Origin of the sequence: Pseudomonas sp. BF-B-30 (assembly GCF_019956305.1) — a bacterium.
GTDB classification, from domain to species: Bacteria; Pseudomonadota; Gammaproteobacteria; order Pseudomonadales; family Pseudomonadaceae; genus Aquipseudomonas; species Aquipseudomonas jessenii.
In genome coordinates, this window is sequence record NZ_JAHBDG010000003.1 from 57,672 (window position 1) to 113,755 (window position 56,084).

The 56,084-nt window shown below is 55.7% G+C and carries 51 protein-coding genes and 6 pseudogenes (1 of these 57 only partly in view); 30 read left to right on the top strand and 27 right to left on the bottom strand.

From position 1 onward, the window contains the following. From KGB29_RS01815 to KGB29_RS01825, 3 genes are all read right to left on the bottom strand, one after another. Positions 1–650, bottom strand: partial view of an MFS transporter gene (locus KGB29_RS01815; protein ID WP_167362855.1) — the 5' portion only. 553 nt of this gene lie to the left of the window's left edge; the window shows 650 of its 1,203 coding nt (coding positions 1–650); the start codon lies at positions 648–650; its stop codon lies beyond the left edge, outside the window. Positions 651–737: 87 nt separating this feature from the next. Further along, entirely contained in the window at positions 738–1,760 is a 1,023-nt protein-coding gene (locus KGB29_RS01820; RefSeq protein WP_218543179.1) for an alpha/beta hydrolase, read from the bottom strand. A gap of 53 nt (positions 1,761–1,813) precedes the next feature. Next, positions 1,814–2,863: an NAD(P)-dependent alcohol dehydrogenase gene (locus KGB29_RS01825; RefSeq protein WP_223543995.1), complete on the bottom strand. Its 1,050-nt coding sequence runs from the start codon at positions 2,861–2,863 to the stop codon at positions 1,814–1,816. Positions 2,864–3,028: 165 nt separating this feature from the next. Between KGB29_RS01825 and KGB29_RS01830 the strand changes: the two genes are divergently transcribed. Continuing rightward, positions 3,029–3,946 (top strand): AraC family transcriptional regulator, encoded by a 918-nt coding sequence (locus KGB29_RS01830; protein ID WP_159389636.1) that lies wholly within the window; start codon positions 3,029–3,031, stop codon positions 3,944–3,946. A gap of 231 nt (positions 3,947–4,177) precedes the next feature. On the opposite strand, the gene KGB29_RS01835 is transcribed toward KGB29_RS01830, so the two are convergent. Continuing rightward, on the bottom strand, positions 4,178–4,927 hold the full coding sequence (locus KGB29_RS01835) for an NADPH-dependent F420 reductase (RefSeq protein ID WP_090454517.1): 750 nt from the start codon (positions 4,925–4,927) through the stop codon (positions 4,178–4,180). Positions 4,928–5,028: 101 nt separating this feature from the next. Between KGB29_RS01835 and KGB29_RS01840 the strand changes: the two genes are divergently transcribed. From KGB29_RS01840 to KGB29_RS01850, 3 genes and pseudogenes are all read left to right on the top strand, one after another. Further along, the gene (locus tag KGB29_RS01840) at positions 5,029–5,436 is read left to right on the top strand and encodes a winged helix-turn-helix transcriptional regulator (protein ID WP_090454518.1); all 408 of its coding nucleotides are present in this window, start codon (positions 5,029–5,031) and stop codon (positions 5,434–5,436) included. 136 nt (positions 5,437–5,572) lie between these two features. Then, positions 5,573–6,199, top strand: coding sequence for a TetR/AcrR family transcriptional regulator (locus KGB29_RS01845; RefSeq protein ID WP_159389638.1), 627 nt, complete (start codon positions 5,573–5,575; stop codon positions 6,197–6,199). A 195-nt stretch (positions 6,200–6,394) separates the two neighbouring features. Beyond that, positions 6,395–7,667 (top strand): annotated as a pseudogene (locus KGB29_RS01850) (OmpP1/FadL family transporter). 90 nt (positions 7,668–7,757) lie between these two features. On the opposite strand, the gene KGB29_RS01855 reads toward KGB29_RS01850, so the two are convergent. Further along, positions 7,758–9,215 carry an efflux transporter outer membrane subunit gene (locus tag KGB29_RS01855; RefSeq protein ID WP_159389639.1) on the bottom strand — a complete coding sequence of 486 codons (1,458 nt, stop codon included), beginning with the start codon at positions 9,213–9,215 and terminating at the stop codon, positions 7,758–7,760. Positions 9,216–9,431: 216 nt separating this feature from the next. Here KGB29_RS01855 and KGB29_RS01860 point away from each other — a divergent pair, with 216 nt between their 5' ends. Next, positions 9,432–10,541 carry an efflux RND transporter periplasmic adaptor subunit gene (locus KGB29_RS01860; RefSeq protein ID WP_090454524.1) on the top strand — a complete coding sequence of 370 codons (1,110 nt, stop codon included), beginning with the start codon at positions 9,432–9,434 and terminating at the stop codon, positions 10,539–10,541. Beyond that, positions 10,538–13,669, top strand: a complete 3,132-nt coding sequence (locus KGB29_RS01865; protein WP_223616215.1) for an efflux RND transporter permease subunit — start codon at positions 10,538–10,540, stop codon at positions 13,667–13,669. Before KGB29_RS01860 ends, KGB29_RS01865 begins: the two co-directional genes overlap by 4 nt. 155 nt (positions 13,670–13,824) lie before the next feature. On the opposite strand, the gene KGB29_RS01870 is transcribed toward KGB29_RS01865, so the two are convergent. The 4 genes from KGB29_RS01870 to KGB29_RS01885 form a co-directional block, all read right to left on the bottom strand. Continuing rightward, positions 13,825–15,018 (bottom strand): MFS transporter, encoded by a 1,194-nt coding sequence (locus tag KGB29_RS01870; protein WP_223616216.1) that lies wholly within the window; start codon positions 15,016–15,018, stop codon positions 13,825–13,827. A 193-nt stretch (positions 15,019–15,211) separates the two neighbouring features. After that, positions 15,212–15,754: a histidine phosphatase family protein gene (locus tag KGB29_RS01875; RefSeq protein WP_159390385.1), complete on the bottom strand. Its 543-nt coding sequence runs from the start codon at positions 15,752–15,754 to the stop codon at positions 15,212–15,214. 170 nt (positions 15,755–15,924) lie between these two features. Further along, positions 15,925–16,992, bottom strand: a complete 1,068-nt coding sequence (locus KGB29_RS01880; protein WP_159389642.1) for an SDR family oxidoreductase — start codon at positions 16,990–16,992, stop codon at positions 15,925–15,927. Between the two features lie 3 nt (positions 16,993–16,995). After that, on the bottom strand, positions 16,996–17,415 hold the full coding sequence (locus KGB29_RS01885; protein ID WP_223616217.1) for a nuclear transport factor 2 family protein: 420 nt from the start codon (positions 17,413–17,415) through the stop codon (positions 16,996–16,998). A gap of 116 nt (positions 17,416–17,531) precedes the next feature. Here KGB29_RS01885 and KGB29_RS01890 point away from each other — a divergent pair, with 116 nt between their 5' ends. Both KGB29_RS01890 and KGB29_RS01895 read left to right on the top strand, forming a co-directional pair. Further along, a complete protein-coding gene (locus tag KGB29_RS01890; protein WP_090454532.1) occupies positions 17,532–18,434 on the top strand; it encodes a LysR family transcriptional regulator in 903 nt (300 codons plus the stop codon). 114 nt (positions 18,435–18,548) lie between these two features. After that, positions 18,549–19,091, top strand: coding sequence for a DinB family protein (locus KGB29_RS01895; RefSeq protein WP_223616218.1), 543 nt, complete (start codon positions 18,549–18,551; stop codon positions 19,089–19,091). 339 nt (positions 19,092–19,430) lie between these two features. Here KGB29_RS01895 and KGB29_RS01900 read toward each other — a convergent pair. Beyond that, positions 19,431–19,571 (bottom strand): annotated as a pseudogene (locus KGB29_RS01900) (LysE family translocator); the annotation flags it as partial. 351 nt (positions 19,572–19,922) lie between these two features. On the opposite strand from KGB29_RS01900, the gene KGB29_RS01910 reads away from it, so the two are divergent. Further along, entirely contained in the window at positions 19,923–20,216 is a 294-nt protein-coding gene (locus KGB29_RS01910) for a hypothetical protein (RefSeq protein WP_223616222.1), read from the top strand. Positions 20,217–20,496: 280 nt separating this feature from the next. Here the strand turns inward: KGB29_RS01910 and KGB29_RS01915 are convergent, their stop codons facing one another. Next, positions 20,497–20,622 (bottom strand): helix-turn-helix domain-containing protein, encoded by a 126-nt coding sequence (locus KGB29_RS01915; protein ID WP_169721036.1) that lies wholly within the window; start codon positions 20,620–20,622, stop codon positions 20,497–20,499. Positions 20,623–21,103: 481 nt separating this feature from the next. Between KGB29_RS01915 and KGB29_RS01920 the strand changes: the two are divergent. Continuing rightward, positions 21,104–21,505 (top strand): annotated as a pseudogene (locus KGB29_RS01920) (transposase); the annotation flags it as partial. A 108-nt stretch (positions 21,506–21,613) separates the two neighbouring features. Then, positions 21,614–23,122, top strand: a complete 1,509-nt coding sequence (locus tag KGB29_RS01925; RefSeq protein WP_223616224.1) for a diguanylate cyclase — start codon at positions 21,614–21,616, stop codon at positions 23,120–23,122. A gap of 177 nt (positions 23,123–23,299) precedes the next feature. Here the strand turns inward: KGB29_RS01925 and KGB29_RS01930 are convergent. Together KGB29_RS01930 and KGB29_RS01935 are read right to left on the bottom strand one after the other, a co-directional pair. After that, positions 23,300–23,919, bottom strand: a pseudogene (locus KGB29_RS01930) (tyrosine-type recombinase/integrase). Positions 23,920–24,102: 183 nt separating this feature from the next. Continuing rightward, positions 24,103–24,645, bottom strand: a complete 543-nt coding sequence (locus tag KGB29_RS01935; RefSeq protein ID WP_223616226.1) for a DMT family transporter — start codon at positions 24,643–24,645, stop codon at positions 24,103–24,105. Positions 24,646–24,745: 100 nt separating this feature from the next. Between KGB29_RS01935 and KGB29_RS01940 the strand changes: the two genes are divergently transcribed. Continuing rightward, a complete protein-coding gene (locus KGB29_RS01940; protein WP_223616228.1) occupies positions 24,746–25,651 on the top strand; it encodes a LysR family transcriptional regulator in 906 nt (301 codons plus the stop codon). 78 nt (positions 25,652–25,729) lie between these two features. Here the strand turns inward: KGB29_RS01940 and KGB29_RS01945 are convergent, their stop codons facing one another. The 3 genes from KGB29_RS01945 to KGB29_RS01955 all read right to left on the bottom strand — a co-directional run bounded on the left by KGB29_RS01945 (position 25,730) and on the right by KGB29_RS01955 (position 27,544). Continuing rightward, a complete protein-coding gene (locus KGB29_RS01945) occupies positions 25,730–26,146 on the bottom strand; it encodes a VOC family protein (protein ID WP_223616232.1) in 417 nt (138 codons plus the stop codon). Positions 26,147–26,243: 97 nt separating this feature from the next. Beyond that, positions 26,244–26,966 carry a hypothetical protein gene (locus KGB29_RS01950; protein WP_223616234.1) on the bottom strand — a complete coding sequence of 241 codons (723 nt, stop codon included), beginning with the start codon at positions 26,964–26,966 and terminating at the stop codon, positions 26,244–26,246. A 71-nt stretch (positions 26,967–27,037) separates the two neighbouring features. Then, on the bottom strand, positions 27,038–27,544 hold the full coding sequence (locus tag KGB29_RS01955) for a DMT family transporter (protein WP_223616235.1): 507 nt from the start codon (positions 27,542–27,544) through the stop codon (positions 27,038–27,040). A gap of 333 nt (positions 27,545–27,877) precedes the next feature. On the opposite strand from KGB29_RS01955, the gene KGB29_RS01960 reads away from it, so the two are divergent. Further along, positions 27,878–28,786 (top strand): MBL fold metallo-hydrolase, encoded by a 909-nt coding sequence (locus KGB29_RS01960; protein WP_223616236.1) that lies wholly within the window; start codon positions 27,878–27,880, stop codon positions 28,784–28,786. On the opposite strand, the gene KGB29_RS01965 is transcribed toward KGB29_RS01960, so the two are convergent. Both KGB29_RS01965 and KGB29_RS01970 read right to left on the bottom strand, forming a co-directional pair. Next, positions 28,780–28,968 carry a LysR substrate-binding domain-containing protein gene (locus KGB29_RS01965; RefSeq protein WP_223616237.1) on the bottom strand — a complete coding sequence of 63 codons (189 nt, stop codon included), beginning with the start codon at positions 28,966–28,968 and terminating at the stop codon, positions 28,780–28,782. The two genes, KGB29_RS01960 and KGB29_RS01965, sit on opposite strands and share 7 nt — an antisense overlap. A gap of 49 nt (positions 28,969–29,017) precedes the next feature. Next, positions 29,018–29,923 carry a LysR substrate-binding domain-containing protein gene (locus KGB29_RS01970; RefSeq protein ID WP_223616238.1) on the bottom strand — a complete coding sequence of 302 codons (906 nt, stop codon included), beginning with the start codon at positions 29,921–29,923 and terminating at the stop codon, positions 29,018–29,020. A gap of 137 nt (positions 29,924–30,060) precedes the next feature. Between KGB29_RS01970 and KGB29_RS01975 the strand changes: the two genes are divergently transcribed. Genes KGB29_RS01975 through KGB29_RS01990 form a run of 4 tightly spaced genes read left to right on the top strand, consistent with a single transcriptional unit; the run spans position 30,061 to position 33,121 of the window. After that, complete coding sequence (locus KGB29_RS01975) at positions 30,061–30,882, top strand: ABC transporter substrate-binding protein (protein ID WP_223616239.1); 822 nt, start codon at positions 30,061–30,063, stop codon at positions 30,880–30,882. Positions 30,883–30,893: 11 nt separating this feature from the next. Next, positions 30,894–31,574 carry an amino acid ABC transporter permease gene (locus KGB29_RS01980; protein WP_223616240.1) on the top strand — a complete coding sequence of 227 codons (681 nt, stop codon included), beginning with the start codon at positions 30,894–30,896 and terminating at the stop codon, positions 31,572–31,574. A gap of 30 nt (positions 31,575–31,604) precedes the next feature. Then, on the top strand, positions 31,605–32,381 hold the full coding sequence (locus tag KGB29_RS01985; protein ID WP_223616241.1) for an amino acid ABC transporter ATP-binding protein: 777 nt from the start codon (positions 31,605–31,607) through the stop codon (positions 32,379–32,381). An 8-nt stretch (positions 32,382–32,389) separates the two neighbouring features. Next, positions 32,390–33,121: an MBL fold metallo-hydrolase gene (locus KGB29_RS01990; RefSeq protein ID WP_223616242.1), complete on the top strand. Its 732-nt coding sequence runs from the start codon at positions 32,390–32,392 to the stop codon at positions 33,119–33,121. Positions 33,122–33,322: 201 nt separating this feature from the next. On the opposite strand, the gene KGB29_RS01995 is transcribed toward KGB29_RS01990, so the two are convergent. Then, positions 33,323–34,777: a tyrosine-type recombinase/integrase gene (locus KGB29_RS01995; protein ID WP_223616243.1), complete on the bottom strand. Its 1,455-nt coding sequence runs from the start codon at positions 34,775–34,777 to the stop codon at positions 33,323–33,325. 597 nt (positions 34,778–35,374) lie between these two features. Between KGB29_RS01995 and KGB29_RS02000 the strand changes: the two genes are divergently transcribed. Continuing rightward, positions 35,375–35,605 (top strand): hypothetical protein, encoded by a 231-nt coding sequence (locus KGB29_RS02000; protein WP_150812531.1) that lies wholly within the window; start codon positions 35,375–35,377, stop codon positions 35,603–35,605. 75 nt (positions 35,606–35,680) lie between these two features. Further along, positions 35,681–35,986 (top strand): hypothetical protein, encoded by a 306-nt coding sequence (locus tag KGB29_RS02005; RefSeq protein ID WP_150812532.1) that lies wholly within the window; start codon positions 35,681–35,683, stop codon positions 35,984–35,986. Between the two features lie 53 nt (positions 35,987–36,039). Here the strand turns inward: KGB29_RS02005 and KGB29_RS02010 are convergent, their stop codons facing one another. Beyond that, positions 36,040–36,402 carry a hypothetical protein gene (locus KGB29_RS02010; RefSeq protein ID WP_150812533.1) on the bottom strand — a complete coding sequence of 121 codons (363 nt, stop codon included), beginning with the start codon at positions 36,400–36,402 and terminating at the stop codon, positions 36,040–36,042. A gap of 114 nt (positions 36,403–36,516) precedes the next feature. Between KGB29_RS02010 and KGB29_RS02015 the strand changes: the two genes are divergently transcribed. The 6 genes and pseudogenes from KGB29_RS02015 to KGB29_RS02040 all read left to right on the top strand — a co-directional run bounded on the left by KGB29_RS02015 (position 36,517) and on the right by KGB29_RS02040 (position 41,504). Beyond that, positions 36,517–36,864: a hypothetical protein gene (locus KGB29_RS02015; RefSeq protein ID WP_150812534.1), complete on the top strand. Its 348-nt coding sequence runs from the start codon at positions 36,517–36,519 to the stop codon at positions 36,862–36,864. A 417-nt stretch (positions 36,865–37,281) separates the two neighbouring features. Then, positions 37,282–37,425 (top strand): annotated as a pseudogene (locus KGB29_RS02020) (phage head morphogenesis protein); the annotation flags it as partial. A gap of 144 nt (positions 37,426–37,569) precedes the next feature. Then, positions 37,570–37,728, top strand: a complete 159-nt coding sequence (locus KGB29_RS02025; RefSeq protein ID WP_174245509.1) for a hypothetical protein — start codon at positions 37,570–37,572, stop codon at positions 37,726–37,728. 607 nt (positions 37,729–38,335) lie between these two features. After that, the gene (locus KGB29_RS02030; protein WP_150812535.1) at positions 38,336–38,749 is read left to right on the top strand and encodes a hypothetical protein; all 414 of its coding nucleotides are present in this window, start codon (positions 38,336–38,338) and stop codon (positions 38,747–38,749) included. A gap of 817 nt (positions 38,750–39,566) precedes the next feature. Next, complete coding sequence (locus tag KGB29_RS02035; RefSeq protein ID WP_150812536.1) at positions 39,567–40,700, top strand: aminotransferase class V-fold PLP-dependent enzyme; 1,134 nt, start codon at positions 39,567–39,569, stop codon at positions 40,698–40,700. Positions 40,701–41,036: 336 nt separating this feature from the next. Further along, positions 41,037–41,504 carry an NUDIX hydrolase gene (locus KGB29_RS02040; RefSeq protein ID WP_150812537.1) on the top strand — a complete coding sequence of 156 codons (468 nt, stop codon included), beginning with the start codon at positions 41,037–41,039 and terminating at the stop codon, positions 41,502–41,504. Between the two features lie 311 nt (positions 41,505–41,815). Here the strand turns inward: KGB29_RS02040 and KGB29_RS02045 are convergent, their stop codons facing one another. Beyond that, complete coding sequence (locus tag KGB29_RS02045; RefSeq protein WP_150812538.1) at positions 41,816–42,922, bottom strand: tRNA-dihydrouridine synthase; 1,107 nt, start codon at positions 42,920–42,922, stop codon at positions 41,816–41,818. Positions 42,923–43,043: 121 nt separating this feature from the next. On the opposite strand from KGB29_RS02045, the gene KGB29_RS02050 reads away from it, so the two are divergent. Continuing rightward, positions 43,044–43,919, top strand: a complete 876-nt coding sequence (locus KGB29_RS02050; protein WP_150812551.1) for a LysR family transcriptional regulator — start codon at positions 43,044–43,046, stop codon at positions 43,917–43,919. 200 nt (positions 43,920–44,119) lie between these two features. Here the strand turns inward: KGB29_RS02050 and KGB29_RS02055 are convergent, their stop codons facing one another. After that, positions 44,120–45,769, bottom strand: coding sequence for an arylsulfatase (locus tag KGB29_RS02055; RefSeq protein WP_150812539.1), 1,650 nt, complete (start codon positions 45,767–45,769; stop codon positions 44,120–44,122). A gap of 758 nt (positions 45,770–46,527) precedes the next feature. Between KGB29_RS02055 and KGB29_RS02060 the strand changes: the two genes are divergently transcribed. Next, positions 46,528–46,878, top strand: coding sequence for a BON domain-containing protein (locus KGB29_RS02060; protein WP_150812540.1), 351 nt, complete (start codon positions 46,528–46,530; stop codon positions 46,876–46,878). A 130-nt stretch (positions 46,879–47,008) separates the two neighbouring features. On the opposite strand, the pseudogene KGB29_RS02065 reads toward KGB29_RS02060, so the two are convergent. Further along, positions 47,009–47,213 (bottom strand): annotated as a pseudogene (locus tag KGB29_RS02065) (hypothetical protein). A gap of 199 nt (positions 47,214–47,412) precedes the next feature. On the opposite strand from KGB29_RS02065, the gene KGB29_RS02070 reads away from it, so the two are divergent. Further along, entirely contained in the window at positions 47,413–48,234 is an 822-nt protein-coding gene (locus KGB29_RS02070; RefSeq protein WP_150812735.1) for a MinD/ParA family protein, read from the top strand. An 885-nt stretch (positions 48,235–49,119) separates the two neighbouring features. Beyond that, a complete protein-coding gene (locus KGB29_RS02075; protein WP_150812736.1) occupies positions 49,120–50,421 on the top strand; it encodes an Nramp family divalent metal transporter in 1,302 nt (433 codons plus the stop codon). A 45-nt stretch (positions 50,422–50,466) separates the two neighbouring features. Here KGB29_RS02075 and KGB29_RS02080 read toward each other — a convergent pair whose 3' ends face one another. From KGB29_RS02080 to KGB29_RS02095, 4 genes are all read right to left on the bottom strand, one after another. Further along, positions 50,467–51,423 (bottom strand): 2-hydroxyacid dehydrogenase, encoded by a 957-nt coding sequence (locus tag KGB29_RS02080; RefSeq protein ID WP_150812737.1) that lies wholly within the window; start codon positions 51,421–51,423, stop codon positions 50,467–50,469. A 35-nt stretch (positions 51,424–51,458) separates the two neighbouring features. After that, complete coding sequence (locus KGB29_RS02085) at positions 51,459–52,223, bottom strand: SDR family oxidoreductase (RefSeq protein WP_150812738.1); 765 nt, start codon at positions 52,221–52,223, stop codon at positions 51,459–51,461. Between the two features lie 42 nt (positions 52,224–52,265). Further along, the gene (locus KGB29_RS02090) at positions 52,266–52,958 is read right to left on the bottom strand and encodes a fumarylacetoacetate hydrolase family protein (RefSeq protein WP_150812739.1); all 693 of its coding nucleotides are present in this window, start codon (positions 52,956–52,958) and stop codon (positions 52,266–52,268) included. A 99-nt stretch (positions 52,959–53,057) separates the two neighbouring features. After that, positions 53,058–54,407, bottom strand: coding sequence for an MFS transporter (locus KGB29_RS02095; protein WP_150812740.1), 1,350 nt, complete (start codon positions 54,405–54,407; stop codon positions 53,058–53,060). 585 nt (positions 54,408–54,992) lie between these two features. Between KGB29_RS02095 and KGB29_RS02100 the strand changes: the two genes are divergently transcribed. After that, a complete protein-coding gene (locus KGB29_RS02100; RefSeq protein ID WP_150812741.1) occupies positions 54,993–55,925 on the top strand; it encodes a helix-turn-helix transcriptional regulator in 933 nt (310 codons plus the stop codon). Positions 55,926–56,084: the final 159 nt, after the last annotated feature.

A 56,084-nucleotide genomic window follows, 5' to 3' on the forward strand; every position in this document is an offset into this window, starting at 1 on the left:
ATGCCTAGCGCGACCGGTACGCTTTTCATCAACCTGAAGACGTTTCCAGTGCCTGAGCCGCTTTGCGATTTCATCGGTGGAAGGCTTACAGACAGCCATACACAAGCGACTATCGCGACTGGGATGACGCACAAGAATGCACCGCGCCAGCCAATCAAGGCACCGAGAAAACTGCCCAATGGTGCTGCAATCACAGTCGCCAAAGCGTTGCCGCCGTTGACGATTGCCATGGCGCGTGTGACCTGGTCATCAGGCACAAGGCGCATGGCGGTTGCCGCCGACAGTGACCAGAAGCCACCAATCGCAACACCGATCAGCGCGCGCCCGATCATGAATACCCCGTAGTTCGGTGCGAACGCGACCACTGTTCCGGAAAGGATCATCAACAGCGTCAGTGAAAGAAGTAGCGGTTTACGGTCAACCCGCGCCGCCACCAGCGGGATAAGAAGGCTGGTGAATAAGGCAAACAGCCCCGAAACGGAAATGCCCTGACCGGCTTGTCCTTCGGTGATATGCAGATCGGCGGCAATTGGTGTCAGCAGGCTGACGGGCATGAACTCCGATGCCACCAGCACGAAGGCGGCGAGCGACATGGCCAGGACAGCGCCCCATGAATGTTGAGCTTCATGGGAGGAGGGAAGATGGGGCATTGAAAAATCCTGTATTGCGTGAAGCGTCGCGGCTCCAGAAGCGAAGCCGCGAGAGAGGAACGGTTCCCGTGTGGGTCGCCGATCCGATTACTTCAGATGACTGTTGAAGAACGTGGCCAACTTGGCGAAGGGAATCAAATTGACCCGATCGTAAAGATCCACATGCCCGGCATCTGGAACGATCAGCAACTCTTTGGGTTCGGCCGCCCGTTTGTAGGCGTCCTCGCTGAACTCCCTTGAGTGCGCCGTGGCGCCCGTAATGAAAAGCAGTGGGCGCGGGGAGATGGTCTCGATGTCGTTGAATGGGTAGAAGTTCATGAACTTCACATTGCTGGTCAGCGTCGGCATGGTAGTGGTTTGCGGCGATGCGCTAGCGGGGGTGACCTCGCCGCGCGGAGTGCGGTAGAAATCATAGAACTCGTCACCCACAGCGTTGCCGGTCAGCTTTAGTGGTGAGCCGCTGGTATAGCGAACTTCGCCGCGCCAGAATTCCGCGTTACGTTGCTGCGCCGCATCGCGAATGATTTGCTGGCGTTGTTCCAACGTGACTGAGTGCTTGAGACCGTTACGGTTGGCCGCCCCCATGTCATACATGCTGACCGTGGCGATGGCTTTCAGACGAGGGTCGATCTTGGCGGCGCTGATGGCGAAGCTGCCACTGCCGCAGATACCGATGACGCCGATACGCTCTCGATCAACAATCGGGCGAGTGCCGAGATAGTCCACGGCGGCACTAAAGTCCTCGGCGTAAATATCAGGTGAAACTGCTTGGCGAGGCGTACCTTCGCTCTCACCCCAGAACGACAAGTCCAGTGACAGCGTGATAAATCCCTGCTCGGCCATTTTAGTGGCGTAAAGATTCGCGCTCTGTTCCTTTACTGCACCCATAGGGTGTCCGACGATTATCGCTGCACTCTTTGATTGCGGTTCGAGTCCTTTGAGGGTGAACAAGTTACCTGTCACCTTCATGCCATATTGGTTTTTGAAGTTGACCTTTTCCACGATCACTTTATCGCTGGTGTAGAAGTTGTCTGCGCCGTTCGACATGTTGGCTCCCATTGAAGAAAAAGAGATAACAAGCAGCCCTAGGGCTAGCAAAATTCCTTTCACTGGATATTCCTTTCGATTGAATGGTTGTTCACTGGAGTTTTTGACTCAGGCGTTTAGTCAGCCAACGTGGCGTTGTCGACCACGAAGCGATACTTGACGTCACCCTTGAGCATTCGCTCGTAGGATTCATTTATCTGGTCTGCTCGAACCAGTTCGATGTCGGCGACGATGCCGTGCTCGGCACAGAAATCCAGCATCTCCTGTGTTTCCGGGATGCCTCCGATCATCGAGCCAGCAATCGTTCGGCGCTTCATGATCAGGTTGAATACGTTCGGCGATGGGTGTGGCGAGGCGGGCGCGCCGACCAGCGTCAGCGCACCATCACGCTTGAGCAGCACCAGAAACGCATCAAGATCGTGGGGGGCTGCGACGGTGTTGAGAATGAAGTCGAAACTCTTGGTATGTGCAGCCATTTCTTCAGGTTTGCGCGATACGACGACTTCATCGGCGCCTAACTCCTTTGCCGCCTCGCGCTTGGATTCAGAGGTGGTGAACGCCACGACGTGGGCGCCCATCGCATGAGCCAGCTTGATGCCCATGTGGCCCAGGCCACCGATGCCGACCACGCCTATTTTCTTGCCTGGGCCGGCATTCCAGTGGCGCAGAGGTGAGTAGGTGGTTATGCCCGCGCACAGCAGCGGAGCGACGGCAGCCAGTTGTGCCTCGGGATGGCGGATGCGCAACACGTAGCGCTCATGCACCACGATGTTTTGCGAGTAGCCGCCCAGCGTCCAGCCGGGTGCGTCCGGTGTCGGGAAGTTGTAGGTGCCAACCATGTCGTCGCAGTAGTTTTCTAGGCCAGTCTCACAGTCGTCGCAGTGTTTGCAGCTGTCGACGATGCAGCCTACACCGACCAGATCGCCGACTTTAAAATCCGCTACATGTGCGCCCACCGCTGATACGTGGCCGACAATTTCGTGCCCCGGTACGCAGGGAAATTGCGTGCCTGCCCACTCGGCGCGTACTTGATGCAAATCCGAATGGCAGATGCCACAGAAGGCGATATCGATCTGAACATCATGGGCCGCCGGCTCGCGGCGGTTGATCTGCATCGACTCAAGGGGTTTTTCGCCTGCGTGAGCACCGTAGGCTTTGACAAGCATGGGAGCATCCTCGATGGGTTTGTCGGATGAACATTCTCCCGCTCTGCCCAGACCCTCTGTAGTGCATTGCGCTGGATTACTTGCCTGATTCTATGAGTCTCTGTTTTTTTGCAGGACGGTCGGTAGCTGGCGAGTTAGAGTTCAGTGAAGAGGTACAAGACGAATATGAACAACAACCCCGACGCAGCTCCTCAACAGACATCGCCACAAGAAAAGCTTGCGCAGATCATCGGCGCGCAGATCTCGAAACCAGGTGATTTCGGAACGGCCATTACAGGTCTCGGCTTCTTCAGGCGCGAACATCCAGCACCGCCCATCGTCTGCATGGTCGAGCCAAGCATCATCCTCATCGCCCGGGGTGAGAAACAGCTCTGGGTAGGTGGCGAGGGTTACCCCTACGACACGTCGCGATTTCTGATCACCTCGTTGGACTTACCTGCCAATTCAGAAGTGCTAGCGGCAAGCCCGGAACAGCCATGCCTAGGGCTGACGTTGAAACTCGATCTGCGCATTCTGGCTGAGCTGATAGCGCAAAGTGACCTGCCGCCAACCCGTGATCGATCAGTTGTGAAAGGGGTAGGAATTGGTGCCGTGACACCAGCGATGCTGGCCTCATTTGAGCGCTTACTGGCACTGCTCGATGAGCCGGAGTCCATCCCTGTCCTTGCGCCCTTGATCCAGCGCGAGATTCACTACCGTCTCTTGCAGAGTGATCAGGCGAGCCGGCTTCGACAAATAACGTCTGTCGATGGCCAAGGTTATCGGATCGCGAAAGCCATCGATTGGTTGAAGTTGAATTACACCTTGGCGCTTCGCGTCGATGAACTTGCGGCCCGAGTGCAGATGAGCACTCCGACCTTTCACCACCACTTCCGCCAACTCACCGCGATGAGCCCCTTGCAGTATCAAAAGTGGCTGCGACTGAATGAGGCAAGGCGATTGATGCTCAATGAACACCAGGACGTATCCAGTGCCGCTTTCAAGGTCGGCTATGAAAGCCCATCGCAGTTCAGCCGTGAATACAGCCGGCTGTTTGGCGTACCCCCAAAGAGGGATATTTCGGCGTTGCGAGGGCAGGGGTAGGACCTTCAGTGCGTACAAGGGGCTACATCGACCGGTTAAATCCACAACCCATTGCGGACACTCAGAATGATGAGGGGCTATGGTTGCCTACACGAGGTGGTCGCGGTGATGACTGGCGTCAGAGGTGATGTAGAAATGATCTGACATTAGATTTCGTAGCATCGCTTGGCGATCGTCGGGAAGGTCAACCAGGGTGCCTGGGCCGATAGCTGCCGGTGGGTTACGAGGAGTTCAACTGGCCGCGTTGAAGCTTCGATTAAATTCAACGACGTCATGATGAGAAGGGTTTTTGGCGAATAGTGCAGGGAGTTGCGCATTGAACACCTCTCTCTTCTGCGCGGCGGCTCCCTTGACTGCAGCATTCAGCGCCGGGCGCATCTCTTCAGCGGTGTAATCGCAGCAGTACGCTGGCGTGCAGGGCTGTTGACGCCATGAGTCTTCGAGGCTGCCGCTGTCGACCGGCTCGAATCCAACGTCATCGACAAGTTGCATCACGAGACGCTTATGATTTTCATCGTCCCCCGCAACGGCTACGCCCAGGCGGCCTTCGGCGTCTTTTGGCTTACCAAGATTTTCCAGCGAATAAGCAAGAATATTGTTGAAGGCCTTGATTACCGGTCGGCCAAGCTGCTCGCTGACCCACACGCTCTCGGTTTGACCATTTTCCAAAGCGGCGATGCGCTCGTCTCTCAGGCCCGGGTAGTAATTACTCGTGTCGACCACTGGAACCGAGGATGGCAATGCGGCCAAAAGGTTCTTGGGAAGAGTCGCCATGGCTGGTTGGGGAATGGAAATAATCACAGCATCGGCGCCGTCGAAGACATCGTTCAGATCGCAAGCAATAGCACCCGCTTCCTTGGCAAAAGCGCTTACCGAGTCCTTTCCGCGAGAGTTGGCGACGCTGATCTCGTGGCCAGCAGTGACAAGCTTTCGGGTAAGGGGGCCGCCGATAGATCCAATACCAACGATCGCAATTTTCATAATGCCTCCAGGGATTCAAAGTCCGGATACGTTAGTATCAGCACTGCAAGATCCGCAAGAACCGACGTTTTAGTCTGTAACCCACCAAAAGGTAAGTATCGATGGAGCGCGAGTGGGAATGTGGGAACCCTTTACGACGGCAGGCCTGGTCAGCCGCTATAAACGCTACGCTTCGCGTTTTGGAGGGCAAATGGAAAATTGTGATCATCAATGAGCTGATGGCCGCTAAAGGCCGGCCGCTTCGGTTCTCCGAACTGGAAAAGCTCATTCCCGATGTCACGCAGAAGATGCTCATTCAGCAGTTGAAAGGGCTTCAGCAGGATGACATCGTTCAACGCACCGTATACCCAGAGGTGCCGCCGCGGGTGGAGTACGCGCTGACGGTGCTGGGTCATGCACTCGGCCCGGCTATGACTGCCCTTATAGACTGGGCTGAGCTTCGTCACCAGCACGAGGAGAAGGGGATGGGACTGTCTAGCGTAAGCGACAAGGAACTTTTGGAACGCTAATCCGCCATATGCGATTACTCAAAACGTCAACCCGTTTCAAATCTGATCAACTGTGGTTTTCAAACGTTCGATTTGTGACTATATATATAATTAGTCGCAATTTGTAAGTCCTCGATAGGGTGAGTAAGCTATTTCCATGAATCAGCCATCAATATCTTCATCTTCGCCCAGCACCCGTGGCCCAGCCGATCACGACATTCGAGACCAGATTGTCGCGGCGGCCAACGAGCACTTCAGTCAATACGGCTACAGCAAAACCACGGTTTCCGACCTGGCCAAGGCCATCGGGTTTTCCAAGGCTTACATCTACAAATTCTTTGATTCCAAGCAAGCAATCGGTGAGGCCATCTGCGCTAATTGTCTGGCAGAAATCGTCGCGGCAGTGGAGCAGGCTATCAATGTAGAAGGCCTGTCTCCAACGGAGCGCTTTCGACGTTTGGTCAAAACTGTTATCGCCACCGGTGTGAATCTGTTCTTCAACGACCGAAAACTCTATGACATTGCAGCGTTCGCGGCGTCGGAAAGCTGGCCCAGTACGCAGGCTTATGACGCACAGATCAAAAGCTTCGTGTCGCAAATCGTTCGGGAGGGGCGAGAGATTGGCGAATTTGAACGCAAGACTCCGCTGGATGAAACAGTAGAAGCGATACATCTCGCGCTACGGCCCTTCGTCAATCCCTTGCTGCTGCAGTACAACCTCGATTTCGTCGAGGAGGCGCCCATGCTCACCTCCAACCTCATCTTGCGTAGCCTCATGCCTTGACCTTCGGCTAAAGGTTTACGGCATCCCCGGGTAAGCAACAGATCATCAAACGGCTTTTCACTTGGCCCTTCGTCCATCCGGCGAAGGGCATTTATTTATCTGTATCGTGACCAATGACTGATTTTGTCACATGAGTAAATATGGTGGTCCGTCGCATCTACTGCGTCATCTCAGTGATCCCATAGAGTTCAAACAATGAAAAAAATAGTGCTCAAGAGCCCATTTGGCCTTGCTGTCGTGCTCGCATCCTCAAACGTTTTTGCAAGCGGCTTTGCTCTTAATGAACAGAGCATCAGCGGGATGGGGTCGGGGTTTGCCGGTCGCTCCTCCTCTGCTGAAGATGCGAGCACGGTATTCGGTAATCCCGCGGGAATGTCTCGCTTGAAAAGAGAGCAGGTCAGCGTGGGAGCTTCGACTCTTTTTGCCAAGTCCGACATAAGCCATACCCGCAGTACATTCGGAGGCCAGGAAGACGGCGACATGGTGCCAACCACCACGGTACCTATGGGGTACTACGTCAAACCTATCGATGAGCATTGGGCGTTTGGTGTGGGTTTTTATGTACCTTTCGGTCTGATCACTGACTATGGCAGCGGTTTTGCCGGGCGTTACTACGCCAACAAAAGCGAGGTCACGACTTTTACGTTCCAGCCCACCATCAGCTATGCCTTTAACGACAAAGTTTCGATCGGGTTCGGTCCGACCATCAACCGTATCAGCGGTGAGTTGTCCGGTATGGTGCCCAACCCACTCAGTCCTGGTCGCAACGACGGAAAACTTAAAAGCACTGGCGACGACACTGCCCTCGGTTTCAACGCCGGTATCCTGGTGCAGGCTACAGACCGAACCCGTTTGGGCATGACCTACCATTCCAAGGTCAGTTATCAATTGGATGCCAAGACCAAGGTCACTGACGGCATCTTTAGCGTGTTGGGAGTCAGCGGCCGGAGTTATGACGCTTCGCTGGATGTGGATACCCCGGAGTCAGTGGATCTCTCGGTGACTCATCAGCTTAATAATGACTGGACCCTTTACGTGGGGGAGCACCAGGACTCGCTGGAGTCGCTTCAAAGAATTAACCATCGAGAACACGGGTTTACCCCCTGCGTTGAGCGGCGCGCTGGGCACCATTACCGAAGAGCAGAACTGGCATGATATGGGGGCTCACGCCATCGGCACGGCGTACAAACTGAATGACGAGTGGGTGCTTCGCGCAGGCTTTTCGGTCGATCAGTCACCCACCAATAACATCAATCGTGGACCGCGCATTCCGACGAGCGACAGGAAGGTGATCAGCTTCGGTGCTGGCTGGACTCCGGCAGAGAATGTCACGATCGATGTGGCTTACTCCTACCTGTGGGAGGAGAGCGTTCAGGTCAATGACACCTCGGCGACCCGAGGTGCATACAGTGCCAACTATAAGAACGGTGCGAGCGGGCTCGGTACTTCTGTGAGTTACCGCTTCTAGTTGAGTGCTGTTACACGATAAGTGTCCTGTCGGGAGCACGCGTTGCCTCCCGACCTTCAAGCACACATCTCGGGCCTTTCCCCTCAAGCTTCATCGACTCGTCACCGTGACATCCCGAGGTTGCCAGCCACCACCGAGTGACTTGAATACCGCTACCGCCGCTCGTGCCGACTCCGTTCGCGCTTGCGCCCGAGCATCGGAAGCCTGCAGCATCGTCTCGTCAGCGTGCAGGACATCAATCAGGCTGGCCGTGCCTTTCTCATAGGCAATGAACGACGATTGGCGAGCCTGAGTAAGAGACGCCTCTCCCCCGGTGAGTGTGGTTGCTTGAGCCTCCCGATTCACCAGTGAGGAGAGCGCGTTCTCGACATCCTCGGTGGCGCGCAACACAGACTGACGGTAAGCCGCCAGGGTTTCGGCTTCCTGTCCCTTGGCCTGGTCGATTTGGGCGTTTATGCGACCGAAGTCGAAGAGCCTCCAGCGCAGTCCCAGCAGGCCCGCCGATTGGCTGGCGCCGCCGGTAAAAAGATTGCCGGCGGACACCGCCGTGGCACTGCCCAGCAATGCGCTAAGGGAGAACTTCGGGTAGTACTCGGCAATCGCCTCCCCGATGCGTGCGTTTGAGGCCGCAAGACGGCGCTCGGCCATAATCAGATCAGGCCTGCGGCGCAGCAAATCGGCCGGCGTTCCCATCGCTTTTAACGGCGGTGCTACAGGAATGCTCGCTGCCATTGCAAGTTGTGTGCGGTGAGTGCCTGGCGGGGTGCCGAGCATGACATCCAGTGCATTCATCGCAGCATCCAGACCGGTTTGCAGGACCGGCACTGTCGCTTGAACCTGTGATAGCTCACCCTCGGTCTGGCGAACCTGATAGTTGGCGGCGAGTCCCTTGCTGTAGAGCAATTGGACTTTCTCTAGCAACGCCTGCTGCGTTTTGACTTGCCTGTTGGCAATGTCCAGCCGTGTCTGCAATCCGCGAATAGTGATGTAGACATCGGCGGTCTGCGCGGCGATGGCCAGTCGTGTGGCCGCGACGCCCGCCTGGGACGCCTGGTACTCGGCCAGAGCAGCCTCGCGTCCGCGTCGCAGGCCACCAAAGACATCTGCCTCCCAGCTGGCATCGAGGTTGACCTCGTAGGAATTTCCGTACCGATCATAGCCAGGTGTCGAATTCAACACCTGGCCGAGTGGCGTCTCGATTGACTGGTACGAGCGCGCAGCCTGGCTGCTGATATTCCCCGAAGGCAGTAACGCGGCATTTGCAGCACCCAGTCCGGCCTGCGCCTGTGTGACTCGCGCCGACGCCTGCGCCAGGTCCAGATTCTGCTCTAGTGCCTTGGAAATGAACCCGGTCAGCACTGGATCACCAAAGCCTTCCCACCAAGCGACAAGGCTGGCCGGCATCGTTCCAGGCCGCTGTTCGACAGCAGCTTGACCCAAGTAACGATCCGAAAGCGGAGCGTCTGGACGATGGTAATCCGGACCGACTGCGCAACCGGCCATTAAGCCGGCGCTGACCAAAAGTGCAATTGGACGGAGGGGAGGCATTGAGATTCCTTCAATAGAGGATATTTGTGACCATATTGCGTAATAGTCACGACCTGTCAATTGACGTTCTTTGAAGCGATTACCTTTTTCTCCGTGTTCATGGTGATTCATAAGCTTTGGTTGAAAACCAAAATGATTGACAGGATGTGACCATTGACACAAATCGTCACTAGATCGAGAATATGACGCTCGTCCTATTTTTAAGTAAGGGAACCTATGCGCCGGCTTCTACCTTTCCCCATTGCCGCTTGCTTGTTGCCTCTCGTCCTGACGGCATGTGGTGATTCATCCACCGCTGAAGATCCGCGCACGAATGCCCCTTTGGTGAGGTCCGCTGCTGTTCAGGCTTCGTCCGACGTCTCGCGTTCCTTCACTGGTGTAGTGGCTGCCCGCGTTCAGGGCGACCTTGGCTTTCGGGTGTCAGGAAAGGTGCTTGAGCGTCTGGTTGACACCGGTCAGACCGTTAAACGTGGTCAGCCGCTCATGCGCCTCGACCCAATCGACCTGGGGTTGCAGGCGCGAGCACAGCAAGAGTCGGTCATAGCCGCTCGGGCCCGAGCCAAGCAGACAGCAGATGACGAGGCGCGATACCGCAATCTGGTTGCCGCAGGCGCTATTTCTGCATCGGCCTATGACCAGATCAAAGCCGCAGCCGATACGGCAAAAGCACAGCTCAGCGCTGCAGACGCGCAGGCTGATGTAGCCCGCAATGCTTCTGGTTATGCGGTGCTGTTTGCGGATTCCGACGGCGTGGTGGTGGAGACGCTCGCCGAGCCCGGACAAGTTGTCAGCCCGGGACAGCCCGTGGTTCGACTGGCGCGGGCAGGGCAACGCGAAGCGATCGTGCACCTGCCCGAGACGTTGCGCCCCGCAGCAGGATCCACCGCGCAGGCGACGCTTTATGGCAATACCACGGGTGCAGTTACAGCGAAGCTGAGGCTGCTGTCTGACTCGGCCGACCGTATGACGCGCACCTTTGAGGCGCGGTATGTGCTTGAGGGCGCGCTGGCCAATGCACCGATAGGTTCGACGGTCACGCTTCGGATCGCTGAAAGCGCCGCACAGGGAAATTCGATGCAGGTGCCGATTGCTGCCGTTTATGACCCGGGTAAAGGCACTGGCGTGTGGGTCATCGTCGGCGCACCTGCGAAGGTGGCTTGGCGACCTGTTCAAGTCTTGGGCTTGAGCGACGACTCAGCGCGAGTCGCAGGCGATCTCAAGGTCGGCGAGCAGATCGTGGCGTTAGGTGCGCATCTGTTGCGCGAGGGTGAAGAGGTGAGACTGCCTCAACAGGATGACGCCAAAGTTGCCGGGGGTCGTCCATGAGCGAGGGCCGCTTCAATCTTTCCGCGATCGCCGTTCGTGAGCGTTCCATCACGGTGTTTCTGATCTTCCTGATTGCCGTTGCGGGCATCTTGTCGTTCTTTCAACTGGGGCGCGCGGAAGATCCTCCGTTTACGGTCAAGCAGTTGACGGTCATTACCGCGTGGCCGGGCGCCACGGCGCAGGAGATGCAGGATCAGGTAGCAGAGCCACTTGAAAAACGCCTGCAAGAACTGAAATGGTACGACCGCACGGAGACCTACACCCGTCCTGGGCTGGCTTTCACGATGGTGTCACTGCTCGATAGCACGCCGCCCTCGCAAGTGCAGGAGGAGTTCTATCAAGCGCGTAAAAAGCTCGACGATGAGGCCCGGAAGCTGCCGGCGGGTGTCATCGGCCCAATGGTCAACGACGAGTTTTCGGACGTGACATTTGCGCTTTTCGCCCTGAAAGCCAAAGGCGAGCCGCAGCGACTGTTGGTGCGGGATGCAGAGTCGTTGCGCCAACAACTGTTGCATGTGCCGGGCGTGAAGAAGGTCAACATCATTGGGGAGCAGCCCGAACGTATCTTTGTTTCCTTTTCCCATGATCGGTTGGCCACCTTGGGCATCTCTCCTCAGGACATCTTTGCCGCGCTGAATAACCAAAACGTGCTCACGCCCGCCGGTTCCATCGAGACCAATGGGCCTCAGGTCTTCCTGCGGCTAGATGGTGCCTTCGATAAGGTGCAGAAGATTCGTGACACACCCATTGCGGTCCAGGGGCGCACGCTAAAACTCTCTGACGTGGCGACGATCGAACGTGGTTATGAAGATCCAGCAACCTTTCTCGTGCGTAACAACGGTGAAGAGGCCTTGTTGCTGGGGATCGTGATGCGTGAGGGCTGGAACGGTCTTGACCTTGGCAAGGCGTTGGACGCGGAGACAGTCAAAATAAATGAAGGCATGCCGCTGGGTATGACGCTCTCCAAAGTCACCGATCAATCTGTAAATATCGATTCGGCCGTCGGCGAGTTTATGGTCAAGTTCTTCGTCGCGCTGCTTGTGGTAATGCTTGTCTGCTTTCTCAGCATGGGCTGGCGTGTCGGTGTTGTGGTCGCTGCGGCTGTGCCGTTGACGTTGGCCGTGGTGTTTGTGGTGATGGCGGCCACCGGAAAGAACTTTGACCGTATTACCCTTGGCTCGTTGATTCTGGCGCTTGGACTGCTGGTGGACGACGCCATCATTGCTATCGAAATGATGGTGGTGAAAATGGAAGAGGGTTACGACCGCATCAAAGCTTCCGCGTACGCCTGGAGTCATACGGCCGCGCCGATGCTCTCCGGTACGCTGGTGACCGCTATCGGCTTTATGCCCAACGGCTTCGCGCAATCGACCGCCGGCGAATACACCAGCAACATGTTCTGGATCGTGGGCATTGCCCTGATCGCCTCCTGGGTGGTTGCAGTCGCTTTTACCCCGTACCTGGGGGTGAAGATGTTGCCGAACATCAAGAAGGTAGAGGGGGGTCACGCGGCCATCTACAGCACCCCTAACTACAACCGCTTCCGCCGGATTTTGACGCGGGTCATCGCTCGCAAATGGCTGGTCGCCGGCACTGTCATCGCTTCGTTTGTCGTGGCGATCCTCGGCATGAGCCTGGTCAAGAAGCAGTTCTTCCCTACCTCGGACCGTCCCGAGGTATTGATTGAAGTGCAAATGCCTTATGGGACCTCCATTGAGCAGACCAGCGCCACCACTGCCAAGATAGAGGCCTGGCTGCAAAAGCAGGGTGAGGCAAAAATCGTCACGGCCTATATCGGGCAAGGCGCGCCGCGTTTCTATCTGGCGATGGCGCCGGAACTCCCTGATCCGTCGTTCGCAAAGATTGTGGTGCTGACGGACAGTCAGGAGGAGCGTGAGGCCCTCAAGTTCCGTATCCGCGAGGCAGCTGCTGAGGGGCTTGCCCCAGAAGCGCGGGTCAGGGTGACTCAGCTTGTTTTTGGGCCGTACTCGCCATTCCCTGTTGCCTACCGGGTGATGGGGCCTGATCCGTCAACGTTGCGCGAGATTGCGGGCCAGGTACAGGACGTGTTGCAGTCGAGCCCGATGATGAGAACCGTCAACACCGATTGGGGACCGCTGACGCTGACGCTGCATTTCGCTCTGGATCAGGATCGCTTGGAGGCGGTGGGATTGACGTCAAACTCAGTCGCGCAGCAACTGCAGTTCCTGCTGGCCGGAGTGCCGATCACCGCGGTTCGTGAGGACATTCGTTCGGTGCAGGTGGTTGGTCGCGCAGCGGGTGATATCCGGCTCGATCCCGCCAAGATAGAAGGCTTTACGCTGGTGGGCGCGGCGGGTCAGCGGATTCCGTTGTCCCAGGTAGGAGAGGTCGATGTGCGTATGGAGGATCCGATCCTCCGACGTCGTGACCGCACGCCGACCATCACAGTGCGCGGTGACATTGCCGAAGGTTTGCAGCCACCGGACGTCTCGAGCGCGATCATGAAGGAGCTGCAACCAGTCATCGACAAGCTGCCTGGCGGATACCGGATTGAGCAGGCGGGTGCAATCGAGGAGTCGGGCAAGGCCGGTAAAGCGATGTTGCCGTTGTTCCCGATCATGATTGCCATGACGCTGCTGGTCATCATTCTGCAGGTCCGTTCGATCTCGGCGATGATCATGGTGTTCTTCACCTCGCCGCTGGGGTTGATTGGCGTAGTGCCGACACTGCTCATTTTCCAGCAGCCATTTGGGATTAACGCACTGGTCGGTTTAATCGCCCTTTCGGGCATTCTGATGCGCAATACGCTGATTCTGATTGGGCAAATCCATCACAACATTCAAGAAGGGCTGGACCCGTTTCACGCAGTGGTCGAAGCCACGGTACAACGTGCCCGCCCGGTACTACTGACTGCGATGGCGGCAATCCTGGCGTTCATTCCCCTGACACACTCCGTCTTCTGGGGGACGCTGGCCTACACCCTTATCGGAGGCACGTTCGTCGGCACCATCATGACGCTGGTGTTCCTGCCAGCGATGTACTCCATCTGGTTCAAGATTCGTCCTGTCAATACGGGTCAAACTGAAACAGCGAATAAGCAAGCAAGCCTAGTGGATAGGGCGGCATTTCCCAATGCACCCAGCTGACCAATCACTCACAGGGGTACATGACCAGTTTTTCGGACGATTGAGGGGAGCGTTCGGCAAACACGCCTTTCTGACGCCATCGCTAAGGATGCCCCGGGGCTCGGTCAGTTGTAGTGCCCCATGTGAGCCCTGGAGGCTAAGCCAGTCCCGCGGAACTAGCTTGTGCGTTCCTTAGTTGAATACCTGACGCGATGCTCGCTCAACATCAACGTCGCTATAGCAACCAGCACAGGTACAAAGGCAAGCGCACAGATAACGGTCCAACCGTATCGATTCAATATACCTCCCGATGCAAACGAGCCGAGCACCACGGCGCCAAAGACAATGAAATCATTGAGCGCCTGGACACTGTTTCTTTCGCTTGTTTTATGGCTCTGAAGGACGAGTGCAGAGGCGCCGACAAAACCGAAATTCCAACCAATCCCTAGAAGCACCAAACATAGATAAAAGTGGTAGGACTGCACACCGGCAAGCCCGACAGCAATAGACGCGCCGGTTAGCATCAACCCCATCAACACAACGCGGTTTGCTCCAAAACGGCGGATCAGATTTCCAGTGAAAAAACTGGGTGCGTACATTGCAATTACGTGCCACTGCAATGCCAGGTTCGATGATTCCAGTGAAAGATCCTCATGCTTCATTGCCAGTGGGGCCGAAGTCATCAGGAAATTCATCAAGGTGTAAGTTATGACGCCACAGAGCATGGCGTTGATGAGTCGAGGCTGCCGAACAATCACCGCAAGTGGGCGACCTGGAGTACGAACAGCTGCCTCATGGCGTGGCAAATCGACACCTAGCAGCACCGCCGCCGAAACCACTGCCATTAATGCGGCTGCAACGTAAGTAGCGATAAACAGGTGGGACTCCCACAGGTCCATCGTATAGGTGACCGTCTGTGGACCAAGCACACCCGCCACTAGCCCGGCAGCCATGACGATTGAAAGCGCCCAGGGCTGCCTGTTTTCTGGAACGCATTCTGCGGCGGCGAAACGAAACGTCAGCACCACAGCGGCATAAGCGCCACCAAATAGCATCGCAGTACAGAAAATGAAGAAGGAAGACAAATAAATGCCAATCGCAGCCAGCACTCCCATCAGGATGCCGCACAACGCTCCCAGCATAAACACGAGACTGCGCCCATAGCGCTGCGCAATGGCACCGGCAGGTAGCGTGCAGCTCGCCATGCCCACGACAAAAATGGAGATAGGCAGCGTCGCCAATGCTTTATCCGGTGCAAGCATGTCTCCCACGATAGCGCCGGTTGCATAGACGATGACTGAGTTACCACCCGCCAATGCCTGGGCGGTTGCCAGTCGAAAAATGTTGCTGTTCCCAGATGTGGCTGACACGACTTCTCTCCCTTGAATGAATCGTCCCTTAATGCAGCTGCAGCGTGCCGATTATCAATGAACACTAACGACCGCGCTGCCCCTTACGATATCCAAGCGCCGGTACCGGCGCACGTCATCGACAAGGGCCTCCCGACAGCGGGTCTGCTAGCCCACGTCATGATGGCCAAGTTCGCCGACCATCTGCCGCCTATTACACACCGCCGTACTGATACACGGTCGCACTCCAATACTGGCTGCCGTTACCTTTTTGGCGAGCCCATCCGTCGGCTACCAGTTGATTGGCGATCATTCGATTCATAAAGCCATGACCGAGCAGCAGAACCGGTCCATCGCTGGCAAGGGACTGCAATCGTTTGGCTGCGGTGCTGGCGCGGATCCTCGCAGTGCCGGCGGATTCGACGTTGCGTGAGTAACCGCACAGCCATAAGACTCGAAGGATAAATGCCCAGTTAAACGGCGATAGCCGTGGCAGTTTCCAATGACCACAAGGCAGTTGTGCTTCGCAGAAAAGTGCGTCGACCAGTGCAGGCTTCAGGCCGAGCGCTTGGACGGAGGTCAGCGCACGAGGCGCGCTGCTTGAAACAATCACCGTGGCGGTTGCGGCGAGTTGCATACTGGCATGCGGGACCGGGTGGTGGGTAATTTCCGATCGGTCGTATTGCTCGATCCAGTCTTTCATCTCGAGCGCTGAGATCTTGTCGGTTGCGGCGAGTTTTGGCTGGCCGTGACGCATCAGGATGATTTCCCTGTTCACCATTTTACGTCCTTGTTCTGGTGTGTGGTAAATGACCAGCAAGTGCGGTTTCGGGAGCTCAAGGTACGCCTCGCGTACCCGCATAAAACCGCACAATGAGGCTCGAGATTATCGGCTTTGGGACTAGACGGTAATCCCGTCTGCGAAAGTCAGTTGTCGACCATGGCCGATGAGCTTTTTTTCTTCGAGGCGCGCGCACTGTGCTTTTCAAACCAGCCGTGATCGCGGTACCACGCCACGGTGTCAGTGATTGTCAGCTCTAGCGCCCGGAAACTCAGGCCAAGCTCCTGTTCACTCTTGCGGTGGTTGAAGCAGGTGCGGTACTCCTCTCGTATCAACAGACGCAACGTGGCCATGCTCAACAGAATGGGCTTGCCGGTCAGGCGCGCATAGATCTCCTGCACAGTCGCCAAGGTGTATAGAAAGGGCAGCGGTAGTTGTCGAACGGGTGTCTTGACGCCAGCGATACGTCCTAGAACAGGGACCAGCTGACGCATCGTCATATGCCGGCCCGCCGCGAGATAGCGCTCACCTCGTCGGCCCTGTTTGGCGGCAGCAATCAGCGCCCCTGCCACATCACGGGCATCGACAACGGAGAAGGTGCCAGGGATCAGCCCGGGCAACTTGCCGTTCACGACATCGTTGACCAATTGTCCGGAGGAGGTCGGGCCAATGTCGGCAGGACCCCACATCCAACCGGGCAGGACCATGCAGGCATGCATCTCGGGATGTGCTTCCAGGAACGACAAGATGACACGGTCGGCGAGGATCTTGCTGCGGTAATAGTCATCCGCGTCGGCGTCGTCCCGCAGACATGTCTCATCGATGGACATACCAGGTGCGCCGTCGAGCACAGCAATGGAAGACGTATGGACGAACCGTCGTATACCGGCGCGGTAGGCCTGGTTAAGCAGGCGCCGCGTACCAGACACATTGATCTTTTCAAGTTCTTTCCAGTGGCTGCCGCCCTTGTAGTTATCGCGAAAGAACGCCGCGGTGTGAAACACCGTATCGCAGCCTTGCAGCGATGCTGCGAATCCGTCGACATTGGCCATGTCACCAACGACCAGCTCCACCCCCGGCAGATTGTTGAACTGCTGTTCACCTTTGGCTCTTGAGCGGACCAGGCCTTTGACCGTGTAGCCACGAGCGACCAATTCACGCACCAGGTTGTTGCCCAGCAAGCCGGTTGCTCCAGTAACAAATGCGCTACGCATGGCTCAACCCTCACCCTGTTCGGCTAACGGCATCGACACCGCACTGTCGAAGAAGGCCTCTTCACGGATGGCCAGCCCGTTTCTGAAGGTGAAGTGTGCGGCGTAGTGCACGGTAATATGGCGTCCATGGGGTGGAATCACCCGGCCTGGCAGCACCAAGGGTGCGGCGAAGGTGCCGGTCAGTAAGGCAGTCAGCGCCAAAAGATCGTCAGCGACCATGAATGGGGTGAAGGTCACTTGGGCATCAGGGAACGCTTCGAACAGCGCAGTCTCTCGTTTGCGCATGGATTCGCGACCGGTTTGAATCCCCATACCATCGAGGTAGATGAAGTCTTCGCAAACCAACGCAAGCATCGCCTCCACATCACGGCGATTGAAGGCTCTTGAGGCGCGCTCCGCATAGTCGTTGGGGCCAGTAGTCATACAATCCATTCCATTCGTTTCGAGGGCCTGTAGATATACCTTTGAGGCCTCTGCCGAAAAACAGCGACTACTGCATAATGGATTTGCACATATGCAGACCAGGGAGGACAGGACGCATGGCGTTGCAAGCAAATTGGGACGATCTTCGTCTGCTGTTGGCAGTCTCGCGGCGTGGCAGCTTCCTTCAAGCTGGCCAGTTGCTGGGTATCGCGGCGTCTACCGTGTCCCGCCGCCTGACCCAACTTGAGGTCGCACTGGGCGAGCCACTCGTCGAGCGCGGCGTTGAAGGATGTTGGTTGACCTCGCGGGGCCAATCCCTCGTGGAAGTTGCCCTGGCTGCGGAAGCTGGCTTGAGGCGTCAAACCGCTGCTGGCATATCCGAGCTGCACACAGAGCTATCTGGCAGTGTCCTGGTCAGTGCAGGAGAGGGGTTCTCGTCTTGTGTGCTGGAGGCCGCGAGTCGCTTCACTTCTCTGCACCCGCGTTGCTCGGTGGAGCTGATGGTAACAGCCGACTTTCACAAGATCGTCCGCGGCGTGGCAGACATTGCTGTGCGTACAGCTCATCTGGGTGAGCCGTCGCTGATTTATCGACCAATAGGCCGGCTCGCCTACGGTGTCTTCGCTGATGCAGGTTATCTGAAGCGGTTTCCGGGGGTGACCCCGGCCACTGCGGTCAATATTGCCTTGCTTCCCCCACTGGACATGTTGCCGCAAATGCGTGCGGCAAAGGCCGGTGGTCTGGACCGCGCGCAGATCAGCGTGAACTCGTTCGCCGTGCAGCTCGAATCGGTGAGGCGAGGTATGGGGGTGGCCGTACTGCCCCGTATATTGGCGAAGGATCTGATCGGGTTGTTCCCGGATCTCCACCTTCCAGATATGGAGGTCTATCTGGTGACTCGGCCTCAGGCATTAAAGCAGGCCCACATCAAATGTTTTTTTGCCATCCTGGAGCAGGTGCTTCTCGAAGCCCTATCCATAGAAAATGTCGAAGGTTGCCTCTTAGGGGGTGAACCGTGAGTATCGGAACAATAACGATCTCTACTGCGTACGGGTCACCGTGCAATAGACTGGGTTTTGCGATGAACGTGGAGCGTGGAGCGCTTATCAAATACCCACTCAAAGGATGAGCAAATGAGCCGTACCGGCCATATCTGCCTGATGGCGACCTATAACAAATGGATGAACGAAAAGATATATGGAGCGGCCAGGTGCTTGTCCGATGATGAGCTCTCAGCTGATAGAAAAGCGTTCTTCAGGTCGATTCTCGGGACGCTAAACCACGTGGCAGCCGGAGACACTGTGTGGCTAAAGCGATTCGCCAAACATCCAGCGAACCACTCGGCATTGGAGCCGGTCAGGCGACTTTCTGATCCGAAAAACCTTGACCAAGCGTTGTTCTCTACTATTCGAGAACTCTCAGTATATCGAGAGCGGCTTGATCAGATAATCGTCGAATGGGCTAACTCTATTACAGAGTCCGATCTAGACCATACCCTCCATTACGCCAGCTTGAAGGGTGTAGTGTCCGACAAGGATTTTTACGGCCTGGTGATGCATTTCTTCAACCATCAGACCCATCACCGTGGCCAGGTTACTACGCTGCTTTCACAGGCTGGTGTCGACATAGGTGATACAGATTTAGTCGTCCTCATCCCATCCCGATCCAGCGTATGAAGAAAAGCTGGATACCAGTATTGAGAATTCACAGCCAAAGAGGGCAATTCGATTCGGATCGCACTGATTGCATCGCTGTTGCCCTGGCTTAATCCATGACGAACACCTTCGCACCGCTGGTGGTGAACGAGCGCTCTCCCACGGCGTCGTTGCCCACCTGATAGCTTATCCCGGAGGAGGGCAAGGTGAACTTGCGACGATCCTCCAGTGCGTGGCTTTCGCAAACCCGCGCGGATCTTTTTCTAGCGCGCCCGATGCGCTAACCGCAAACAGCCCGGTTTAGCGTCGCTCTTCGACGGCCATGCGCATGGCCAAGCCCGCGAGAACTGTCCCCATCAGTCAGCACTGCACGATCTGCCACACGGGCCTGCTTGCGAGGAATGTCGAAATGGAGCCAGCCATGACGGCAATCAGGGCGTTGACGTTCACGCTAATGACGATCTGTGTAAAGCCAAGCACGATGGATTGCGCTAGCACGCTGCTGTCCATTTTCGCGAGCCTTTCCGAAGGTCCACTTTTAATCGTTAATCAACTATCCACACTTGGCTACGCGGACACTGGCCCTCAAGGGCGAATACTTCGACGCGATCAAGGCGGGCACCAAGCCTGAAGAATTTCGCCTGCTAACGCCGTATTGGCGTAAGCGCTTGGAAGGCCGAAGCTATGAACGCATCGAGCTGACCAAGGGCTACCCAGCGCGTGGTGATCAAACCCGGCGATTGTCTCTTCCATGGCGCGGATATCGCGTGACTACTATCACTCACCCGCACTTTGGCTCTGAGCCTGTCCTGGTGTTCGCGATCAACGTAAACCTGTAGGAATTTATCCTCTATGGACACTCTGAATTCTGAGGACTTGTTGCGGGATTTCTCGCGATTGCCTGCCTTGGTCGACGGAGTTCGTTACGTCATCGCCGAGCGTGCCCATGGGGCTGCTGAACATCTGAATATCTACGGTGCGCACCCCGTGTATGTGGCGAAGAACGATTCTTGGCGTTTCCCCAATGGGGATTGTCGCCGCTGTGACGATCGGGACCTGTGGATTTTATCTGATGAATTCCCAGCTGCTGTTGATAGAGCGTGGGACCGCAATCGACTCAGAACCACCGGAATATTCCAAGCCTGAAGTTCGAGGAATAGCTCATTGCTCACTGTCGTGACGGCATGCTGGCCTCATCAGTAACCACATGAGGCCGTAGGCTATGAGCGCAGCAGTTGAGTTTTCAATCATGATTGACGGTGAGCAGATCCAGGGTTGGGTAGTTAAGGATGGGAAGTCATACAGTGCGTATGCGGAATTTCGCGGTGGCCTAATAGATGTTCGTGGTTCCACCAAGGCTAGCGCTGAAAGCAACTGGCGCGAAGAAGCGAACCACAAGGCAAACCAATAGGATATGTCGCCCAGGTTAACGAAAGCCCCGCCAGTCGGGGCCAAAGTTCAACAGACGGACGATCTCGCTCTGGCTCATGTCGTGCAGTTGGCCGATCTGGATCGTGACGCGCTCTTCAACGCTGAGTTCGTGATAATACATGGCAACACCCTACCGAAGCGGTCAGGTGTTGCACTCAGTTTTTGCCGCCGCTCGGGTCGTCCTTTGTCTCGCCGATAGACTCAACGCCAACAAAGCCCCTGGGGTATTGCGGAGCTTAGGTTCGATGTTTAAAGGCTTTCACGATGAAGCAGCACTGAGATCGTATGCTTTACAGCGGGGGATGGCGATGCCGTCCTGATGCTCCACGGGTTCCCCCAGCCGCTAGCGATCTAGAAGCAATCGCACCAGTGTTGACGCCGATGCCGAATTGCCCCACGTGCCGACGCAAGACTGACCCATCTTCAAATCCGCACAAATCCAGCACAGGTATTGGTTCGCGAGGAATCAGGCTGGGTCAGTGACATCTCGGTAACTGGGTCAATTCTGCGTCGGCGCCAACACGCTTCCGGCCCAGAGTGTGTAAAAACGCCTCCGCGAACCCTTGCTATGATTTCTGAGGATTTCATCGCAGGGATCGCCCATGAAGCGCTTTATCCAAGGTGAGCATCGAGGCCAAGGCACCTTACTTCCCGAGAGCCTCGACGACTACGTCAGCGATACCAATCCGGTGCGCGTAGTCGATGTCTTTGTCGACGAACTCGACCTGGTCAATCTGGGTTTTGAAGGTGCCATTCCAGCCGATACTGGCAGGCCTGCTTGCCACCCCGCGATCTTGCTAAAAATCTACATCTACGGCTATCTCAACCGCATCCAGTCGAGTCGGCGCCTGGAGCGAGAGGCCCAACGCAACGTCGAGCTAATGTGGCTGACCGGGCGTTTGGCAACCGATTTCAAGACCATCGCCAACTTCCGAAAAGACAACAGTAAAGCCATCCGAGGCGTCTGCCGTCAGTTCGTTGTGCTCTGTCAGCAGTTGGGATTATGCGTAACTACTTGTATCCTTATTCAAGACGAGGACAAGCAGCTGCCGTTGTGGCCTTGGTCCAATAGTAGCTGGAACGGAAAACTGGACTTTCCATAAGGTAGTGACGTGAAGCGTGATACCCACCTGGTTGTGCTTTTGCTATTGGTTATCGGCTGTTCCTTGGCGTCACTGACTGTCTGGAAGGTACTGGCCTCCCGAGATCGAGCGCTGGAGGATGTGAACGTCCACGGGTTAAACCTTACCCAGGCGCTCGCTACCTACTCCGAAGGCATTGTTCGCCAAAGCTCCTTGCTCTTGCTCGGGCTTGTCGAACGCCTGGAAACTGAAGGTAGTGGCCCCATACAGATCCAGCGGTTAAGTACGCTGGTCAATCGCCAGCAGCCCCTGATGCCACAGCTCAGTGGTATCACCATCTACGACAATCAGGGACGCTGGTTGATGTCCTCCAATCGGCCGATTCCGGCCGGGGCGAACAGCAGTGATCGTGCCTATTTCATTCATCATCGCGACGATCCATCCCGTGAGACCTTTATCGGTCCGCCAATCCAAAGCCGCTCCAATCAGGAGTGGGTGATCACCGTCAGCCGGCGCTTCAATGATGCTCGCGGAGAGTTTGCCGGGGTGGTGGCGGTAACTTTGGGGATAGAAAACTTCCTACGGCTGTTTGGAAAGATCGACGTAGGGCAGGAGGGGGCCATCGGGTTGTCCTATACCGATGGTACGTTGCTAGTTCGCTATCCCTTCCGCGAGCAGGACATGGGGCGCAACTTTTCGAAGTCGCCGATCTATGCGAAACATCTAGTGGACCGATCTGTCGGCACTGCGTCGTTTACCTCTAGCCTAGACGGCGTGGAGCGGCTCTATGCGTTCCGAAAGAGTGACAAGCTGCCGCTGATAACTACCGTCGCTCTTGGGAAGCGTGAAGCGCTTGCTGCGTGGCGAATGGAGGCACTGCTGTCGGCAGTAGTGGTGACTGGTCTGCTGGGCCTCACCGGCCTCATCGGTTGGTTTTTGATCCTGGATATCCGTCGGCGAACCAAGGTAGAAGGTCAGTTGAGGGGCACTCAGCAGCAATTGCTCTCATCGAATCGGCAACTGGAGCTACTGGCGATGAAAGATGCCCTAACCGGTTTGGCGAATCGGCGCTACTTTGATGTGACATTGGCCATGGAGGCGCGACGAGCACAGCGGGAGGGGACGTCTTTGGCACTACTGATGATTGATATCGACTATTTCAAGTTGTTCAACGATTCCCATGGGCATGTTGCCGGCGATTTCTGTCTGCAGAGCGTTGGTAAGGTCGTGGAGGAGTGCGTACGCCGACCATCGGATCTAGTGGCGCGGTATGGTGGTGAAGAGATGGGCGTAATCATGCCAAATACGGACATTGATGGTGCGGAGGTTGTGGCGCAACTAATCCTGGGCCGGTTGAAACAAGAGAGCATTTCCCACGAAGCCAGCCCATTGGGTCGAGTGAGTGTAAGTATAGGAATTGCCGCTGCCGCTGGCTCCCGATTGGACCAACTGCAAGGTTTAATCGAAGCCGCAGATCAGGCGCTGTATAGCGCCAAGGCACTTGGACGAAACCAGTTTGTGAAGCACTGTAAAGGATGAGGGTTCGCAACTGGAATCGCCTATCAAATTGAATCGCGGATTATTTGTTCCGCAATTTTCCGTTCTGTTTGATTCATCGCCCATATCAACCTAGATTACCGACGGTTATAGGGATGCCTTGAAATTTCGCTTCTGGCCGGACACAGACGGTCTAGTATCGACCGTCGCGGTTAGTGGTCAAACTTCCGTTTGTTCCGCCATTTCCAAGGCATCATCGACCTCGATTCCCAGGTATCTGACAGTGCTTTCAAGCTTCGTATGACCAAGCAGGAGTTGCACAGCTCTCAGGTTCTTCGTCCTGCGATAGATCAGCGATGCCTTGGTTCGCCGGAGCGTGTGAGTAGCGTACATGGTGGGGTCAAGGCCAATGGCTGTCACCCACGCTTTGACTATTCGAGCGTATTGCCTGGTGGAGAGATGGTCTGAGCCGTGCAACCGGGTCGGAAACAAGAAGTCCTCGCTGCGGAGGCGGGCCTGATGCATCCAAGCCTCCAGATCCGTTCGTGTTTGCTCAGTGATTTCAAATTGCACTGGATGGTTGGTTTTCTGCTGCATTACGATGGCCCGTGACAATGCATGTTCCCCATGGGCTATGTCTCGGACTCGCAGCTTGGTTAAGTCACAGGCCCGCAGCTTGCTGTCGATGGCCAAGTTGAAGAGCGCCAGATCCCGTATCTTCTCCGCGAGCTGGAGTCTGACCCGGATGGCCCAGATATCTCTGACTCGGAGCGGGGCTTCTGCCCGACAAGCTTTCCCTTGTTCCAAGGCTGATGGCTGTGTGTAGCAAAAGTGTTCATGGCTTGTCCTCCACGTTGAGGGAGGACAAGGGTGGATCAGTCAGGGTGCGAGGTCGCTATCCGACCCATAGCTGCCGGTCAGCACCGGCAGAAAACGGCCAAAGCGGACGCCAGGAGCAGGCCACTTCGATTAGCTGGATGTACAGCCGCCAGTCGACTCAAGCGATACCCCTTGTATCCTTGTTAATTCGACGTATTTCTATTCGACGCTTGCTCTGTCAGCACTTCTTTGTCCTTCGACACAGTCTGTGAAACACCAGGACTGTTGAACTGTGCTACGACGAGACCAAGCAGCATGATTCCCACACCCAAAAAGCGCCCAAAACTTGCTGGCTTTTCCGTCAATCCGAGCAGGCCAAAGTGGTCGAGTAGCATCGCTGCAATCATCTGACCGGCTATTACACACAGGAGGAAACCGCTCGCTCCGACTCTTGGAAGTAGCGCTAAGGAAGTAGCCACGTAAATGGCCCCTGTCACACCACCGATCCACATCCACCACGGGCCGCTTACTGCACTTTGGAAGTCAGGCACGGGCAAGCGCATAAGGATGACAACTACCAATATCGCAACGACGCCGATGCTGAGCGCGACAGCGGCTCCCCATAAAGGGTGGCCAAGCATGCGTCCCAGCGTGGCGCCGCTAGCGGCTTGTACCGGAATCAGCGTGCCTGCCATGAAGGCTGTCAGTAAGGGTAGAAAAAGATAAAGGGCTGTTTTGCCTAGCATAAAGTTCTCCGTTAAACATGCCGATCAGCGCTCGGCGGGGGTAACAGTTCATGTGGTAAATTGATGAAAACCACTACTTTGCGACTCGAGTATTCATTCTATGGATGAACTGCGCAGGATTGACCTCAACATGCTGGTAACGCTTCATGCGTTATTGGCCGAGAAGCACGTCACGCGAGCATCAGTACGGCTGCATAAAAGCCAGCCAGCAGTCAGCCACGCGCTCGGCTTGCTCAGAGCCCATTTCGATGACCCTTTGCTCATACGGCGAAACGGGTCCATGGTTTTAACGGCGAGGGCACAAGCTCTGGCTCAGCCGCTTCAGGATGCTTTGGGCAACTTGAACTCGCTGTTGGGCGCTCCGTCATTTGAGCCATCAACGGCAAAGGGCCGTTTCAGATTGTCGCTATCGGACTATGCAGCGCGAATCCTTCTACCTCGGCTTACCCAGAAGGTTCGTCAAGAAGCTCCAGGTATTGATTTGGCTATCAGCCAGGCAAGTCGAGAAATGATGATTTCTCAGCTTTTGGATGGCGAACTCGACCTTGCACTGGGTATCTTTCCCGAGGTTCCGGATGCCATTGCGCTTCAAGATCTCTTTTCCGAAGGGTTCATCAGTCTTGCTGATAAAAAAGTGTTGCCCGAGCAGGGCGGTCTTTCACTGAACGATTGGCTATCTCGCCCACATGTAATGCTCGCGCTTCGCCCTGACGCGAATGACGAAATCGAGCAAGCGTTGGCCGCCCGAGGCTTAAAGCGTCACATTGCCTTGGCTTTGCCACACTGGAGCGCTGCGGTCGAAGTGCTTGCTGGTACCGATTTGATTCTTACGGTTGCCAGTCGCGCGGTAGGCCCGATGCGAAACCACAAATCGCTACGGCAATTCGAACCGCCCATTGATATCCCCCGATTTGCCTATCAGCAGGCCTGGCATTCCAGGAAAGAGGGTGACGCCGCACATCGCTGGTTGCGCGAGGCAGTCTTCAAGTGCTCTCAGCCAGGCTGACGTCAAACCAGAGCAGCCAAGCTGTGCTCCATCACGACTAACTCGATAGTTACTTGCCCGTCTACCTGACGAATTTCATCAGGATTGCAGAGCAGGGCCTTTCAACTCGATTTGATTATCATCAGGGTCATTCAGATAAATCGACAAGCCTGTTCCCTCTGCTCCATAGCGCATCACTGCCTTTTCAGCAGATACACCGGCATCAGCCAAGTGGCGGAGAATGGCTTGTTCATCAAACGGCTCAACCCGAAGGCAAAAGTGATCGACGTTGTGTCTTTGCTTACCCGGCGGCTGACCACCCTGACGACCGATCGGCCCGTTCACATCAACCAGGTCAATCATGGATGTCCCTGCGCTCAGATGAATCATGCCAAGGTCGTCACGGCGCTTTTTGACATCACATCCAAGTACAGATGTGTAGAAAGCCAGGCTGTGCTCGATGTCCTGTACCCGTAAAACAACATGGTCTATACGTTGAATTGAAAAACTGCGCATAACGATCCTCCTGTCGGAATCACTGACTTGAGTCCCCATCCAAATTTCCGATCTTTAGATGGGGGCTCTCCACGATGCGTGCGCCAAGCTCGACGACTTAGCTGATCTTGGAAAACAGTTGAGGCACTTCACCCGAGAAGTCGACCCAAGGATTGGTATCGAGCAACTCGGCATGCGGCACGCTTGATTCATCGAAGCGAATAGTGAAGCTTTCCGGCCCATGGGCATAAGCCACAATTACGCCCTGGTGCGGATCCATGTAGCCGGCGTGCATGCCAAAGCCTGGATAGCTGAGGCGCACCGCAGGCCCTTCAGGATTGATCTCATGCACGGTCAAGCGCGCAAGGACGCCATCCGGCAGTACAAACATCCAGGTGAAAGCACCACCGGATACCACCGTCATCACCTCATCAATGCCCGCGCCATTGTCCGAAGTGTTTACATGAAGACGACCATAACGATTCAGAGCCCAAGTCCGCATCTCTGGGGTCATGGCTTTCATGTCGTAAACTTTTGGATAGGGCGCTGTATCTCCCTCGCGGGTACCCAGGTAACCACCACGGTGCACCTCAGGAGTACGGCCTGCGAGGTGGATTTGCTCCAGCAGTTCAGCACGGTTGAGACTGAATATCGAAAGCAGCTTGTTTTGATCTTCTTCGTTGATGGCGTCAATCAGCGATGCTTTGAGAATCGGCTTGGCTTCTTCGGGTATCGAGACAGTGCTGGCGCGCACACCTACGCTACGCAATACAGCGTTGACGCTATCGATACCTTCAACATCGGAACGGCCATCGCTGAACTGAAGTTTTACGAAGTTCATCTTTGTTTCTCCTATCGTGAGTCAGAAAGTTGCGGTTGCGTTGCGGGTTTGCATAAAACGGGTAAGGCGGGTTACTTGCTGATTTGGGTAGCGCTGTTCTCAACCTCTGGAGTGCCGATGCCCTGAACCAGCAACACACCACCGAAGATGAGCACGACCCCTGCCAGTCGAGTGAAAGTGATCGGTTTGTTGGCGAGTCCCATTAGCCCGAAATGGTCAACCAGAACGGAAGCTAAAATTTGTCCCGCTACGACGAGCAATAGAAATCCGCTAGCCCCTAGCTGGGGAGTGATGGCCGTTGCGCTGCCTACATACACGGCACCCAAAATGCCGCCGATCCATAGCCACCAAGACCCCTGCAAAGCCTTGCCGAAGTCAGGTGCGGATACCCGCAGGACTAACAGTGCAATCACGACTACAACGGCACTGACGAATAGCGAAGTTAAGGCCCCCCAAAGCGGGTGCCCTAGCGCTCGGCCAACGGCGGCGTTACTGGCTGCCTGGAAGGGCAGGACTGCGCCTGCCAGCAATGCCGTACCCACTGGGATAGATGCGAGAGCTACTGCCTTACTGAACATGGCATTCCCCTTTGGAGATGGCTGGTTTCGATGGGCAAATACTCTCCAATCCACAGGGATTATGGAAATCACATGTTTGCACATGCATTATTCATATGATGGATGGTTTGGAGATGGAGACTCGGTAGCTATCAGTCGAATGGAAAGCCTGGATTTTCGACTTTTACTTTCAGGGAGCTAATAGGTTGTTGACTATTTGCAGCACGCTTAAGTTGAACTGAAGTGTCCTACTTTAAAAATCATCCATTGATATGCGAACCGACAGCCAGTGAGATAGGCACGGCAGACAAAGCTCTGCCATCCTTTGACAATAAGAGAAAAGGTTCGCATTACATGCGCAAGCTCGTAAAAATCCTGACCCTGGTTTCCTTCACCATCCTCTCTGCTCCATTCACCACTCAGGCACAAGAAGCCTCCAAGGCGCAAAGCCCGGCCTTTGTGGTGCACAAGTTAACGAACTTCCTCTACGCCATCGGCGAGCCCAACTACTACCAGAAAAACTATTCGTACTTGTTGGCGGGGACGGATCAGGCGCTGATGTTTGATTCGGGCGCAAATCAGAAAGAAGACATCACTTCGGTGGCGCGCAAGATCACGGACAAGCCGCTCTCGATGCTGCCTTCACACCTGCACTTCGATCACCTTAGCGGCCTGCACAATTTTCAGAGCATCTACTTGGTGGATACGCCATTCACCCGTCAGTTCAGGGGGAAGGATGGCTTCTACCGTGTTCCGGAGCCGGTTTACCTGGGCAACATCGATCATATGGTCGTTCCGCCCTTCAAGGTGGCGCGGCTGATAAAGCCTGACGAGTTTATCGACCTTGGCGGCCTCAAGGTGCGCCTGATCAGCGTGCCTGGTCACACGCAGGACGAAGTGGCGCTCTTTGATGAGACGCACAATATCCTGCTGGCCGGGGACCACGTCTATCCGTCCTGGCTGCTGGCGGGGAACCTGAAGGATTACGTCGCTTCTCTCGACGCCACGCTGAAGGTGATCAATGAGCATACCGCCATCTATGGCGCTCACGCTGACGAGGACCCAACCAAGGTGCCAGCCATGACATACGCCGATGTGCAGGCGATCCGCGACAAGATGGTCCTGATCCAGGCCGGGCGCGCCAAGGGTGAAGCCTTCAGTGATCCGGAACTGATCAAGAGTTCCGAGCTTTACAAGGTGGAGAAGGACATCAGCATTCTCACCAACATCCAGTTCACTGATGGTCGTGTCTACGGTTACTGATCGGGCTGCCCGGACCTAGAGAGTAACCAGTCGATGAACGCCCGGATTTTCGGGCGTTCTCGAGTCCCTTCGGAACAGGCAACATAGTAATTGTGCAGCGCAGGCACCGAGATCGGCAGCGGACGCACTAATCGTTCTTCATCGAGATCGCGGGCGGAGACGACTTCATCGCTCAGCGCCACGCCGAAGCCGTCACGCTGTCGTATGAGCCGGCTCCCTACGAAAAGCTATTTACACCTGGGGTGTAACAGGTAGTCGCGATTGCGCAATCAACCACTCGATGAAATTGCTCACTTCCTCACGATCGCGATTACCTTCGCTGCACACGCAGTAATAGTTCTGCAAAGCCGGCACGGCAAGGGCGAGAGGCTGTACCAGTCGGCCTTCATCGAGATCGCGGGCGGACACAACCTCATCGCTGAGTGCCACGCCGTACCCATCGCGAGCAGCTTGCAGAACCATGCCGAAATCATCGAAGTAAATATCCGAGTCACTCGATTGCCCAAATCGGGCCTCGGACAGCCAGCGGCGCCACTGCGCGCCATCGTCTTCATGAAGCAAACGATAATGAGCCAGGTCGGACACGCTTCGAATGGCCTTGGGGCCGCGCAATAGTTGGGGGCTACATACCGGTGTCATGCGGATCCCGTGCAGTAATCGCCACCAGAAGCCAGGCCAGGGAGGGACGCCGTAAATCACTGCCAGATCGGCGCGTCGCCAATCGACTGTATTGAAGTAACTTGCGGTGATGACATTCAACTTGATGTGCGGATTGTCATCCATGAACGCGAACAGCCGCGTGGCAAGCCAAGTTACGCCATGCACGCTGGGGATAGAAAGCGTCAGTTCGATTTTCTGCCGTTCTCCCTGATGTTCACTGGACAGCTGTCGCACCCCATCCTGGATTTCGCAAATCGCGTTGGCTACCCGATGTTGCAAGAGACGGCCATTGTCGGTCAGGACGAGTCGTCGACCTTGCTTCTCGAATAACTCCTTGCCCAGCCCACTTTGCAGAACCCGAAGCTGCTGACTGATTGCGCCCGTGGTGACATGTAACTCCACCGCAGCCGCGGCAATATTGCCCAGTCGTGCGACACATTCGAATACCCGAAAACTATGGAGAGGTGGGAGCGCCATTGCTGTGCCTATATTTCAGTTTTTCTAAATAATAACTCTATAAAAAGTTTAGCTTGTTTGCCCTCTTTGTCGCCAGCACCATTGCCCTGCGTTACCGCATTCCTCCTCTAAACCACCAAAACAACAAGAGAAATGTCATGAACCAAGTAGCCGCAATTTTTCTGGGTTTGGGTATGGCCAGCAGCTTGGCCGTTGCAGCTGATCTGAGCAGCACGAAACCTTCGTTCGCTCAGGGCGACACATTAAAAGTCTGTACGGCCGGCGAGTTTCCACCGATGGAGTTCTACGCCAAGCCCGGCGACACCCAGATGGTTGGTTTTGAGGTGGATGTCATGGCTGCGCTGGCCAAACACTGGGGCGTAAAACTCCAGTTGGTTGTGGGCGATTTCAAAGGTTTGTTGCCGTCTCTCGACTCAGAACGTTGTGATGTCGTTGCCAGCGGCATGACCCTTACCAGCGAACGCTTGAAGCGCTACGACGGTGTTGGATATTTCAAGTCGTCCAAGGTCATGGTGACGTCGGCACGGGATGAGCAAACCCGCAAACCGGAAGATCTGAGCGGCAAGGTGATCGCCATCGAGGCGGGCACCACCTACGAGGACGCGGTGAAGGCTCTCAATAAACAGCTGGTAGAAAGCGGTCGTAAGCCCATCAGCATGCAGACGTACCCGTCGGCTTCGGCAGTCATCCAGCAGGTTCTCGTAGGGCGAGCAACAGCGACGATCACCCAGGATACAACGGCGGCTTATCGCAGTACCCAGGTACCTGGACAACTACAGATTACCTATACCTATCCCGACGCTGACCTGTTTGGACTTTACCTGCGCAAGAACACTGCCGACGTGCAACAACTCAACAATGCGCTGGGCGCCTTGCAGCAAAGTGGTGAACTGAAAACGCTGCTCGCCAAGTGGAATCTGCCAACCCAGTCGACAGACGTCCAATTGGCTCAGCAGTAAGGGTGAGCGTCATGGTGTTTGATTCTTCGTTATTCCTGGACGCCGTATTCGGCTGGCCGCTGGCTAAAGGGGCGCTGCTGACCCTTGTGTTGTCGGTTGGCGTGATGGCGTTGTCGATGGGCGTTTCGCTGTTCACCGGCTCCTGTGCAACTTCGTCGCGGCGCGGCGTGCGCTGGTCGATGGCCAGTTATGTGTGGTTGTTCCGTGGTGCTCCGGCGTTGTTGGTCTTGCTGTTTATCTGGAATGGGCTACCGCAACTGTTCCCCAGTTTTCGTGGCGGCTGGTTCACGCCTTTTCTGGCGGCATTCATTGCTCTGACGCTGATACAGATCGCCTATCTGACCGAGATATTTCGCAGTGCATTTGCTGCGGTGAGCATCGGCCAGCGCGAAGGCGCAGCGGCATTGGGCCTGCATCGATGGCAAGTGTTCGTGCTGGTGGTGTTGCCGCAAGCCTTACGTATTGCGCTACCCGCTTTGGTTAACGAGTTCATCTCACTGCTCAAGGCTACTTCTCTGGCGACCATCATCTCTTTGAATGAATTGATGACCACCACCCAGTTTGCGATTGCCACGAGCTTTCAGTTCCTGGAGTGGTACAGCGCGGCGCTGGTTTACTACATGTTGCTGGTCTCGGTATTGACGGGCATGCAGATGCGCGTCGAGCGCGTTCTTTCCAATGGCTACCGCTAAGGGCGGTTGTTCGGCAAAACAGGAGACACCATGAAACTGTCCATTGATACGCCAGTCGAGCTTGCCAAAACTCAGCCAACTGCGGTGGAAATTCGGGGGCTTGGCAAATGGTACGGGGCGTTCCAGGTACTGAAAAATGTTGATCTGGATGTCCAGCAGGGCGAACGGGTAGTCATTTGCGGGCCCTCCGGTTCTGGCAAGTCCAGCCTGATTCGCTGCATCAATCGCCTGGAGGAACACCAGGAAGGACGCATCGTCGTCGACGGTGTGGAGCTTACCGGCCAGCTCAAACGCATCGATCGGGTGCGTAGCGAAGTGGGCATGGTGTTTCAGCACTTCAATCTATTTCCCAACCTCACCATTCTTGAGAACTGCACCTTGGCGCCACGCTGGGTACGCAAGATGCCTCGTCGAGAAGCAGAGGAACTGGCCATGCATTACCTGGAGCGGGTACGCATCCCGGACAAAGCCCACTGTTATCCGGCCAAACTCTCGGGTGGCCAACAGCAGCGAGTCGCCATTGCACGAGCCTTGTGCATGACCCCCCGGGTGATGCTGTTCGATGAACCGACCTCGGCGTTGGACCCGGAGATGATCAAAGAGGTGCTCGACACCATGGTTCAACTGGCGGAAGAAGGGATGACCATGGTCTGTGTTACCCACGAAATGGGCTTTGCTCGCAAGGTGGCTGACAAGGTTGTCTTCATGGACGCAGGTCAAATTGTCGAGTGCGGTTCGCCTGATCAAATATTTACCCAGCCAAGCCACGAACGAACCCAGCGCTTTCTTGGCCAGCTTCTGCATTGAGGTGCCCCATGAGGGATGAATGGTACGAAAGGCAGGATCTGGGCAATGGCATTACGCGCTTGAGCGAGCCTCATGTGCACCGCTACTTTGCCGCTAACCTCTTTCACGTGCGAGGGCGCGATGCCGATCTGGTGATTGATTTCGGCATGGGGTTGGTTCCGTTACGACCGGCCCTGGATCTGGAAGAAGGTAAGCGGCTTGTTGCGGTGGCGACCCATATTCATGCTGACCATGTTGGCGGTTTCCATGAGTTCGAAACACGACTTGGGCATCCGGCTGAGGCGGAAGACTTTGCCTGCATGGTTGATCAGGACACCTTGGCTCATGTGTTTCGCAGCTTGCCGGGCGCAGTGGAGCAATCACCGTGCCTGAACTGGTCGCCGGAGAACTACTGCATCAGGCCGGCTCCATTGACTCAGACCGTGGAGGAGGGTGACATCATCGATCTGGGAGACAAACAGCTACGGGTACTTCATTTACCCGGTCACTCTCGTGGTTCGATTGGCCTGTTCGACGAATCGGCAGGTGTGCTTTTCAGTGGTGACGTCATTTATATCGGTGGTTTGGTCGATAACCTGCCCTGCTCGAACCAAACTCTTTACCGTCAGACGATGCAACGTTTGATCGATCTGGAGGTGCAGTGCATTCACGGAGGACATGGCGCAGCCATGTCCTCCGAGCAGATGAAAGCTATTGCGAGGCAATATCTTCACGGCACATCAGCCAAGGCAACGATCTGATCGGGCGGGTTATCGAATAGAGTGTTATACCCGTCTGGAGCAACGTTTCACCGTAAACGATTGCCCCCTTTTGGCCATTGCTGCCGTTCATGAAGGGCAGCTTTTGGCCGATCTCTGCCGGTGATGAAGCCGAAATCAAGCTGAAGAACGTGCTTGGCGATGTTTAGGCAACTATGAGGACTCCACACTAAAGACGGCGACTTAAGAAGGCGGTAGGGATCCAGTCGCGGTATACGCAGGAAAAGACATCATCGATTCGGCCGGAGAATGCTCGTAGGTCGAGGACAGCACGGCACTCAGTCGGTCGCCCAACAGATTCCAGGCGCGCCTCTTCTCTTCGGCATAGTCGTGATGCAGGTAATGACGCCTCACCCGGGAGCCGGCCAGCACATGGTTTTGGCAGCGGTCGATGACGTCCAGGCTGACCCCCAAAGCCTGCATCATGGTCGCGCCGGTGCGGCGCAGGTCATGCGGCGTCCAGTCGCCGTTCTGGCCGTCGGCAAGCACCAGCGTGTCGTCGTGACGCCGTCGTGAGAGGGCCTTGCGGTTTTTGAAGCGGGCCTGGCGATCGCCGACTTGTTTGCTCACCACTTTTACGTCCACATGCCCAACATTCTGCTTGTTCGGAAAGCACCACTGAGAGTCTCCCGTAAGGGTCTTGAGTTCCTGAAAGAAATGTAGGGCGAAGGGCGAGAGGAAGACATGGTGGTCTTGTTTCTTGCCGCGGGTGCCTTTGACGTTTTCACTGGGGAGGAACCAGGTCTGCCGGTCCAGATCAACATTTTTCCATTCGGCCTGTAGCAACTCGCCAATCCGGCACAGCGTGCCCAGGCTGATCCAGAGTGCGAGTTGGGTTTCTTTCTTTAGCGGCCGTATGCCGTCGTATTTTTGCCCGGCGGGCAGGGCGTTGTAATCGGCCGTCATTTGCTGGAAGCGGTTGTGCAGTTCCAACAGCTCAGCCGGTGAAAGGGTGCGGCTTCTTTCTGCCTCGTAGTCGGCTGGGATCAGAGGGGAGATGTCGACCAGCTCAGTCGGATCGCCCTCGATCAATAAGGCTCGCCAGGGCTGACGCTTTCTGGCCCAGCTGAACATCTGATTGAGGTCGGCGAAGAAACTGATGGCTTGCCGGTGAGCGCCGCGGTTGACCACGGTGCGGATCAGCGCCCGAACATCGTGTTCGGAGACGCTGCTCACCGCGGTCTTGCCGAGTGCCGGAAAAAGGTCTTTGTTAAAACGGCGCTGCAATTCAGCATTGCCATCTTTGCGCGCCACGCCATCCAATAGCCAGGCCTGGGCCAGATCCTGAACGGTCAGCGTTTGCACCTTCGTCGTTTTTACTTGTTCAGCCTCTACGTTAGCAGCGGCATATGCCTGTGCCTTGGCGGTTTTCTTTTGCTCGTTGGGATTGATCTGCTCATCGATGAGCGCACGGGCCTGGTTGCGGGCCTTGCGGATGTCCGTCAGGGATTTGCGCGGCCAGGACCCGCAGGCGTACTCTTTGTTCTGATCGCCCCAGCGATAGCGATAGAAAAAGCTGACCGACACACCGTCCTTACGGACTGAGATTCGGCCGGCGAGATTGCCATCCTCCCTGAGGATTCGGCCGGCATCATCGGCGGTCAGCGACTCGAGTTCTTTGATGGTAATTTTGGCCATGAAATGGACTCCCCCTACTTTTACCCCCACAAAAACGTCGGCTCTTGATGGACGTTACTGGACTCTCGTAGAGCAGAACACCGCTGGAGCTCAAGTAAATACTAGCTTAGAAAAATCCAGAGTAAAATTTTGGAGCCTTTCAAGAAGTATGCAAAAGGAGATGGGGTGCTAGGGGTCGAGTGTTCGAATCACTCCGTCCCGACCATTATTCCTGAGTAAAATCAGACACTTAAGCCGATCAGCTAGATCGGCTTTTTTGTGCCTGCGCAAAACTGGCGAAAAACCCATTGAAGAAATGCCGTCTGATAGGGGGCTGTATGGTCAATGTAGAGTCCAGCAGGAAACACGACAAACGATTCGAAAAGCACTTTTCGTTGCAGATGGATGACATAACACTCATCTTGAAATGTCACCTGATGCTGGAAGAAATGCTTCGCGATTTCTGCTCTGAGATGGTTTCGCTCCGTGGGAGCGTATGACCGGCGCGGTGATGGTCATGATTGTTTTCCAGGTGGACGCCGCCTCGCCGGCTGGCGTGATTCGTTGAAGTGGGCTATTGGTTGATGACCCGGCATATCGCTGGATCAAGGAGGAAAAATGGTCAAAAAACCAAGCAATAAGTTGATTGCAGAGGTTTCAGGCTTGACTGAGGGCGAGGTGGGAACCTACCTGTGCCAGCTAGATCAACAGGCGAGCGGCGATTGGTTGGCTTACTTTGGTAATGAGATAGAAAAAGCTTCTGCAGCTTGTCAAAAACTCAATAAGGCGAAGACGGTAACGATCCCCGTAGCGTTGGCTAACAACTGGTACGACCGAGGCAATGGCTGAGCTCGTAGCTCAATAGGTGAGGAGTTATGCTGAGGTTTGAACAGATCGAGAAGGTAGATTCTTCAAGGTGAGTCTATGGCGCATTATGTGGTTTCAGCCGTTCGAATCAACGATGCCGCTGAAATAGAGCTCTTCATGTGGGCAAAGATTGACCCCAGCGTCAGCAGAGGAAGATTTCTTGAAAAACCACACATAGCTTCGATGGAAGACATCATTGCGGCTATTCGCGATGGGGACGTTGTTGAGATGACATTCGAAGCGGGCATCGGGACGGTGTCAGGTGGAAAGCTTCTGGAATGTCACTTGCCAAGTGGCGAGGTGACCGTAACCGAAGAACGTGCTAATCCAGGCAGAATGATCAGCGACCTACCAAGATTTTAAATCGTGACAACTGCCCGTCTGCCGATGCGTTCAGTGCAATAGGTGAGGGCGGATCAGGCTGCCGCTGTCGATTCGAGTGAGCAGTCCATCCACGAAAGCCTGGTCGCCGACTTCCGTTTTGCATCGTTCTGCGGCAGCTTGACCTTCGCCCTGATGACTACGTCTCGGCACGGTCCCGGCTTGCGAATACGCTCGGTGTTATCGGCGGCGTACTGGGGGGCATCGAACATGCTGCTGAGCTGGGCGACTCGCTTGCCATCCATGATCTTGACTACGCGATCTTCGACAGCCTGGAGCCACTGGCTCATGGACAGTTCGATCCGCTTGCCTTTATCGATCTTGAAGTCCCGAACCTTGCGTTTCGCCTCTTCGCGGGCGAAGTGCTCATTCATTCCGAATACGGCAAATGTCCTCATGGCTATCTCCTGTCAGGCGCCGTTCTCCGTGACCGGATGCGGCAGTATGAAAAATGGTGAAGTGGCAAGGTGATAGCCATATGATTCGCCATCACTCACGCATGGAGCGCGCAAATGCGCCTGTTACTGGTTTCAACTATTGCCCTGTTCATAACCGGTTGTTCAGGACCAGGTGTTGTGCCGATGGGGCGAGACACCTACATGATCGCGAAGGATGGGAGCTTCACGACCTTTGGCGGAGGAGGCGTAAAGGCTGAGCTATATCAAGAGGCCAATGCTTTCTGTGAGAGCAAAGGCAAGCAGCTGATGCCGGTAAAAGATGCGTCCAGGGATTCTGGTTACGGTCGCGATGCCAATGCCGAGTTGCAGTTTCGGTGCCTCAATGAAAACGATCCAGAGTTGCGCCGACCGACCATCAATCAAGATGGAGTAGTCCTCCGCGGCCGGATGCAACAAATATAGGTGAGCCATCCGGTTGAAGGGGTAACCCGCTGTATCGGACGGGTTACCTGTTTTTCATTTTGGATCGAAGGTGCCGAGTGTCAGCATTGGCGAATGCACCGCCGTTCAGTTCTTCAAGGAACTCGGCGGTATCTGCTGCGATTGGCATAGCTGTTGCCTCGGGTAGGCGCCGCCCTCCGTGACCGGATGCAGCATGGTGGCAATTTGATTTCGGATGGTGTTTTACGGATAACCTGCACTGGGGCCGGCCGAAGGAGCAGTAATGGGGCGTTCAAGCAAACCTGACGAACTCAAAAATCCGCGTAGGGTTATGGCTGGGAAGATGGCATACGAGCGAAGAAAGGCGGCTCAGGACGAAGCGAATAAGCCGGCAATGGAAATCGTAAAGGCCATTGTGGCGGTGATTTGCTTGATCGGGTTCGCGCCAAGCTTTTCCGCGAAGGTGACCTGAGCATCGAACGGTTCTCCGAGCTGCAGCTTGATCGCAACTTCTCACCGCTGACCCTGGTACAGATGAAGGCTCTTGAACCACTGGCGTTCGAGCGGGCGGGCATCAAATAACGGCAAACCAACTGGCGGGACCAAGGCGCTGCTTTTGCGTCTGCTGCCTGCTCAAGGGTGAGCGCGTCGTTGTTTCGTGATCGTTGACTGAGGGAAAGGATCTGCATATACAATCCGTTCTTTCAATTTTTGTTTCGGTAAGTCATGAGCGAAGAACGAGATATTCCCGAGCCTGAGCACGACCATCTGCTCGATCATGAATTCCATGATGACGAGTCATGGGTCGAAGAAGACGCTCAAGCAATTTTTGACGAAGAGGATGATGACGTTGATTTTCTTGATCAGATAGATCAAGAGGACTGACACAGCAAAATCTAAACGCAAGTAACCCAAAGGGCCCGTCCATCTGCACGGGTCTACATGCTTTGAATCAAGCCCTGGCAGCCGCCGGGGTTTTTTATGCGTGCGCCAGGCAGGGTGCGTTGCGCGCAAGCGCAACCAGCTCGGCTGTGGTGGTCACGCTGGTGACTTGGAGGTGAAAGTCCTCTACACACCCGGCAAGGGGAAGTGTTAGCCAGAGGCAAGGGTGTCGCGGGTGACTGCGAATCTGAAGGAAGCCCGAGGCAAAATGCTGGCCTGACGAACAGGAAGCGGATGAGGCGGGGTAGGGGGGCGAGTTTCCCCAAAGCCCAATACTTGCACGGAACGCTGCGACGTAGAAGCGACGTTAAAACACCCATTTTGAACGGGTCTTGCATTGCTTGGTTACCTGCTTCTGACACATTGACCTCAAGGTCATAACCGCGCCGAAATTGGCGCAATCCCAGTCCTTGGGTTTGCAGGCAAAGGACTGGGGGTATCCGTTGCGTGAAGGCAGGAGGCTACTACGGAAGGGCAGTTCACGTTACTGTGCATTCATCCACGTTGGATGACTGGCCAGCCCGCTCTAACAATAACAGGGAGGTTTCAAATGATACCGAAGCTACTCGTGACTATTGGGATTGTCTTCTACGCCGTCGTTGTACCGGTGTTAGAGCTCAATGATACCCATGTTTTTAACCAGGCTTGGGAGCCCCACGCTCGGCTACATGAGGTCTGGCAGTTGTTCACCAATACTGCAATTGGTGCATTTAGCCTTTGGCTTGTGTGGCTCAAGGGTAACCTCCGCCTCTCCAGTCTTCTTACATTGTTTATTACTGGCGGGTTCTTGATGGCTTACTGGCTTCGAGAGTCTTACGGTGGATCGATGATCCTCACAGATGGCTCAGAGAAAATGATTCTGGGGGTGAACTTAGGTCTTCTTGCATACACCCTTGCAATTTTGTTGGCTGGTATCGCAGTTGTAATCGATCTGCGAAAACGAGCGGCGCGAGTCTCAATCTGAACTGAGGGAGGGGGCGCAGCCTAGCAGTTGTCAATCGTGAGGGATGGATGAAGGGTTCGGTCAGCAGGACGCCGTAGGAGGGAATCAATCTTGTACCACTGACCGTGTAATTAGGGCGTAAATCGGGCATTTCCGAAGTAAGGAAGTGCCCGGTTTCATTGGCTCTGCGTACTTTGCCTTACCCCTTTAGAATCGCGGTGTAATTCTGCACGGAATTAGGCCAGCACTGCCTATCGAGAAGGGCTGCAATCCACCAGTCGTGATCAAACAGCACGCCATATCGAAACGAAAACTGCTGCCAGAAAAAACGAAATTGGAATTGGCAGTATCGATTGCACAGCAGTTAATTGCTTACCGGTGCGTCGAGTGACAATCCTGAACATGCCTACGACCAACACAAACGCTGTAATGAGCGCCCACCCATATTCACTCATGAGATACACCTAGCCATTCTTGTTTTACATTAAACATCGACTCCATAGGCCGCCCCAAAGCATAACGGCTACTCTATCAACACACCTTCATAGCCGACCATCTGCTTGATCGCATTCACACATTTGCTAATAGATTGTCCGTTTTGGGTCGGCTGCTGCCCCTCGTAACTGGTCGTTATCGACCGAACGTAAGGAGGTAGGAACCTTTAATGCCCTCCCTCCCACAACTCAGCAGCAACCTGCGAGCATTGTTACGTCCAGTAATCGACCTGATGATGCCAGCCGCTCGACAGAAGTCGCAATTCAATCCCAAGCAATCTTGTCATTTACCAAAGCTTAGGGCAGGGTCGATACCACTGACATCTCTGCCAAAGGAGTCACCCATGTCCAAGCTATATCCCAGTATCGATCCTGAGGGGCTGGTCGAGTACTCGGTGGTCTACACCGACCGCTCGCTCAACCATATGTCGCAGTCATTTCAAGGCGTGATGAAGAACATTTCCAGCACCCTGAAACAGGTCTACAACGCTCAGGCTGTAGCGGTGGTCCCGGGCAGCGGCACATTCGGCATGGAAGCGGTGGCACGACAGTTTGCCACCGGCCAGCAATGCCTGGTGATACGCAACGGCTGGTTCAGTTATCGCTGGAGCCAGATCCTTGAGATGGGGAACATCCCGGCGGCCACCACGGTGCTGAAAGCCCGACCGGTCGAGACTGGTCGTCAGGCTGCCTACGCCCCACCCCCTCTGGACGAAGTGCTGGCAGCCATTCAGGCGCAGAAGCCGCAGATTGTCTTCGCCCCCCATGTTGAAACCTCATCAGGGATTATCCTGCCCGACGACTACTTGCGGGCCATCGGCGACGCCGTGCATGCGGTGGGTGGCCTGTTCGTGTTGGACTGCATTGCCTCAGGCACGCTTTGGGTTGATATGCACAAATGCGCAGTCGACCTGCTGATAAGCGCACCGCAGAAAGGCTGGAGCGCCTCCCCTTGCTGCGCCCTGGTGATGCTCAGTTCTTTGGCCCTCGAGCGCATCGAACAGACGCATAGCAGCAGTTTCGCCTGCGACCTGAAAAAGTGGCTTCAGATCATGCAGGCCTACGAACAGGGCGGACATGCCTACCATGCGACCATGCCCAGCGATTCCCTCGCGCGATTCAACGAAGTGATGAAAGAGACGCAAGCCTACGGTTTCGACAAGATCCGCGGCGAACAACAGGCTCTGGGCGATCGGGTGCGCGCAATGTTGACCGGCAAAGGCATCAAAAGCGTGGCCGCAGCCGGCTTTCAGGCCCCTGGCGTAGTGGTGAGCTACACCGATGATGCCGACATCAAGAGCGGCAAGAAATTTGCCGACCACGGCCTGCAGATCGCCGCCGGAGTGCCGCTGCAATGCGACGAGCCGGCCGACTTCCAAACCTTCCGCATCGGTCTGTTCGGACTCGAAAAGCTGCACAATATCGAGCGCACAGTCAGCACCCTCGAGCAGGCACTGGACGAGGTGATGGTTAACTAAGCCCTCATCTTGCCCGCAGCACATACCGAACTTGTGAATTCCAGGAATGCATCCTGCCCTGGGCACTGCCGGCCCATGGCGCTGATCTTCGACAAATATGACGCTGGTCGTCCGGACGTCATGTTAGAACCACAAGGGAAAGCCCGTGCACGTGTCTTACTGACACGTGCGCCCTTCAGCGCTATCAGAAAAGGTTTCCGATGAAGCCTTTCACGGGGCGGATGATTGGCGGCTTTATGACTTGGATCGACCCCAAGCGGACATCTGAATATCTGGCCGCTCGCGTAACGGATAAGGCCGTAAGATGTGTGCTTCATTGCCGATAAGGAAATCGTCATGTCACCGAACAAGGCTTGCCCGGTCATCCTCTCCAGTATTCCTGGCACACACATCCTTCTGTTCCGCCATCCAATAGCAGGCGTACAACTGGTCAAAGGGACAATCGAGACAGGTGAAACTCCGGCTCAGACCGCTCTGCGTGAATTAAGCGAAGAATCAGGCATAGAAGCTGCCTCGGTTGTCAGCGATATGGGCTGCTGGGACGCCGCGCATCTCGACCAGATATGGTCATTTCAACTGTGTTACACGCAGGCACTTTTGCCGGAGCAATGGACTCATCGCACGCTCGATGACCATGGTCACACCTTCAGCTTTTTTTGGGCTCCGCTCGATGATTTGCCGTTTGCCGACTGTCATCCGGTCTTCCGTCGAGCATTACGGTACCTGACTGCCACACTGACAGCGCAAGGTTATGTATTGGCTCATGATCAAAGCACAAACATATCGTCCGAAGCTCCGACTTGATGTTCGCAAGCGGCTTTCGAGCGGCTGTTTCTGGCCCAGGCTGTGTAAAAACGCAGGTGCCATTTTGAATTCTGCGTTGCTACGTGAAATCAGCCGGTGTTGCGGTCAGTCGGAAGACCTGAAATTGGCGTGGGAACGCGTTATTTGACACGACTCAGCCCGCTATTACTGACCGAAAACGTTTTTACAGAGTGTCGGCCGATTGCTGCCTGTCACGAAGGACCGAGATCAACCCATAGCCGTCTTTCGTTGGATGACTTTAGGCACAAGCGGACAGCCATGACGTCCGCTCGACCGTTTTTCATCTGGTGTCATGCCAATGCCAATTCACTGTCCTTGATGTTCGCAATCGGCCCCAGGATCGAGGCGTCAAACTCGGCAAGGGCCGTGTGAGTTGCCAGGCGACGGGGAAGATCCGGATTGGCTAGAGCCGCTTTGCCCAACGCGATCATATCGGCGCCGTCTTGCAACACCTGCTCAGCACGGTGCGGTACATCCAGACCACCATTGGCGATGATCGCAACCTGGGGCGCATAGCGGCGCGCCAGCTCAACCAGACTTGCATTTCCTTCGATGAATGCCGGTTTCCATGCCTCAAACTCCGTCACATGGATAAAGTCCACTCCAGCGTCCTTGAGCGAGCTGAAAATGACCTCGGCGGCAGCTTCACCTTCCACCCACTTGTGTTCATAGTCGTTCACCTTGCTCTGTGAGATGCGCACACCGACAGGCGCAAGCGTGCCGATAGCGGCCCTGACTGCCTTGATGACTTCCAGTGTCAGTCCAAGCCGTGCCTGTACATTTCCGCCCCAGCGATCGTCTCGTTGATTGGTGTAGTCAGTCAGGAATTGGTCAAGCAGGTAGCCGTTCGCCCCATGGATTTCAACGCCGTCGAACCCAGCGACACGCGTGGCCAGCACAGCCGCTTGTGCGAATCCCGCGATGGCATCGGCGATGTCCTCATCACTCATCGCTCGGGGCAGCGGATATTGCCCCTCACCGTAATAGAACTTCATCTGCGTTCCTTTCGGGCGGACAGTCGAGGGTGCAGCGGTAGCAGTTTCAAAACGGTTGCCCTGATTCAGCGCTCCAGCATGCATGAGTTGAGCGAATACCGCGCCATTGTGGGCGCGAACAAGATCTGTCACGCCGTGCCATGCCTGGGCCTGTTCGACATCACTGATCCCTGGTTGGAAGGGGTAGCCCTGAGCATACTTCTGGTCGGTGTACAGTCCTTCGGTAATGACCAGACCAAATCCCCCTTTGGCAAATCGCTCGTAGTAACGCGCAATCTCGGCGGTGGCTAAGCCCGCCTCGGTGGCACTGACACGCGTCATCGGCGCTACGGCAAGACGATTCCTCAATCTGCGGTTGCCAATATCATAGGGAGTTAAAATCTGCTGGTTGTAGCCATTCATGTGATCAGTCCTCATTTATCCGAAACGCTTTAATAATCGATGTAGAGGACAGTAAACTTGGCCTGACGCGTTGAGAAGCCAGCAACAACGATAAGCCGCTTTATCAAAGATGGATATAATGATGCAGATCCCGGATGTGGAAGTGTTCAGCGCCATTGCCGAGAGCGGCAGCCTTTCAGCCGCCGCCCGACGACTGGGTCTGACACCCATGACAGTGTCTCGCAGACTGGCATCGCTGGAGGGAGAGTTAGGAGTTCGGCTGTTTCATCGAACAACGCGCTCCGTGTCGTTGACAGCCGAGGGCGAAACATTTCTTCCCTTTGCAACGACGCTGTTGGAAGCCAGCGAGGGAGCGAGGGTCAGTCTGAAATCATATGCTGGTACTGCCAGCGGTGTTTTGAAGGTGACTGCCCCCACCGTATTCGGCCAGTCAGTGATCATGCCGCTGATTCCCGCGCTTTTAGCCGAACACCCGGCGTTGCGGTTTGATCTGACGCTGTCGGACAGCATCGTGGATATCGTCGGTCTTGGGATTGATGTCGCAATTCGCATTGCGACTCTGCGAGACTCGGCTTTAATTGCGCGCCCCCTCGCCCCGAACCGAAGAGTGCTGTGTGCCAGTCCGAATTATCTGGAACGTCATGGAGTACCTACTACGATGGACGCATTGTTGAGCCATCGTCGCATCGCTCTACATGGCATGCCTTATTGGCCGTTCATGCGTGGCGGTGAAGCGGTCGCCATGCGGGCGGAGGGCGTTTTTTCGGCCAACAGTGTCGAGGCAGTCCGCACTGCATGCAGGCAAGGTTTAGGGGTAGCGATGCTCACGTACTGGGACGTCCGTGATGATCTAGATGCTGGGACCCTTCGTCTGGTCGAATTGGAAGATGTAACCCCGGAGCAACTCTTCATCACCGCAATATTGCCTACTCGCCAGCATGTGCCACACAGAGTAAGAGTTTTCCTCCAGCATCTGGAGACAGTGCTTAATTCCTGAGACTGACCTTCAATGATACGTCCACTTATGGGCTATGCCGGCCGTTAGGAGGAGCGTCCGCTATTGGCCGATTTCTGCCTGTTACCAAGGGCAGCAACCGACCCTTAACGGACGCTCGCAAGGTGCCAATTGTCAGAGTGAATATTCTGTCTATGGGAAGTGGGGAAGCGGCAGCCGCAAATGAGGCTGCCGCCCAACCGCTAGTTAGGTATTGGAATGTTCACACCTTCCTTCTGCAGGTCTTCGCGCACCGACTGGAATTTCTGGTACTTGGAAATTTCCACCGGGCCGTCGTAGGTCATGCTTTGCATTTTGCGTGGAGGGTACTTGGCGTAGGTTTTCATCAGGTTGTTGATCGCGATGCTGATGGGAACCATCGACCAGGTGCGTTCGGTGAAGTTGCTCATGAAAATGTCGTAGCGTTCCTGCGGATCCTGCAACAGGTCGAAGACCTGCGGCACGGTCGCCACGTACTTACTCTCACCTTTCCAGCCCAGGTTGGAATCGACCGCCAAGCCACCGGTCTGGGCGCCGTTATCGCCGCGCAGGTTGAACACGGCCTTGAAGTTGCCGACACGGGCAGCACCAGGGGACAGTTCGTTCTCCGTGAAGTAGAACCATTCCTTGCGTGGAGATGGGCCGGTGCCAAGCAACACCGGGGACATGTCGTAACTGTCGAACATGATCGGCTGACCTTCGCGGTCTTTCTCTGGCAGTTTGATGCCGGCCACCGCGGCAAACGTCGCCATCAGGTCCAGTCCACCGATGATGTCGTGGTTTTTCACCGCGGGTTTGATTTTGCCCGGCCAAACCATGATCGCCGGCACCCGGTTGCCACCTTCACGTACCGTGCCTTTGGTGCCGCGGAAGGGCGTGTAGCCGGCGTCCGGATAAACGTCCTGCCAGGCGCCGTTATCGGTGGTGTAAACCACCAGGGTGTTTTTATCCATTCCCAGCGCTTTCAACTTGTCCATGATGCGGCCAATGCGGGTGTCGAGTTCCACCACCGAGTCGGCGTACTTGGATTTGGAGATCGATTTGTGCACGAACTCCGGTGCTGGCAAGTTCGGCTGGTGCACCTTCATGAAGTTGACGTTGATGAAGAACGGCTTGTCAGATTTGGCGGCGGTGTCGAGGAACTCCATTGCGGCTTTCTCGACATAACCGTCAAAGTAGGGAATCCCAACCACGCCGGGTTTTCCATCAATGACCGGCGTATCAACATACTCGCCATTGATCTTGAACTCCTCGACCGGTTTTTCACCGGCCTTGCCGGACAATGCGCCCTTGGTCACCTTGACGAACATGGCGCGAGTCTCCGGGTCCATGTCCGGGAACCATTCGGGATCTGCGTAGGTGTAGGCGTTGAGATGATAAAGACCGACGTATTTCATGACGTCGTAACCCTGGGCGTTGGGCATTGCATAATCGGCTTCGCCCAGGTGCCACTTGCCGGTGAAGTAGGTGTCGTAGCCACCGGTTTTCAGCACGGAGGCCAAGGTCCATTCCGCTGCCGGCAAGCCACCGCCCTGGCCCTGGAAGGCCACGGTGGTCATGCCGCTTCGGTTGGGAATGCGCCCGGTTTGCATGGCCGCCCGACCCGGCGTGCAACTGGGTTGCGCATAGAACGAGAAGAAGGTTGTGCCTTGCGCCGCCAGTTCGTCGATGCTCGGCGTCGGCATGCCGCGACCCACACCGCCGCCATAGGGGCCCAGGTCACCGTAGCCGGTATCGTCGGATACGATAAAAAGGATGTTTGGTTTTTCTGTCTGCGCTGCCTGGGTAAGGTTAATTGCCATCAGGAGGGAACATGCTAGGTACAATCTAGTGCGGTGCGAGAGCCTATTCATGTGGATTTCCTTTCTCAAGTTCCGATCCTTGTTGCGGCCGCTCAAGTATCGAGAGCAATACAACAAGGAACTTCGTCAGTAATCCCCCCAACTTTTAGCCTGGACGGTTCAAGGGAACGGTGTAACGATTGGATCGAATCCCTCTTACCGTTCAACGCGCTCGTGAAGCCTAGTACGAAAAATTTCTATCTGTCTTATTTGGGGGGCGCAATTAGAGTCATTCGTCGCCTTTTTGCCCGTGATCCCACATCAGCTTTTTCTGGCTTTCGGTGTAATAGATCCGAGGTCTTTGCTTTATCTGCAACACTCCTTCTGCTTACACAGAATTTAGTTGTGTTGCATCGACCGGTTGAATCCACAACCCATTGCGGACACTCAGAATGATGCGAGGAGGCGATTACCCCTTGTGTGAGCCAGAAAGTGACCAGGCTGTATGGGCGAACCGACTTTTTCAACAGAACCGACCGTTTTCTGTCGGTCGAGATTGGCAGCTATGGGTTGATCAGCGCTGATCGCAATAAGGACCGTTTGGAGTGCTCTGTAGGTGTTGCGCCTGGCACAGAGCGACCAAGACGGACGTCCACGGGGACAGCGCTCTGACCGCAGGCAACGGCCGTACTATAATTAATGTCTGTCAATGTTTGTGTGGCGAGCGCTCCAAAACGAATCAGGAATCCATAGCGTTCACCTGACAGGCAGAGGGCAGCACAGCAAATGGGATGGACAGTACATCTGATTACGCGAGAGAGGGTTCAGCCATGAAAATTCACTCCTTCCAGCATTATTCTCATGGTCTGGAAATGGCCGTTCACGATGCATGGATTACCGCCAAGGTGAAGTCGGCCCTGGCATTTTCCGATCCGACCCTTAGCCTGCATATCAATGTCAAAACCCATGCGGGCATAGTGGGGTTAAGCGGCCGCGTCAACACTCATAGACAGTGTGAACAGGCCATTGGTCTGGCCCGTTCGGTTCATGGTGTCGCCGAAGTCGATGCCAGCGACTTGCAGACCCATGTGTTCACGCCAGGGAGTTTTCCAGAAGCGCCCAACGCCGAAGAGAGCACTGAGCGCCGGCCACAATCGTCAACAAAGATGGACGACAAATGATAATGGCAACTTTGTAGGCGCCGCGCTCCCAGTCGGGAACCGAGGTCTCTGCTTCATCTGCAACACTCCTTCTGCTTACACAGAATTTATTTGTGTTGCATCGACCGGTTGAATCCACAGCCGAAAGCAGTCACTCCGGCGCCATCATCAGCGCGAGCGTCATCTTGATGAGCTCTTCATTTTTGTCGATGGCTTCCAGGGCGCCGCGCACGTTGTCGGCGACATCGGCCGCGCTGCTCGACCCAGTTCGAATGCTCCAAGATGGCGGCTTCGAGGGCGAGCTGGTTTTCGTTGATCTTGAATAGCAGGGAAGGGAGCAGGTCTGAATTCGGCATAGGCGATTACTCGGCGGATGAGCGCATCGCAGCAGTGGCAGTACTGGTTCGCGTGATTGCCATGTCGTGGGTTACAGCGTTTCTGGTGATCCTGTGATATAGCTAGTGGCCATGTGTCTGCACATTTCAGTTACCATCGCGTATCTAGGAATAGTGAGCGACTACTCGCACGCGTTGCACATGGAAGGGAATCAATAACATGGATGGTGTGCGTTCTGTACAAGTTATCGCCGTGACCGGCGGAAAGGGCGGCGTCGGCAAGACGACTGTGGCTGTGAATCTTTCATTGGCGCTGGCGAAACTTGGAAGGCGAGTCGTATTGCTTGATGGCGATCTTGGCTTGGCGAATATCGATGTCCTGTTGGGGCTTTCCCCGCAGTACACGCTTGCCGATTTAATCGAAGGTCGCTGTGAGCTATCCGATGTACTTTTGCGCGGTCCGGGCGGGATACGAATCGTCCCTGCGGCTTCAGGCATCCAGAGCATGGTGCATTTGTCTCCGACTCAGCACGCAGGCCTGATCCAGGCCTTCAGTGAAATCGGCGACAGTCTCGATGTGCTGGTGATAGACACAGCTGCGGGCATCGGCGCGTCGGTGGTCAGTCTCGTCCGGGCGGCCCACGAAGTCTTGCTGGTGGTCTGCGACGAACCGACCTCGATCACCGATGCCTACGCACTGATCAAACTGCTTAATCGTGATTACGGAATGGACCGTTTCCGGGTGCTGGTCAATATGGTGCAGAGCCCGACGGAAGGTCGCGCGCTGTTCGCTAAATTGGCCAAAGTCACCGATCGCTTCCTCGACGTAACCCTGCGGTATGTGGGAGCGGTTCCGTACGATGAATGTGCGCGTAGGGCAGTGCAGAAGCAGCGAGCAGTCTACGAACACTTTCCGCGCTCCAAGTGCGCCCAAGCATTTCAGGAAATCGCTTTAATGGTCGACGCTTGGCCCTTGCTGGCTACCCCCAGAGGGCATATGGAGTTCTTCGTTGACCGACTCGTCCATAATTCGAGAAGGTGACATTTCTCTCCCGGCCGTATGAGTGGTGCGATTGTGGTGTCCGCTTCTGCCTAATAAGCCTGGAAGCGCTTTTGTTGGGTCGGCTTGCGCAAAACCTCCTCTGGAGGCCGCGTGTTTCCGTTTGTATAAGCACAAAAAAGCGGGTGTTTTGCCACCCTTGTAAGTAACTGTATTCGTTTAGAAACAATAGGTTAGGCTGCTACAGCCCCCAGCATGGGGTGCTAGGGGACGAGTGTTCGAATTACTCCGTCCCGACCATATAATTCAAAGGGTTGCGAGATTTTATCTCGCGACCCTTTTTTATTTTTGGTCGTTTTACCCCTACAAAACGACTGGTTCTGGGTGGATGCGTCTTACATCTTGTCCGGTTTGATACGATTTGTTCGCGATGAGCCTGTTTAGAAGACGACTTGGTTTGGCCGCAGCCATTGAAGCAGGTGTCAGGCGCTTCATTCTGGTCTCTGTCTTCCCCCGATGCGCTGCGTGGAAGCCCGTTATCCGAAGGTTTCGAAAATTACATTGCCGTGAAAAAACGAGCAGATGATCACTTGGTGGGGACGGATTTGAATTGGGTGGAAACGGCAGCGGCCAAGAGAAGGGGTTTACTTGCGGGTGATTCTTTATTTTGTTTATGTGGTCAGTCATCCTATGATTATCCTAAAACGACATCAATCGCTGTTTTCTTAGGTTGGAATGACACGTCGTGGCTCAGGCGCAGTGTTTGCACGAGCCGAGCCTGGTTAGATACCGTCCACGCAGCCCGGCGCTGACCCGCGAGCTTGAAACATTTATAAACACACTCGCTCAAGATTAGTTGTACGACGTCGTATCTAATGTGTTCGACTGCGCTCGTTCTCACAAAAAAAATAAATGGAGATACCCTCTATGACGAGCATTCCTTCCGTAGAAGGCCAGGCTGCGGCGCCCGCACAAAATCGATTTTCCCGAATACTCAAACTGCTGGGCCCAGGAATCATCGCCGTACTGTCCTGGCTGGGCGCAGGTGATCTGATCACGTCGTCCGTGGCCGGTGCCAATTACGGTTACGCAATGATGTGGGTGCTGGCGGTCTCTCTGCTCTTGAGATACCTGATCGTAAACATCATCGCTCGCTTCCAGTTGTGCAATAACCAAGGCATGACCATCCTGCAAGGCTATGCGCAGCTGAATCCCTTTTTCGCCTGGTTCATGCTCGTCTACGCCCTGCTGATGGGGCACTTGATGAACGCCTACATGATCAAGGGGGCGGGTGAGTCGCTGGCGATGCTGTTCAAAATCGACCAGCCACTGCTGTGTTCATTGGCGGTGGTACTCGCTGTGTGGATGCTGGTCGGTCGTAATATTTATTCGATGATCGAAGGCGTGATGAAGATGCTGCTGGCGATCATGACCCTGGCCTTTATTGCCTTGGCCGTAATGTCAGGTCCCGATGTCGCCGGTATCGTTAAAGGCACCATCGGCTTCAGTATCCCGCCGGATGAAGGCGTGCATGGCGCGCTGCTGGTGGCGGTATCGGTTATCGGCGCGGTTGCAGGCTCCATTGCCAACTTCGTGCATCCGTATGTCATGCGCCAGAAGGGCTGGGTAGGGCCGCAGCACAAGCGTGTTCAACGTAACGATTTGCTGTTTGCAGTGTTCGTCGGGATCGTCATCAACCTGGCCATCTGGATCGTCGGCGCGGAAATTCTGCGGCCCAACGGCATCGAGGTGAAGACCTTGGGCGACCTTGGCAAGGCGCTGGAAATTTTCTTTGGCCCGATTGGTTGGTATGTGTTCTTCATTGGCGTGTTCGCGACACTGTTTGCCAGTATTTCAGGCAAGACCACCGCGTTCCCGATGCTGATTACCGATGCCTTCCAACACGTTCGTCCTGAACGTCGCGAAAAGTACGGTAAAGAGTTTCATCATGATCCGATGCACAAATGGTTCATGCTTTTTATCCTGGTGACGCCGTTGATCTGGTCGCTGCCAGGCATGCCGGATTTCGTAACCCTGACCATTGGTGTCAGCGCGTTGAACATCATTGGCTTGCCGGTCATTTCCCTGGGCCTGCTGATCATGTCCAACCAGAAGTCGCTGCTGGACAAGAAATATCGCAACAACCTGTTTGAAAACATCGCGCTGCTCTTTGCTACAGGCCTCGCGCTGTGGGTCGCCTTCCAGTTGGGCGTCGATCTGTTTACCTGACACCGAGCCGCCAAGGGGACGCAACGTCCCCTTGGCGGCTAGCGTTCAATCAGTCACAGACCCTTGCGGCATTCTCCCGGCGAAACTGTCCACCAGGCTCGCCACCACCATCTCGCCCATCCGCGTGCGGGTCTGCAGCGTCGCGCTCGCGCGATGGGGCTGCAGCACCACTTTTTCGTTGGCAAACAGTGTCTCGGGGACGTTCGGTTCATCGACAAACACATCCAGCGCCGCACCCGCGATCTCACCAGCGGCAAGCGCCGCCACCAGATCGACCTCGTTGACCAGCTTGCCGCGCGCCACGTTGATCAGATACCCGTCCTTGCCCAGCGCCTGCAGCACCTCGGCATTGATGATGGCTTCAGCCTTGTCGGCAGCGGCCGCGAGAATCAGCGCATCACTGTTGCTGGCAAGCTGCTTCAGGTCGGCGATGAAGGTGTGGTTTACATCGCTCATCGGCTGCAAATCGGTGTAACTGATCGGGCAACCGAACGCTGCGGCGCGGGTCGCCACGGCACGACCGACCCGGCCCATGCCGACGATGCCAATGCGCATGCCGGACACTTGGCGCGCCAACGGCAACGGGGCCAACGGTGTCGGGCTATGGGGCCATTGGCCCGAACGCACATAACGATCACTGGTGCACAGACTCCGGCACACGGCAATCAATAATCCGATGGCCAGGTCCGCGACATCTTCGGTCAGCGCGCCGATGGTCGCGGTTACGCGAATTCCGCGATCCCTGGCGTATGCCAGATCCACCGCATCAGTGCCCACGCCATTGACCGCCACCACTTCCAGCTTGGGCAGTTGCGCCATGAGTGCCTGGCTGATACCGGTATGCCCGCCGGTGATCACACCGCGAATGTTCGCGCCGTGTTCCTGCAAATAAGCCTGCTTGTCGGCCTGCTGGAAGTAACGTCTGACGGTAAACAGCTCATCGAGCCTAGCGTTGATTTCAGGGATCAGGATCGGGCTGAGCTGCAAGACTTCTGGCTTCATATAAAACCTCGCGTAACGGAATAAAAAAGGCCGGTTTAACCGCGACCGGCAAACGGCATGGCGCTGGCCATGACGGTCATGTTCAGGACGTTCGCCTCCAGCGGCAGACCGGTGATGTAGCGCACGGCATCGGCCACATGCTTGACGTCCACCATCGGCTCCACGGCGATGGTGCCGTTGGCCTGGCGCACGCCTTTAGTCATGCGCACCGACATTTCGGTCAGGGCGTTGCCGATGTCGATCTGGCTGCAGGCGATGTTGAATTCGCGCCCGTCCAGGGCCAGGGATTTGGTCAGTCCCAGCACCGCGTGTTTACTGGCGGTGTAGGCGCTGCTGAAGGGGCGTGGGGTATGCGCCGAGATCGAACCGTTATTGATGATGCGTCCGCCCTGTGGCTGTTGCCGGCGCATCAGTCCGAAGGCACCACGGGCGCAGAGGAAAACGCCGTTGAGGTTGGTGTCGATCACGTTGCGCCACTGCTCGAATGTCAGTTCATCGAGCGGCACGGCAGGGGCGTTGACCCCGGCATTGTTGAACACCACGTCGAGGCGTCCGTATACCTCGGTGATGGTTGCAAACAGTGCATCGACACTGGCCGGGTCGCGCACATCAGTGGGGACCGCCAACGCTTCGTGTCCTTCGCTGAGTGCCAATTCGACCAAGGCCTGCAACGGCTCCGGCCGACGTCCGGCCAATACCAGGGTGAATCCGTCGGCCATCAGAGCCAGGGCCACGGCGCGGCCGATTCCGCTACCGGCGCCGGTGACCAGGGCCACCTTTAAAGGAAGAGTGTTAGACATGTTGTTATCTCCTTTTTCAATTCACGAGGGCGTGTGCCGGGTTCAAGGTCGCTGACCAACGCGCATTTCCAGTTGGCCGATGCCGGCGATCCCGGCGTTGATGATGTCGCCTGGTTGCAGCACATCGACGCCTGCCGGGCTGCCGGTCATGATCAAGTCACCGGCCCGCAGCGCTACCGATTGCGAGATGCGGCTGATGATTTCACTGACCGACCAGATCTGGCTGTCGAGGCTGTCGCGCTGGCGTTCTTCGCCGTTGACGTTTAGCCACAACTCGCCGTCCGGGTGTCCCGCGTGAGTCACCGGCACGATGGCGGTCATCGGTGCGGCGCCGTCGAACACCTTGGCACCTTCCCACGGCAAACCATTGCTTTTGGCCGCGCGCTGGACATCACGACGAGTCAGGTCAAGACCGACGGCATAGCCCCAGACATAGGCCAGCGCCTGACTCTCCGGAATATTGGCGCCGCCTTCACCGATGGCCACGACCAATTCGATTTCGTGGACAAACTCTTCAGTCAACGGCGGGAAAGTCACTTCACCCGCCGCATCCACCACGTTGCTCGCCGGTTTCATGAAGAACACTGGCGGCTGACGGGACTGGCCTTGGGTGTCTGGCCAAGGGTAGTTGCGGCCGACGCAAAATACCCGGCCGACGGGAAAGCGCTGCTGGCTGCCGGCAACCGGCAAGGTCGCAGGCAGATCCGGGGTAAAAACGTATTCGGTCATAGTCATTTTTGTAGTTGTCCTGTTGGAAGCATCAGCCTACGGCGGCTTCGTTTTGCGAAGTTGGACGAATGCCACCTCGTGTTGGAGAAAAACGCTTTTCTGCGCTCAGCGCGCCTTGAGTTCGATGCGATACAAACGACCGAGCAGCAACGAATAGGACAAGGTACCCATCAGCGCCACGCCACCAATGAACCAGAAGGCGTAGGCAAACGAGCCTGTCGCGTGGACGATGCCACCAATCACAATCGGAGTGACAATCCCGCCGATGTTGGCGGCCAGGCTGGTGACCCCGCCGGTCAGTCCTATCAATTCCTTGGGCGCGACCTCCGACACTGCCGCCCACGACGAAGAAGCGATTCCCTGGGCGAAGAAGGCAATGGTCAGCACGGCAATGCAGATCACGTTCGAGTCGGTGAAATTCACCAGCACAATCGACATCCCCAGCATTGATCCGACCACCAATGGCAACTTGCGAGCGAAGGACATTGAGTAACCACGGCGTATCAGCAAGTCGGAGACGATGCCGGCGAGCAAGATGCCGACCGTTGCGCCCACGAACGGTAGCACCGCGAAGATCCCGGCCTTGATCATGGTCAACTTGCGTTCTTCGATCAGGTACGTCGGGAACCAGGTCAGGAAGAAGTACAGCGCTGAGGTGCTGGCGAACTTGCCGATGCAAATCGCCCAGATCTGCCGATAGTTGAACAGCTCGGCGATCTGCCGCCAGTTGAACCGGGTGCGTTCCTGGCTGCTCTTGACCAGTCCACCCCCGGCTTCGATGTACTTCAGTTCTTCCGGGCTGACGGTCTTGCAGTTCAACGGATCGCGGTACAGGTACAGCCAGATCACTCCGAAAACAATGCCGAGTAATCCGGTGCTGTAAAACACATGGCGCCAGTCATAGGTCGTGGCCAGCCATAACAGCACGCCCGTGAACAGTGCCGTGCCCAGATATTGGCCGCACACGTAAATGCTGCTGGCCAGGCCCCGTTCGCGGGCCGGGAACCATACCGTCACCGCACGGCTGTTGGCCGGAAAGGCTGGAGCTTCCATGGCGCCGACGGCTAGGCGCAGTCCGAACAACGACGCGAAGCCCGTGGCGAAGCCCTGGCACACGGTGACCGTCGACCAGCTGATCAGTGATACACCGTAAGTGAACCGGGATCCGAAGCGATCGGCAACAAACCCGGCGGGCACCAGGGCGAGGGCGTAAGTCCAGGCAAACGCGGAAAAAATCAGGCCCATTTCAATCTTGTCCAGGCCCAGGTCCTTGGCGAGGAACGGCGCCGCAATCGAAATGTTCACGCGGTCGATGTAGTTGATGATGGTTGCAATCAGCAGCAACGACAGCATGAACCAGCGCCTACGCGTCGGCAGTCGTTGTGGCAGCAGGGCGTCCCGGGCGCCGGCATTCACCGACGGCGCGGTGGACGGGGAGGTTTGCGAGTTCGACATGAGTAGACCTTTTTATTGTTAGAAGAATCGAGATGTTCGCGCGCAGCCGAAGCCGATGCCGCCAGTGTCGGGGCAGAGCAATCGCTACTTGAATGAGAGGCGCGGACAGCCGCTGTCAGGCGCTCAGATACGCCTTCGGACTGGCTCGATCTGGGGAGGGTTGGCGAGGGGGAAAATCAGGTTCATCACGTGCGCACCTTTTGATTGTTTTTGGACGGGTCGGGCTGCATTGGCTGTCACAGTGGTCGTACAACATCTCAAAATCAACGGGGGCGTTAGATCGTTTTTTCTTCTGAAAAAGGCGATTAATGCAGGTGTCCAAGAAAAATCAAATCAGCTCATTTCCTTAGTCATGCTTCATGCGTTTAATAAGATTATGTTTTTAAATGATTAATTATTTTTATGTGCTCGTAGTTTTTTGGACGGACGACAAATCACACACGGATACAATTAATTCTCTGAATTTCGTTGTCATCCTATGACATGTTGAGGTCAGCAGGGTCTGCCTTCACAATCAGCGCGGTCGCCGCCTGCATCGCGGCGCGACGACAACCTGTCCATGTACCTGTCGAGGATCCTCAGGCGATGTCGTCACCCAGTCGAGTACCCACTTACGTCATGCAGCAGCGCAGCGAATTGACGGACTTTTACATCCGCGACAAAAAGGGACGGCGCGCCGAAACCAGCCCGCATCGCCACGAGTATTTCCAGATCCAGGTCAACCTCGGTGGCGATACAATGCAGCACATCGGCAATGTCGAACGTCCGTTTCCGCGCAACACGCTGGCCTTCATCCTGCCGCATCGCGTGCACGTGATTCCGCATCCGGCCGACAGCAACTTCATGGTGATCAATTTTTCCCAGACCTTCCTGCTGCCGCATTTGCAGTGCGATCCGATGGATCTGGAGGAAGTCTCGATTCTGCTGGCGCCGGAGTTGTCGCCGTTCCGCTTTCAAGAGCATCTGGATTTCATTCTGGCCGATGAGGATTTCAACAAAGTCTGTGCCTTGATCGAACAGATGCGAGTCCTGGATGAGAAGCGTCAGTTTGGCACTCGCGAGATGCTCAAGGGGTTGTTGCTGCAACTGGTGGGGAGCGTTTGTGCCTTGTATGCCGAGCCGCTCAAACGATTGGCCGAAGAGAATGCCGCCGAAGTCAGCCGACGCGATGCGCTGAGCAGGATGTCGGAATACTTGCGCAAGAACATCGCCGACCCCGACCTCAACTTGATTAAAGTTGCGGCGGCGACCTACCTGTCCCCGACGTACCTGACGCATTGGCTGCGCAGGGAAATCGGCAAGACCTTCACCGAACTGGTGCTCGAACGCCGAATGCACGCTGCACGCAATTATTTGCTCAATGGCACACGACCGGTGGGGGAGGTGGCGAGGTTGTGCGGTTTCGCTGACGAGGCATATTTTTCGCGACGCTTCCGCCAGATCCACGGCCAGCCACCTGGGCAATTCAGACGTCAGCAACTCAATCCTGATACGCCGCAATCGCCGTCCAACACGTGATCGACAGTTGTAGGTGATGTGGCGCTAGATACGAGGTCGATCCGGGCGCACCGGATTGGGGATGGGGTGATCGGCAGTTGGGCGCAACGCAGCGCGCTGCACTGAGCGAATCGTTCATTCGCAGAGTTGGCCGTCAGTAAAATCTGACGGCCTTCGCTT

Excerpts from the sequence above, each read along its gene's own strand:
- KGB29_RS02025 (WP_174245509.1), top strand. The coding sequence starts at position 37,570 with ATGAGCGAAGAACGAGATATTCCCGAGCCTGAGCACGACCATCTGCTC.
- KGB29_RS02095 (WP_150812740.1), bottom strand. The coding sequence starts at position 54,407 with ATGTCGAACTCGCAAACCTCCCCGTCCACCGCGCCGTCGGTGAATGCC.
- KGB29_RS01945 (WP_223616232.1), bottom strand. The coding sequence starts at position 26,146 with ATGCGCAGTTTTTCAATTCAACGTATAGACCATGTTGTTTTACGGGTA.
- KGB29_RS01990 (WP_223616242.1), top strand. The coding sequence starts at position 32,390 with ATGAGGGATGAATGGTACGAAAGGCAGGATCTGGGCAATGGCATTACG.
- KGB29_RS02075 (WP_150812736.1), top strand. The coding sequence starts at position 49,120 with ATGACGAGCATTCCTTCCGTAGAAGGCCAGGCTGCGGCGCCCGCACAA.
- KGB29_RS01885 (WP_223616217.1), bottom strand. The coding sequence starts at position 17,415 with ATGACTACTGGCCCCAACGACTATGCGGAGCGCGCCTCAAGAGCCTTC.
- KGB29_RS01855 (WP_159389639.1), bottom strand. The coding sequence starts at position 9,215 with ATGCCTCCCCTCCGTCCAATTGCACTTTTGGTCAGCGCCGGCTTAATG.
- KGB29_RS01995 (WP_223616243.1), bottom strand. The coding sequence starts at position 34,777 with ATGGCCAAAATTACCATCAAAGAACTCGAGTCGCTGACCGCCGATGAT.
- KGB29_RS01950 (WP_223616234.1), bottom strand. The coding sequence starts at position 26,966 with ATGAACTTCGTAAAACTTCAGTTCAGCGATGGCCGTTCCGATGTTGAA.
- KGB29_RS02035 (WP_150812536.1), top strand. The coding sequence starts at position 39,567 with ATGTCCAAGCTATATCCCAGTATCGATCCTGAGGGGCTGGTCGAGTAC.
- KGB29_RS02030 (WP_150812535.1), top strand. The coding sequence starts at position 38,336 with ATGATACCGAAGCTACTCGTGACTATTGGGATTGTCTTCTACGCCGTC.
- KGB29_RS02090 (WP_150812739.1), bottom strand. The coding sequence starts at position 52,958 with ATGACTATGACCGAATACGTTTTTACCCCGGATCTGCCTGCGACCTTG.
- KGB29_RS01835 (WP_090454517.1), bottom strand. The coding sequence starts at position 4,927 with ATGAAAATTGCGATCGTTGGTATTGGATCTATCGGCGGCCCCCTTACC.
- KGB29_RS02055 (WP_150812539.1), bottom strand. The coding sequence starts at position 45,769 with ATGAATAGGCTCTCGCACCGCACTAGATTGTACCTAGCATGTTCCCTC.
- KGB29_RS01860 (WP_090454524.1), top strand. The coding sequence starts at position 9,432 with ATGCGCCGGCTTCTACCTTTCCCCATTGCCGCTTGCTTGTTGCCTCTC.
- KGB29_RS02005 (WP_150812532.1), top strand. The coding sequence starts at position 35,681 with ATGGCGCATTATGTGGTTTCAGCCGTTCGAATCAACGATGCCGCTGAA.
- KGB29_RS01840 (WP_090454518.1), top strand. The coding sequence starts at position 5,029 with ATGGAGCGCGAGTGGGAATGTGGGAACCCTTTACGACGGCAGGCCTGG.
- KGB29_RS01980 (WP_223616240.1), top strand. The coding sequence starts at position 30,894 with ATGGTGTTTGATTCTTCGTTATTCCTGGACGCCGTATTCGGCTGGCCG.
- KGB29_RS01915 (WP_169721036.1), bottom strand. The coding sequence starts at position 20,622 with ATGTATTATCACGAACTCAGCGTTGAAGAGCGCGTCACGATCCAGATC.
- KGB29_RS01970 (WP_223616238.1), bottom strand. The coding sequence starts at position 29,923 with ATGGCGCTCCCACCTCTCCATAGTTTTCGGGTATTCGAATGTGTCGCA.
- KGB29_RS01910 (WP_223616222.1), top strand. The coding sequence starts at position 19,923 with ATGGACACTCTGAATTCTGAGGACTTGTTGCGGGATTTCTCGCGATTG.
- KGB29_RS01955 (WP_223616235.1), bottom strand. The coding sequence starts at position 27,544 with ATGTTCAGTAAGGCAGTAGCTCTCGCATCTATCCCAGTGGGTACGGCA.
- KGB29_RS02015 (WP_150812534.1), top strand. The coding sequence starts at position 36,517 with ATGCGCCTGTTACTGGTTTCAACTATTGCCCTGTTCATAACCGGTTGT.
- KGB29_RS01985 (WP_223616241.1), top strand. The coding sequence starts at position 31,605 with ATGAAACTGTCCATTGATACGCCAGTCGAGCTTGCCAAAACTCAGCCA.
- KGB29_RS02100 (WP_150812741.1), top strand. The coding sequence starts at position 54,993 with ATGTCGTCACCCAGTCGAGTACCCACTTACGTCATGCAGCAGCGCAGC.
- KGB29_RS01940 (WP_223616228.1), top strand. The coding sequence starts at position 24,746 with ATGGATGAACTGCGCAGGATTGACCTCAACATGCTGGTAACGCTTCAT.
- KGB29_RS02060 (WP_150812540.1), top strand. The coding sequence starts at position 46,528 with ATGAAAATTCACTCCTTCCAGCATTATTCTCATGGTCTGGAAATGGCC.
- KGB29_RS01830 (WP_159389636.1), top strand. The coding sequence starts at position 3,029 with ATGAACAACAACCCCGACGCAGCTCCTCAACAGACATCGCCACAAGAA.
- KGB29_RS01865 (WP_223616215.1), top strand. The coding sequence starts at position 10,538 with ATGAGCGAGGGCCGCTTCAATCTTTCCGCGATCGCCGTTCGTGAGCGT.
- KGB29_RS02085 (WP_150812738.1), bottom strand. The coding sequence starts at position 52,223 with ATGTCTAACACTCTTCCTTTAAAGGTGGCCCTGGTCACCGGCGCCGGT.
- KGB29_RS02050 (WP_150812551.1), top strand. The coding sequence starts at position 43,044 with ATGCAGATCCCGGATGTGGAAGTGTTCAGCGCCATTGCCGAGAGCGGC.
- KGB29_RS02070 (WP_150812735.1), top strand. The coding sequence starts at position 47,413 with ATGGATGGTGTGCGTTCTGTACAAGTTATCGCCGTGACCGGCGGAAAG.
- KGB29_RS02080 (WP_150812737.1), bottom strand. The coding sequence starts at position 51,423 with ATGAAGCCAGAAGTCTTGCAGCTCAGCCCGATCCTGATCCCTGAAATC.
- KGB29_RS02045 (WP_150812538.1), bottom strand. The coding sequence starts at position 42,922 with ATGAATGGCTACAACCAGCAGATTTTAACTCCCTATGATATTGGCAAC.
- KGB29_RS01960 (WP_223616236.1), top strand. The coding sequence starts at position 27,878 with ATGCGCAAGCTCGTAAAAATCCTGACCCTGGTTTCCTTCACCATCCTC.
- KGB29_RS01875 (WP_159390385.1), bottom strand. The coding sequence starts at position 15,754 with ATGCGTCACGGCCAGCCAAAACTCGCCGCAACCGACAAGATCTCAGCG.
- KGB29_RS02040 (WP_150812537.1), top strand. The coding sequence starts at position 41,037 with ATGTCACCGAACAAGGCTTGCCCGGTCATCCTCTCCAGTATTCCTGGC.
- KGB29_RS01825 (WP_223543995.1), bottom strand. The coding sequence starts at position 2,863 with ATGCTTGTCAAAGCCTACGGTGCTCACGCAGGCGAAAAACCCCTTGAG.
- KGB29_RS01880 (WP_159389642.1), bottom strand. The coding sequence starts at position 16,992 with ATGCGTAGCGCATTTGTTACTGGAGCAACCGGCTTGCTGGGCAACAAC.
- KGB29_RS01975 (WP_223616239.1), top strand. The coding sequence starts at position 30,061 with ATGAACCAAGTAGCCGCAATTTTTCTGGGTTTGGGTATGGCCAGCAGC.
- KGB29_RS02000 (WP_150812531.1), top strand. The coding sequence starts at position 35,375 with ATGGTCAAAAAACCAAGCAATAAGTTGATTGCAGAGGTTTCAGGCTTG.
- KGB29_RS01935 (WP_223616226.1), bottom strand. The coding sequence starts at position 24,645 with ATGCTAGGCAAAACAGCCCTTTATCTTTTTCTACCCTTACTGACAGCC.
- KGB29_RS01890 (WP_090454532.1), top strand. The coding sequence starts at position 17,532 with ATGGCGTTGCAAGCAAATTGGGACGATCTTCGTCTGCTGTTGGCAGTC.
- KGB29_RS02010 (WP_150812533.1), bottom strand. The coding sequence starts at position 36,402 with ATGAGGACATTTGCCGTATTCGGAATGAATGAGCACTTCGCCCGCGAA.
- KGB29_RS01895 (WP_223616218.1), top strand. The coding sequence starts at position 18,549 with ATGAGCCGTACCGGCCATATCTGCCTGATGGCGACCTATAACAAATGG.
- KGB29_RS01845 (WP_159389638.1), top strand. The coding sequence starts at position 5,573 with ATGAATCAGCCATCAATATCTTCATCTTCGCCCAGCACCCGTGGCCCA.